This is a genomic window from Bifidobacterium simiiventris, from assembly GCF_019331715.1.
Lineage (GTDB): Bacteria > Actinomycetota > Actinomycetes > Actinomycetales > Bifidobacteriaceae > Bifidobacterium > Bifidobacterium simiiventris.
Genome location: NZ_JAHBBG010000005.1, coordinates 1 through 57,671, shown reverse-complemented (window position 1 = coordinate 57,671; position 57,671 = coordinate 1). Strand labels below are relative to the sequence as shown.

The following is a 57,671-nucleotide window of genomic DNA, read 5'->3' as shown; positions in this document are numbered from 1 at the left end:
CGACCGGTTCGGCCAGCGCAAGGTCGGCTCGGTGGCGCTGAGCATCCAGGTGATCGCCATGCTCGGCTTCGCGTTCGCCGCGCTGGGCCGCGTGCCGATCCCCGTCCTGTTCGCGCTGGCCGTCGTCATGGGATTCACCCAGTTCTCGTTCGGTGCTCTGGTGCGTACCCGATGGGCGTACGCGCTGCGCGACACTGGCAACGAATCGCTGCTGAACACCGCGTACGCGATGGAATCCGCGATCGACGAGATCGTGTTCATCGTCGGGCCGATTCTCGCCGCGTTCCTCGCCACGTCGGTGCATCCGGTGTCCCAACTGTTCGTGCCCACACTTGCTTGCGGCATCGGCGGCGCGGTCTTCTTCTCGCTCAAACGCACCCAGCCGCCGGCGCTCGAACAGGTGAACGTCGCGCCGGTCAGAGCGCAGGTCGGCTCGCAGGCGGACGGGCTGACCATGCGACAGCTGCGCACCGGCGCCCCGAAAGCGAAAAGCGCCCTGCGCTACCCGGGCGTCCTGCCGATCCTCGTCGTCTTCCTCGTGTTCAACATGAGCTTCACCGCGTTTGACGTGTCGGTCACCGCGTCGATGAAGGCCGCCGGCGTCGAACAATGGCTCGGCCTGCAGCTCGCCATGTTCGCCGTCGGCTCGTGCATCGGCGCGGTGATCTTCGGCTCGCACGAGATGAAAGGCTCCCACTGGCGGCACATGGTCATGTTCCTGACCCTGCTCACGGTCGGCTTTGTGCTGTTCCGCATCATGATGGACGACTTCATCGTGCTCGGCGTGCTCGAAGTGCTCACCGGCCTGTGCGTCTCGCCGCTGTTCGCCACCGGCAACCTTATCGTCAAGGATGCGGTTCCCGCGCGCTCGCTGACCGAGGGACTGTCGTGGCTGACCACCGCCGGTTCGGTGGGCACGTCGTTCGGCTCCACGTTCGCGGGCGCTGTGCTCGATGCGGCCGGCACGCACGTGAGTATGATGATCCCGTGGATCGCTGTCGCGTGCTCGGTGCCGCTCGCCTTGCTCGGATGGGCGCTGGCCCGCAAACGCGGCTGAGCGTTCGTCTCGGCACGGTTCCGCGTGCGGAACCCGACGGAAAGGTGCGATCATGACTGCTGACGCCGTATTGGGACTGCTCGACCGTATCCACGGTACGGTCGGCGTCGTCGGATCGATGAACGCTGACTACACCGTCACGACCAGACGGCTGCCCCGGCCGGGAGAGACGGTCGTCGGTGGGCCCATGCGCATACTGCCGGGCGGTAAATCCGGCAACCAGGCCGCATCCGCCGCGCTGCTCGGCGCCGATGTGCGCATGTTCGGCGCGGTCGGGTCCGACGGCAACGCCGATTTCCTGCTCGGCACACTCGCCAAGGCGGGCGTGGACACAACGAACGTGCTGCACGTCGACGGGCCAAGTGGCACCACCGTCATCACGGTGGACGAATCGGGGGAGAACACCATCGTGTATTCGGCCGGTTCGAACGCCCGCGTCACCGTCGAGTATGTCAAGGAGGCAAGTCGGGCACTGCGTGAATCCGCCGTGCTGGGACTGTGCCTGGAAAGCCCGATCGAAACGGTCACCGCGGCCGCGCGCATCTGCCATGAATCTGGGGTGACGGTGCTGCTCAACGACTCCCCGTTCATGCCGACGTTGCCGCGCGAACTGATCGAGGCCGCGGACATTCTGCTCGTCAACGAACATGAGATGGCCCAGCTCATCAGCATGGATGAGCCGGACTGCGGACGATGGGACGATTTTGATTGGGACGACGCGCGTTCGCGTCTGCTGGAGCTTGGATTCGACCGGACGATCGTCACGCTCGGCGCGGACGGCTCCGTGATTCTGGACTCGACCGTCGGTGCCGAACCGTTCACCCGCATCGCCCCGGTGATCGTGGACGCGGTCGACACGACGGGCTGCGGCGACGCGTTCATGGGCACCGTGCTCGCCGGACTCGCTTCGGGATTCGGCTTGGACGACGCCGCACGACTGGCCTCGTACGTGTCCGCATACGCGGCCACCGGATACGGCGCTCAAGCGTCATACGGCACCGCGGCGCGGATCCGCGAACGGTTCGCCGGACGGACGGTCTGAGTCCTCTCCTGAGTCCTCTGTATGAAACGGAAGCCAAATCGGCGGACGCGAAATGCTACCCTCGCAAGACAAGAACGGCCGCAGACGAGCGCGTGAGACGACTCGCCCGGCATGATGACGACAGGTACTTGGACGTACCGAGAACAGCAATGAAAGGACACGCATCATGATTCGAGTTTCCGTGGTCGGAGCCAAAGGGCGCATGGGATCCCACGTGGTCGAGGCGGTCAATGGCGCCGACGACACCGAACTCGCGCTCGCGCTCGATGCGGGCGACGACCTGACCGCAGTCACCCCCGGCAACACCGACGTGGTGGTCGAATTCACCGTGCCGAGCGTGTCGCTCGACAACGTGCTCGCACTCGTCAAACAGGGCGTGAACGTCGTCGTCGGCACCACCGGCTGGACCGACGACAAGCTCGCGCAGGTCAAGGCCGCGCTCGCCGAATCCCCGCGCGAGCACCAGAGCGTGTTCATCGCGCCGAACTTCGCGATCTCCGCCGTGCTCGCCGATCACTTCGCCAAGGTCGCCGCCCCGTACTTCGAGTCCGCCGAGGTCATCGAACTGCATCACCCGACCAAGGTGGACGCTCCCTCCGGCACCGCCATCCACACCGCCAAGGCCATCGGCGAGGCCCGCCGCGCGGCAGGGCTCGGCGAGATGCCCGACGCCACCCAGACCGACGGTGGCTCGCGCGGTCAGGTAATCGACGGCGTGCATGTGCACGCCGTGCGTCTGCGGGGCCTCAACGCCCACGAGGAGGTGCTCTTCGGCAACGCCGGCGAGCAGCTGGTCATCCGCGCCGACAGCTTCGACCGCATCAGCTTCATGCCCGGCGTGCTCCTCGCCGTGCGCAAGGTCGCCTCCGGCGCATACCCGGGACTCACCGTCGGCCTCGACCACTTCCTCGACCTGTAAGCCGGCAAACCGGCCAGCGGATACGGATCGGCCGCGTTGCCGCACGAACCTGCTCGCGCGGTAACGCGGCCGTTTCATGTCCTGAGACGGGCCGGTCTTGCGCGTCCCGACCGAGAAGTACCGTAAATCATATGAGTGAGACGATGCATCTTCTTGATCCGGCCCCGTTCGGGCGCATTCTGCCGGCCATGGTCACCCCGATGAAATCCGATGGCTCCGTCGACTTCGACGCTGCGCAGAAACTGGCCAAGCAGCTGGTCTCGGACGGTGCGGACGGCATCGTCGTCAACGGCACCACCGGCGAGTCGCCCACCACGCACATGGACGAGAAGGTGGAGCTCGTCAAGGCCGTGCGCGAGGTCGTGAACGTGCCGATCATCTCCGGAGCCGGCTCCAACGACACCGCACACACCGTGCGCATGGTCGAGCAGACCCAGGAGGCCGGAGCCGACGCGGTGCTCGTCGTCGCGCCGTACTACTCGCGCCCGTCCCAGGAAGGTGTCTTCCAGCACTACAAGGCCGTCAACGAGTCGGCCGACAAGCCGATCATCATCTACGACGTGCCCGGCCGCACCGGTCTGCACATCCAGCTCGAGACCTACCGTCGCATGGCCGAACTCGACCATGTCACGGCCGTCAAGGACGCCACCGGCGACATTGCCGGCGCGGTACGCAAGCGCATGGAAACCGGCCTGACCTGGTACTCCGGCGACGACGGCCTCTTCCTGCCGTTCCTGTCGGTCGGCGCGGTCGGCATCATCTCCGTCATCGCCCACGCGGCTGCCGGCCCCATGCGAGACCTCGCCGACGCGTTCGACCGCGGTGACATCCACGAGGCGCAGCGCATCGCCGTGCAGCTCGCGCCGCTCGTCGAGGCGATGAACGGCAACGGCTTCCAGGCCGTCATGGCCAAGGCCGCGCTCAAGGTGCGCGGCGTCCTCGACGACACCACCATGAGGCTTCCGAACGTCGGCCCCGGCCCCGAAGAGCTCTGCCGCGCCGAAAACGGCATGAAGGCATCCGGTCTGCTGTAAGCCAGCAGAGTCAGGCCAGTCGGAACATTCAGCCCGACTGGCCTTTGACGCCTCATCTTTCTACGTCGTTCCCAGCACAGGCGGGAACACCAAGCAACAGAAAACCAACTAGGAAATGGTCACAGAACAAGAAACAACACAGCATACCGCGCGCAAGCGCACCACCAAGCGCTCCGGCGCAACCCAGACCGTGAGCGAATCCGAGCAGATGGCCGCCGCCCAGGCCGCCGTCGACCTGCTCGACAACCTCGGTTCCGACGACCGCAAGGCCGCCAAGTCCACCCGCACCCGCAAGTCCACGAAGTCGGCCAAGTCCGCCGACCGTGAGGATCGTGCGGAACGCGGCGACCAGCCGGAAAAGACTTCCGGCCGTTCCCGTTCATCCCGATCCTCCAGCCGTGGCGGCTCCCGTTCCGGCGCCGCCGGCGGCCGCCGCGTCTCGCGCACCGGCCAGGCCACCGCGCCCCAGCAGGACGCCGTGCTCATCGCGCCCCCGAAGTACCGCAAGGGTTCCCTGCGCATCGTGCCGCTCGGCGGTCTCGGCGAAATCGGCCGCAACATGAACGTGATCGAATACAACGGTCACCTGCTGCTCATCGACTGCGGCGTGCTCTTCCCCGAAGAGGAGCAGCCGGGCGTCGACCTGATCCTGCCGGACTTCGACTACATCAAGGACCGTCTCGACAAGGTCGAGGCGCTCGTGCTCACCCACGGCCACGAAGACCACATCGGCGGCGTACCGTACCTGCTGAAGCTCCGCCCGGATATCCCGCTCATCGGCTCCAAGCTCACCCTTGCGTTCGTGGAGGCCAAGTGCAAGGAGCACAACCAGCACCCGACGATGGTGCCGGTCGCCGGCCGCGACAAGATGAAGGTCGGCCCGTTCAACCTCGAGTTCATCACCGTGACGCACTCGATCCCGGACGCGCTCGCCGTGTACGTGAAGACCCCGGCTGGCACGCTCATCGACACGGGCGACATCAAGCTCGACCAGCTGCCGCTCGACCACAAGATCACCGATCTCGTCGAGTTCGGCAAGATCGGCGAGCAGGGCGTCGACCTCTTGATGATGGACTCCACCAACGCCGAGGTGCCGGGCTTCGTCAAGCCGGAGACCTCGATCGGCCCGGCGCTCGACCAGGCGTTCGCGCAGGCCAGCCGCAAGATCATCGTCGCCAGCTTCTCCAGCCATGTGCACCGCGTGCAGCAGGTCGTGGACGCCGCGCACAAGTACGGCCGCAAGGTCGTCTTCGTCGGCCGTTCGATGGTGCGCAACATGTCCATCGCCGCCGATCTTGGCTACCTGCACCTGCCGGAGGACACCGTCATCGACCTCAAGCAGGCGCACGACGTGCAGGACGACAAGATCGTCTACATGTGCACCGGTTCGCAGGGCGAGCCGATGGCCGCGCTGGGACGCATCGCGGACGGCAACCACCGCGACATCACCATCAACGAGTTCGACACGGTCATTCTCGCGAGCTCGTTGATCCCGGGCAACGAGCACGAGGTGTACAAGGTCATCAACAAGCTCGTGCAGCTCGGCGCGCGCGTCGTCAACCGCGACAACGCGGCCGTGCACGTCTCCGGCCACTGCAACGAGGGCGAGCTGCTGTACATGTACAACATCGTCAAGCCCAAGTGCGCGATGCCGATCCACGGCGAGAACCGCCATCTGGTCGCCAACGGCCTGATCGCCGTCAAGACCGGTGTGGATCCGGACAACGTCGTGCTCGCGGAGGACGGCGACGTGGTCGACCTGTACCACGGCAAGGCCGCGGTCGTCGGCTCCGTGCCGTGCGGCTACGTGTACGTCGACGGCGATTCGATCGGCGAACTGACCGACGAGGAGCTTGAGAAGCGCCGCATCCTCGGCACCGAAGGCTTCGTGTCGAGCTTCGTGGTGGTCGACACCGACAACCGCGAGGTCGTCTCCGGCCCGAAGATCTTCCTCAACGCCGTGGCCGAGGACGAAAGCGAGTTCGACAAGGTGCGTCATCAGATCGTCGAACAGTTGAACGACGCGATGATGTCCGGCATCCGCGACACGTACAAGCTGCAGCAGATCATGCGACGCACGCTCGGCGGCTGGGTCGCGCGCCAGCTGCACCGCAAGCCGATGATCGTGCCGGTCGTGGCGGACATCGCCACCGACGTGATCGAACGGTAAACGGCGATCCGCAAGTAATTTTGCACATATTTGCACATAATCGAGGCGGCGTGACCGACACAACCGGTCACGCCGCCTCACGTTGACAAGGAGTGACATGCCAGGAGCAAATCTCACCCGCATCGAGGCCGAGGAACGAGCAGAACTCATCCTCAAGCCGATCCACTACACCGTCGCGCTCGACCTGACCGTCGGCGCGAAGAACTTCGGTTCGACCGCCACCATCGAATTCGACGCGAAGCCGGGCTCCACCAGCTTCCTCGACCTCATCGCCGACGAAGTGAGCACCATCACGCTCAACGGTCAGTCCCTCGACCCGGCCACGGCCTACGCCGACAGCCGCATCGAACTGCCGAACCTCGCCGAACACAACACGGTCACCGTCACCGCCCTGTGCCGCTACTCGAACACCGGCGAAGGCCTGCACCGTTCCGTCGACCCGTCCGACGGCAACATCTACCTGTACTCCCAGTTCGAAGTGCCGGACGCCCGCCGCGTCTACGCCGTGTTCGACCAGCCCGACCTCAAGGCCACGTTCGACTTCTCCGTCCTCGCCGCCTCGAGCTGGATCGTCACCTCGAACATGCCGGTCAAGTCCGTCACCGCCACCGACCGCGTCACCGCGGAGGGCACGCTCGGCGATCACGCTCCCGAAACCGCCAAGCAGTGGGTGTTCGAGACCACGCCGACCATGAGCTCCTACCTGACCGCGATCTGCGCCGGCCCGTACGCCGAATGGCACACCGCCTACCGCAACGAGGACGGCCGCGTCGTGCCGATGGCCCAGTACTGCCGCCAGTCGCTCGCCGAAGCGTTCGCCAAGGACGTCGACTACCTGTTCGACATCACCAAGAAGGGCTTCGCGTTCTACGCCAAGACGTGGGGCGTGCCGTACCCGTACGCCAAGTTCGACCAGATCTACGTGCCCGAATACAACGCAGGCGCGATGGAGAACATCGGTATGGTCACCATCCGCGACTCCTACGTGTTCGAATCCAAGGTGACCGACGCACTGGCCGAGCGCCGCGTCGTCACCGTGCTGCACGAGCTTGCCCACATGTGGTTCGGTGACTACGTGACCATGAAGTGGTGGAACGACCTGTGGCTCAACGAGTCCTTCGCCGAGTTCACGTCCACGCTCGCCACCGCCGAGGCGACCGAATGGCATGACGCGTGGGCTACGTTCTGCTCCGGCGAGAAGAGCTGGGCGCTGCGCCAGGACCAGCTGTCGACCACGCACCCGATTGTGGCTCCCATCAACGACCTCAACGACACGTACGTCAACTTCGACGGCATCACCTACGCCAAGGGCGCTTCCGTTTTGAAGCAGCTCGCGTTCTACGTGGGCCGCGACAAGTTCTTCCAGGGCATCAACGCGTACCTCAACAAGCACGCGTACTCCAACGCGACGCTCGCCGACCTGCTGGGCGAACTGGAGCTGACCTCCGGCCGCGATCTCAAGGCGTGGAGCGCGCAGTGGCTCGAACAGTCCGGCATCAACACGATCACCACGCAAGTCAAGACCGCCGCGGACGGCACGATCGAGCAGCTTACGCTCAAGCAGAGCGCCCCGATCGAGCATCCGGTGCTGCGTTCGCACCGTCTCGCCGTCGGCTTCTACAACGAGGATCCGGAAACCGGCAAGATCGTGCGCACCGACCGGTTCGAACTTGACGTGAACGGCGAGACGACCGTCGTCGCCGAGGCTACTGGCAAAGCCCGTCCGTCGCTGATTCTCGTGAACGACGACGACCTGACCTACACCAAGCTGCGCTTCGACGACGCGTCGCTCACGTTCGCGATCGAGAACCTGCACCGCTTCGACGACGCGCTCGCCCGCGCCGTGATCTGGCTCGCCCTGTGGGACATGACCCGCGACGGCGAACTGGCGGCGACCGAGTTCGTCGACACGACGCTGCGTCTGCTCGCCACCGAAACCGAGTCGACCACGTTCCGCTACGCGCTCGCCTGCATGAGCACCGCCGCCTGGCACTACACCGCGCCGCTCGCCCGTGCGTCCGTCATCGAGCACGTCGCCGCTGAACTGTGGAAGCTTGCGACCGCCGCTCCGGCCGGCTCCGACCAGCAGTTCCAGCTCGCCACCGCGTACCTCGGCTACGGCGAGGAGGGCGACGAGGCGTTCGCCGCGAACGCGAAGGGTCTGCTCGACGGTTCCATCAAGCTCGACGGCCTCGAGATTGACAACAACTTCACGTGGACGCTCGTCAACGCGCTCGCCTCGGTGAACGTGTTCGCCGAAGCCGACATCGACGCGCAGCTCGCCAAGCGCGACACCACCGAGAACCGCGAGTTCGCCTACGGTGCGCGCGCGGTGCGTGGCACGGCTGAGGCGAAGGCGTGGGCGTGGGATCAGGCGCTCAACAACGACGAGCTGACCAACTCGCAGCTCGAGGCCGTGGCCCGCGGATTCGCCGCGACCCCGCGCGCCGACCTGGCCGAACCGTACGCCGAGCGGTACTTCGCGACCGTCGACTGGATCTGGGAGCACAAGACCTTCCACATGGCCGAGGCGCTGCTCGAGGGCCTGTACCCGGGCTACGCCGACCCGGCCGCGCTGGTCGAGCTCGGCAACGAGTGGCTCGCCAGCCATGAGACGGCTGACAACGCGCTGCAGCGCATTATCCGCAGCAACGTCGAGTCCTCGCAGCGCACCCTCAAGGTCCGCGACTTCAACGCGGCCCTGTAGTCCCCGCAACCGGGGCGCACGCTGATCGGCGGTGGTCATGAACGGCCTGCCGATCGCGGCTCTTGTGCCGTAAGCGGCAGGCTTCCCATCCGGAAGTCTGCCGCTTTTCGTATGCCCACATGCGTAAGGCGTGCGTGACCGAGATCACGGGAACGACATGTCCCGGTAATCCGCGGGCAATACCGCCGACATGCGTTCTGCCGCACTATGGGAACATGCCCATCACCATCCGACAGCTGCTCGACGATCCGCAGCTCAAGCTCGCCACCGTCTATGACGGCGGTGGCGAAACGCTTGACAACGGTGTGATCTGGGTGCATCCGACCGATGTGGTCAACGCCGCGCAGTACGCGGAACCTGGCGAGATACTGCTTACCTGTTCCACGAATTTCCCGCTCGAAAGCATGGGCAACGTCAACGATCTTTCTCTGCTCAAACGCGATCTGCGCAAAGTGGGGCTGTCGCCGTCGATCAGGAATCCGCAGGAGGCGTACGCGCGCCTGTATCTGCAATATGTGGCCGATCTGAGCCGCGCCGGCGTGCTGGCCATCGGATTCGGTGTCGGCATCAAGCACGATCGGATCCCGCAGGCGCTGATTGATGCGGTGCGCCAGCATCATATGGTGCTGTTCGAAGTGCCGGTCGAGGTCAATTTCTCGCAGATCGTCAAAACCGTGCTGCGCGCGCAGGCCGAGGAAAGCGAGAACCTGCAGCGTGTCATGTATTCCGCTCAGCGTGAGCTGTTCGAGGCCTCGAATGCGCCCGAACCGATCGAATCGGTGGTCGGCGCGTGTGCCAGACTCACCGGTGGATGGGCCGCGTTCGCCCGTCCCGAAGGCGATATCGTGGCCATCTCCAATCAGGTGATGCACCGGCAGGCGTCCGACCTGATCCACCAGCTGATCCGTGCCCGCAACCAGTCCGGTTCCCGGCAGAAGACCATGTTCGGTTCGGCGAAATCCAGAGGCCAGTACTGCGTGTGCGCGGTGGAACATGACGGCGCCCTGCTGGGCATGATCGTGGTGATGGCCGATCGGACGGAGTCGGGCGGGGCGTTGCTGCGGTCGGTGGACATCGCCGCGGCGGACGCGTTGTCGTGCGCGCTGCCGCGCAGGATGGACGAATACAGGATGCGCTCGCGGCTGCGTTCCATCGTCATCGAACAGATCATGGGAGGCCAAGGTGAGTCGGGGGCGGCGTTCGTCGGCGAACTATGGCATTGGCGGTTGCGGTTCCCGGTCTGCGTCTACTGTTTCGAATGCGCGCACGATGACGGTCGGATGCTCGATCTGCTCGATTCGATGATCGCGGACGAGTCGATATACGGTCAGGTGGACGGGCTGATGTGGATCGTGGCCGGCCATGAGTATGCGCTGCACGTGGAACGGTTCGTCTCGGACCAGCTCAGCGACGGCGAATACGGACGGGCCGAGGCCGGGTCGATGACGATGCTTGCCGAGGCATGCCGCGAAGCGCAGCAGAACCTCAGACTGTGCTGCGCATCAGGGCGCGACGGCGTGGTCGACATGCCCGCGCACGAACTGGTCAGCCCGGGCATCGCGCAGTTGTATGCGAAGGAACTGTTCTCGCCGCTCGGCACGCTGACGGACGACGATCGCGCGTCGCTGATCGGCACGCTGCGCACCGCGCTGGCCACCGCGTTCAACGTGGGTGCGACGGCCACGCGTCTCGGCGTGCACCGTCATACGGTCGAAAACCGTCTCGGCAAGCTCGAACGGCTGCTCGGACTGGATTTCTCGAAGGAGTCCGACCGGGTGAAGGTGTGGATCGCATGCTCGTTCATGCGAGACGACGCCATGTCAACTTTACGTTAACTTCGATGACGAAGTGAGAACGCCCCGCGTAACACCGTCGATACGCGGGGCGTCGTCGTATCGGGTCCGCATCGGATCGTGCCAAGACGAAAACGGCGCCGTTGCAACGTTATGCGATCGTCGTCGACGCTACGACATCAATCGGTAACATTCGGCGCGCGTTGGACGAGCCGTCCAGCACACCCGCCTGCCGCTGGCGGATCGTCCATTGAACGCGCCTGTCGGACGGCGGACAATACACCGTACCAGCGCTTGAAGTGCACGGCGCTCCTCAACCATCACCCATCATCACACGGCAAACGACAACCAGAGGAAGTGTTGCAGATGTCACAGGAAATCAAGGATTCGGATATCGTCTTCGCCGACTACAAGGAATACCTCAGCCCGGCCCTGTCCAAGGCCACCAGCCTGGTCGTGGAATCCGGCAAGGGCATGTACCTGACCGACGTGAACGGCAAGCGGTACATCGACTGGGTGCAGGGCATCGCCGTGAACGCGCTCGGCCACGCGCACCCGCGCGTGATCGCCGCCGCCAAGGCGCAGATCGACAAGCTCGTCACCGCGAGCTTCAACGTGGTCAACTACCCGTCCACGCTGAAACTGGCCAAGCGCATCGCCGAGGTCACGCCCGGAAACCTCGATTCCATGCTGTTCGCCAACGGCGGCGCGGAGGCCACCGACGCGGCCATCAAACTGGCCCGCGTGCTCACCGGCCGTCCGGCGGTCATCGCGTTCAAGGGCTCGTTCCACGGCCGCACGATGGGCGCGATCAGCATCACCGCCTCCAACTCGTTCTACCGCAAGGGCATCGAGCCGCTCATGGGCGGCGTCTACTTCGCCCCGTACCCGTCCAAGGACTTGTGCCCGGCCGGCTACGACGCCAAACAGCGTGCCGACTGGTGCCTCGACGAGGTACGCCGTCTGTTCAAATACTGCGTGGCCCCCGACCAGGTGGCCTGCATTTACGTCGAGCCGGTGCAGGGCGAAGGCGGCTACGTGGTGCCCGACCCGAGCTTCCTGCAAGGATTGCGCGAGATGTGCACGGCCAACGGCATCATGCTGGTCTTCGACGAGATCCAATCCGGCTACGGCCGCACCGGCAAGATGTTCGCCGGCATGCACTCCGGCGTGGTGCCGGACATCATGGCCGTAGGCAAGGCCATCGCCGGAGGTTTCCCGATGAGCGCCGTGATCTCGACCACCGAGAACATGAACCGCTGGCTGCCCGGCATGCACGGCGGCACGTTCGGCGGCAACCCGGTGGCCGGTGCCGCGGGGCTCGCGGTGCTCGACGAATTCGCCGAGAAGGACATCGTCGGCAACGCGGCGAAGGTCGGCGCGTACTTCAAGACCCGTCTGCTCGAACTGCAGGCCAAGTACCCGTTCATCGCGGACGTGCGCGGCGTGGGCATGATGCTGGCCATCGAATTCGGCTCCAAGGGCGACATGAACGGCGCGGACATCTTCCACGCCGTATCCGCCGAGGCGCTCAAGGAAGGCCTGCTGCTGCTCGGCTGCGGCGCCGACCATGACGCGGTGCGCTTCGCCGCCCCGCTCAACTCCACCACCGACGAGATCGACGAGGGACTCGCGGTGCTCGACAAGGTGCTGGCCACCATCTGATCCCGCCCGGCCGCGCGACGCGGTCCGACGAGGTCTTCGGACATACAGGATGCAAGGAAAGGAGAGGACGATGCTTCGGTATCTGGGAAAGCGGCTGCTGTCGGCGATTCCCGTCCTGATCGTGGTGGGCGTCGTGGCGTTCATGCTCTCTCATATGAGCGGCGGTGACCCGGCGCGCGTGATCGCCGGCAACGACGCGACCGACGCGCAGGTCGAGGCGATCCGCCAGCAGATGGGACTGAACCAGTCGGTCCCCGAACAGCTGTGGTCGTGGTTCACGAACCTGCTGCACGGCGATCTCGGCTATTCATACGTGCTGGGGGAGGGCGTGACCCCGACGATCCTGTCGCACGTGTTCCCCACGCTGTCGGTGGCGGTGCTCGGCGAATTGATCTCGCTGATCGTCGCGATCCCGCTCGGCGTGCTCGCCTCCGACAAGCACGGGCGCGCGGCCGACCGCGCGGTGCTGGCGTTCGCCACGCTCACGACCTCGCTGCCCAGCTTCCTCGCCGGTCTGCTGCTCATGATCGTGTTCGTGCTCAACATGAAACTGCTGCCGGCCAGCGGATTCGTCTACCCGGCCGACGACATCGGCGGCTACTTCTCACACCTGATCCTGCCGGCGCTGTCGGTGGCCACGCTGCAGATCGCGATCATCATCCGCATGACCCGCTCCTCGATGATCGACTCGCTGGGCAGCGACTACATCCGCACCGCCGAGGCGAAGGGCCTCACCCGCGCCCGCCAGCTGTGGGTGCACGCGTTCAAGAACTCGTCGATCTCGATCCTCACGATCGTCGGCCAGTCGTTCGGCGAACTGATCGCCGGCGCGATCGTGGTGGAGACCGTGTTCAACGTGCCGGGCATCGGCCAGCTGGTGTCCAACTCGATCCTGCGCCGCGACTACCAGATGGTGCAGGGCATCCTGATCTTCGTGGCGCTGGTGTTCATCGTCGTCAATCTCATCACCGACGTGCTCTACGCGGTCATCGACCCGAGAATCCGAGAAAGGTCGTTCTGATCATGTCAACCGCAGCTCGTGCAACTTCTCTTCCGGCAGACGCCCCCGCGGACGTGGCGGCCGACGGCAACGGCCCGCGATGGCTCAAGGCGCTGCTCGCCTCGCCCACCACGCTGGCCGGCGGCATACTGCTCGCCGTCATCGCGCTCGCCTGCTTCCTCATGCCGTGGCTGGGCCACATGGACGCCTACGCCACCAACACCTCCGCCATGCTGGCCGCGCCCGGCGCCGCAGGGCATCCGATGGGCACCGACAACGTCGGCCGTGACCTGTTCGCCCGCGTGCTGCTCGGCGGCAAGGCGTCGCTGACGGTGGGCTTCAGCGCCGCGCTGATCGCCGGCATCGTCGGCCTGGTCGTCGGCCTGTATTCGGCCTACTACCCGCGGCTCGGCTATGTGCTCATGCGCATCTGCGACGGTCTGATGGCGTTCCCGGCGATCCTGTTCGGCATCGTGTTCGTCGGCTCGTTCGGCCAGACCACCCGCAGCGTGGTGCTCGCCCTGTCCATCGTGTTCATCCCGATGGTCGCCCGCGTGGTCCGCTCCGCGACACTGGCCAACATGAATGAGAACTACGTGCAGGTGCTCGTCAACCTGGGTGCGGGCGGCAACCGCATCCTGTGGCGCAACATCGCGCTCAACGTCATCGGCGAATGGATCGTGGAGGTCACGTTCGTGTTCGCCGACGCGATCCTGGTGGAGGCGGCCATGAGCTTCATCGGCGCCGGCATCCCGCAGCCGCAGCCCAGCTGGGGCAACATGCTCTACGACAGCCGCACCTACATCTATTCGGCGTGGTGGCTGACCGTGTTCCCCGGCGTGGCGCTCGCCCTGACCGTGTTCGTCATCAACATGTTCGGCGACGGTCTGCGTGAAGTACTCGACCCGAAGAAGAGGAGGTAGCCATGAGCCAGGTCAACGATCCATCCGAACCCCTCGAGACGCAGGATGCCCAGGCGCAGCCGCTGCTGAGCGTGGACGGGCTGACGGTCAGCTTCAGGGCGGGCCTCAGGGACTGGACCACCGTGGTCAAAGGCATCGACTACACGGTCGGCCGCGGCGAGGTGCTCGGCATCGTGGGCGAATCGGGATGCGGCAAAAGCGTCAGCTCCTTCTCCATCCTGCGCCTGCACAACGAGCGCACCACGAAATACGGCGGCTCCATCCGCTTCGACGGCCGCAACGTGTTCGACATGTCGAAGCATGATCTGCTCGACCTGCGCGGCGGCGACATCGGCTTCATCTTCCAGAACCCGATGTCCAGCCTCAATCCGCTGATGACCGTGGGCAGCCAGCTGCGCGAAACCGTCAGGGCGCACCGCAAGGGCCTGTCCAAGGACGAGATCGAGCAGCGCTGCCTGTCGGCGCTGCGCAAGGCGGGCGCCGACACCCCGGAGGAATGGATGGGCAAATACCCGTACCAGTTCTCGGGAGGGCAACTGCAGCGCGTGGTCATCGGCATGGCGCTGATCAACGAACCGAAGCTGCTGATCGCCGACGAGCCGACCACCGCGCTCGACGTGACCATCCAGATGCAGCTGCTCAAGGTGCTGCGTCATCTGCGCGACGAGCTCGGCATGAGCATCATCCTGATTTCGCACGACATGGGCGTGGTGGCGCAGACCTGCGACCGCGTGGCTGTGATGTACCGCGGGCGGATCGTGGAGACCGCGCCGGCGGCACGGCTGTTCGCCGATCCCCGGCACCCGTACACCAAGGCGCTGCTGGCGGCCACGCCGCCGTTGGACGGCCCCGAACCCAAGCGGCTCAAGACCGTGGCCGATTCGATGGCCGAGATCGAAGCCGCCTACCGCGAGCAGGAACAGGAACACGAGGAGGCGTGACATGGCAATGCAACACCAGCCGATCCTGCAGGTGAACAACCTGTGCAAGGACTACGTCACCCGAGGATTCTCCCACAACGCGGCGGCCATCTTCCATGCGCTCAGGAACGTCTCGTTCGAGGTCGACCACCGGCAGACCTACGCGTTGGTGGGCGAATCCGGCAGCGGCAAAAGCACCACCGCCAAGATCATCAGTGCGCTCGAGAAACCCACATCCGGCACCGTGGTGTTCGACGGCGACAACTACACCGACGATTCGCCGCGTCAGCTGCGCCGCGACATCCGCGGCAACATCCAGATGGTGTTCCAGGACCCGTTCTCCTCGCTCAACCCGCGCAAATCCATAGCCGGGGCGTTACTCGAGGCGATGGAGATCCAGAACGTCGGGAACTCGAAGCGCGAACGGCTCGATGCGGCCGAATCCATGCTCGAACGCGTCGGACTCGGCTCGTGGGCGCTGAACCGCTACCCGTACCAGTTCTCGGGCGGCCAGTTGCAGCGCATCAACATCGCCCGCGCGCTGGTCGTCGAGCCGAAACTGCTGATCCTCGACGAATCGGTGTCCGCGCTCGACGTGTCCGTCCAGGCGCAGGTGCTCAACCTGCTGCAGGATCTCAAGGAGGAATTCGCCCTGAGCTACCTGTTCATCACCCACGATCTGAGCGTGGTGCGCTTCATCGCCGACCGCGTCGGCGTGCTGCGCAAGGGCGAGCTCGTGGAGGAGGGAACGGTCGGCGAGGTGTTCGCCAACCCGCGCACCGACTACACACGCAACCTGCTCGACAGCATCCCGCTGCCGGACCCGAGCCGGCACCAGCTGGCCGGATAGCCGCCAATCCAAACGTCACAAACCCATCCATCACCAATCACAGACTGTCCCAACCGGTTTCAATGAAAGAGAGGAAATCATGAACAGGCTAGGCAAGAAGATGGTCGCCCTCGCGGCGGCCGCGGCAACGATCGTTTCCCTGGCCGCGTGCGGCAGCGGCGGCTCGTCGTCGGGCACCCCCACGGACGGCGGCACGGTGCACATCGCGCTCAACGCGACCGTCACCAGCCTCGACCCGATGATCACCGGCGCATACGTGGCGCGCGACACCATGCGCAACATCTACGAGACGCTGGTCACGCTGAAGAAGGACGGCAGCGTCGCGCCGCTGCTCGCCAAGAGCTACGAGGTGAGCAAGGACTACAAGACGTTCACGTTCAAGCTGCGCACCGGCGTCAAGTTCCACAACGGCCAGACCATGAAGGCCGAGGACGTGGTGGCCTCGATGCAGCGCTGGATCAAGCTCTCGCAGATCGGCAGCACGTTCTTCACCGGCTCCACCGTCAGCTCGCCCGACGCCGACACCGTGGTCATCACCTCGCCCAAGCCGGTGTCCACCGGCCTGTACCTGATGGCGGATACCGCGCGCATCGCCGCCATCATGCCCAAGTCGGTCATCGACAAGGCCACCGACACCGGCGTGAGCGAATACGTGGGCACCGGCCCGTTCAAGTACTCGTCGTGGAAGAAGGACACGAACATCGTGCTCGAGAAGTTCGCCGACTACCAGTCCCCGGACGGCGACTCGGACGGATATGCGGGCGAGCGCGAGGCGCACGCCGACAAGCTCGAGTTCGACTTCGTGACCGACGGCACGACCCGCATGACCGGCGCGCTGTCGGGCCAGTACGAGATCGGCTACTCGCTCGCCGATTCGCAGTACGCGCAGGTCAAGGCCAGCCAGGACGTGACGATGGAAACCGACGAAATGCTTGAGACGATCCTGTTCAACAAGAAGCAGGGCGCGTTCAAGGACAACCAGAAGCTGCGCCAGGCCATCCTCGCCGCGCTCGACCTCGGCAAGATCGCCAAGGCCGGCCACCAGAACGCCGACCTGTACAAGAACGACGGCGCGCTGATGCCCGAAGGCAACCCGCTGCGCTCCGAATCCAGCCTCGACAAGTACAACCACCAGGATCTCGACAAGGCCAAGGAGCTCATCAAGGAGGCCGGATACGACGGCTCCACGCTCAAGTTCCTGTCCACCAAGGACTACCCGTACATCTACGACGAGAGCGTCGAGATCCAGAACGAGCTCAAGGCCGTCGGCATCAAGACCGACCTGCAGGTGCTCGACTGGGCGACCGTATTGCAGAAGATGTTCCAGCCCGACGCATGGGACATGATCATCTCCAACTACTCCTACTCCGCGAACCCGATCTGCTACTCGTTCTTCCAGGCGTCCGGCGCGGGCTGGAACACCGACCCGAAGTTCGCCGAGATCACCGACAAGATTAACTCGGCCACCTCCGAGGCCGACCAGAAGGCCGGCTACGACGAGCTGCAGGACTGGTTCTACGACTACGTGCCGAACATCATCATCAGCAAGTATCAGCAGATCAGCGCCGTCTCCAAGAAGGTCACCAGCTACGGCGACGGCATGCAGGGGCCCGTCTACTACAACATCGAGCTCAAGCAGTGAACGCGGCGGCGGGCCGTCCGCCCGGATTCGGTCCGGGCGGCCCGCCCGTCTCGCGCAGACGCGCGGGAACGCAATGGCAACGCAACGAAAGCAGGGGATTGCAATGGGAGCCGACAGCGACAAACGCGACGTGAACGTCATCGAACTGTCCGTCGAAGACATGGCCGAGATGATGGAACGAGGGGAGACCACCTCCACCGAATTGACGGTGGCCTATCTCAACCGTCTGTTCTACTACGACGTCAACGGCATACGGCTCAACTCCACGCCGATCATCGCCCCGGACGTACTCAGGGAGGCGATGGCCCGCGACGAGGAACGGGCCGAGGGACGGGCGCGCGGCCCCCTGCACGGCATCCCGTACAGCGTCAAGGACAGCTACATGGCCAAAGGCATGACGATGGCCGCCGGCTCCCCGGCGTTCGCGCACGTCGTCGCCGGTGAGGACAGCTTCTCCGTGGGCGCGATGCGCAAGGCGGGCGCCGTGCTGGTCGGACGCACCAACATGCCGCCGATGGCCGCCGGAGGCGTGCAGCGCGGCGTCTACGGGCGCGCCGAAAACCCGTACAACGGCGACTATCTGGCCGCGGCATGGTACTCCGGGTCGTCCAACGGCTCCGCGGTGTCGACCGCCGCCAGCTTCGCGGCCTTCGGACTGGGCGAGGAGACAGTTTCCTCCGGGCGCTCGCCGGCCGCCAACAACGGCCTGGTGGCCTACACCCCCTCGCGCGGCGTGATCTCGCTGCGCGGCAACTGGGTGCTGCACGCCACCAAGGACGAAGTGGTGCCCCACACCCGCACGGTGCGCGACCTGCTGGCCCTGCTGCCGACCCTGACCGCGGACGATCCGGACACCCGAGGCGATCTGTGGCGCAGCCAGAAGCACGTGCGGCTCGAAGCCGCCGAACGCCTGCACGACAAAGGATTCGGCGGCATCGACAACATGGACGCGCTCGTCGGACTGCGCATCGGCGTGGTCGGCGCCTACGCTGGGCGCATCGGCGACGCGTTGCCCGCCGTGTACACCCGGCCGAGCGTCAACGCGCTGCTGCTGCGCGCGATCGGCGATTTCAAGGCGCTCGGCGCACACGTGCGCTGGACGACGTTCCCGTTGCGCGACGCCTACGACATCGCGCCGCGCACCTTGAAGACGTTCGCCGACGAAGGACTGATCCCGCATGACTGGATGGATCACGAATGGCTGCAGCTCAACGCCGCGGCGCTCGAGGAATTCATCCGCGGGTTCGACATCGACGGAATCGACAGCCTGCTCGACGTCGATCCCAACGACATCTTCCCCAACCCGTTCGATTCGATGGCCCGCCGCACCGGCTGGCAGTACGGTTTCTACCAGCAGGCCGCACAGTACATGCGCGACGGCAGGCTGCTGCCGTTGGACAAGACGCCTGAACTGGCCGCCGGCCTCGCCGGCCTCGAGGCGATCCGCAAACGGCATCTCGAACAGTGGATGCGCGCCGGAGGGCTCGACGTGCTGGTCTTCCCCACGAACAGCAACATTGCCCATGCGGACGCCGACGTGGACGAAGTACACAACACGGAAGCCTGGCAGGACGGCACGTGGTTCTCGAACGGCAACCGCATGATCCGCCATCTGGGCATCCCCACGGTCAGCGTGACGATGGGCGTGATGGACGACACCGGCGTGCCGGCCGGATTGACGTTCATGGGGCCGGCCGGCAGCGACCGTCTGCTGCTCGCATGCGCGCTCGAATACGAGCAGGCGAGCCGCAGACGCGTCGCGCCGCGGCGCACCCCGCCCATCGAATCGCTCGGCCGCATCGCGTTCGACCAGGACTCCTCGGCGCCGGCCGGCCGCACCTTCGCCGCACGCCTCGACGCCGGCATCCGCGACGGGCTTCTGCGTTACACGGTCACTGCCGCCGATCCCGACGATCGCGTGGCCTGCCGCATCTTCGTCAACGGCCTGATGATCGAGCAATGGGATGGCACGCAGGCCTGGGACGGTTCGATCTCGCTGGCCCGCGTGTTCGACGCCCGCAAGATCGCGGTCGTCGCGCTGTTCACCGGACGCGGCCGCACCGTCGGTGCGGATATCGCCGTATTCGACAACCCCGACCCGCATCCGGCCGGAACTTCGCTGATCTGAAAGGGAACCATCATGTTCACCATCGACACGATCTTCGAAAACGCGGACATCCATACGATGGATCCCGCTCATCCCCGAGCCCGCCGCATCGGCGTGTACGACGGTAAGATCGTCGCGCTCGACGACGATCTGGACGGCGTGCCGGCACGACATCATGTGGATCTGGGAGGCAGGTTCGTCTGCCCCGGCTTCAACGACGTGCACCTGCATTTTTCGCTGCTTGGCGCGAACCTTAATCAGGTCGACCTGCGCAAGCAGACCGCGTCCACGCTCGACGAGGTCTACCGGCGCATCGAGGAGGCCGCCGAACGCACGCCCGACGGCGAATGGGTCCTCGGATGGGGTTTCGACCAATTCTCGCTCGGCGCGTTCCCCGACATCGCCGTGCTCGACCGCATCTCGCACGGCCATCCGCTGCTGATCCTGCACCTGTCGAACCATGCGGCCGTCATCAACACCGAGGCCTTCCGCCGAGCTGGCTACGAGCATCCCGACGACATCGACCAGCCCGATCTGGTCATCAAGGAACACGGGCACGTCACCGGTCTGGTCAAAGACAAGATGTGCTTCATGTTCACCGGACTGGCGAACCGGGTGAGCGAGGCCACGCTGCTGCACCAGCTGGAACTCGCCGCGCGCTACACGCTCTCGCTCGGCATCACCAGTTTCACCGACGGCGGCACCGGCACCGACCGCAACTGGGAGGGCATCGGCCAGACCCCCGACGACATCGGCCTATTCCAGGAGGCCTACGACCGCGGGCTCATCCACCAGCGCGGCACGCTCATGCCGTACTTCTCAGCGCTGCACGACCTCGGCCAGCTGACCGGCGACCTCAAGCACGGCTTCGGACTCGACCTCGGCATCCGCACCGGATTCGAAGGCGGCCTGCTCGACATCGGACCGTTCAAGATCATCCTCGACGGCGCGTTCTCCAGCCTGTCCGCCTACCTCAACGAACCGTATCTGAACATGCCCGACAACAAGGGCGTCTTCAGCTGGGATCCGCAGGAGTTCGCCCGCCAGGTCGCCATTCTGCACCGCGAAGGCTGGCGCATGGCCATTCACGCGATCGGCGACCACGCCATCGATATCGCGCTCGACGCCATTGAACACGCCCAACAGCTGTATCCGAGGACGGACGTGCGCCACCGTCTCGAACACTGCGGCCTGTCCAGCGACGCCACGGTGGAACGCATCATCCGCGACGGCATCATCGTCAACCCGCAAGGCAGCTTCATGAAGAACAACGGCGACGCCTACGTGCGCCTGCTCGGCGAGGAACGCGCGCGTCGCGCCTACCGCATGGGTTCGTTCGTGCACCGCGGCGCGATCATCCCCGGCAGCACGGACGCGCCGTGCGCGCCGGTCTCGCCGATGATCTCCATCGAGGGCATGGTCACGCGCAAGACCGCCGGCGGATTCGTGCTCGGCGAGAGCGAGCGGCTCACCGTCGACGAGGCGCTGCGCGCCTACACCTACGGCAGTGCGTACGCGTCGAAGAAGGAGCAGGTGCTCGGCACGTTGAGCCCCCGTAAATACGCCGATTTCGTCGCGCTCGACGCCGACCCGCACACGGTCGACCCAGACTCGCTGCACGAGATCGGCGTCGCGGCGACGGTGATCGGCGGGCAGGTGCGCTATGAATCCGCCGGCCGCTGATCTCGCCTGCGAGACGGGAGACGAACGCGGCATGTCCGGCCGTCGTGCCGTTGCGTTCGTGCCCGGACGGCGCGACGCGCAACGCGGTGGCATCAAGGCGTATCTGATGTGGGGGCTGGCCATGGTCGGCTACCTGTTCGCCATGGCGTGCCGTTCGTCGATGTCGGCCACCGGCATCCAGGCGGCGCATCATTTCCACACCACTAGCACCGTGCTCTCGTCGTTCGTCTACCTGCAGTTGTTCGTATATGCGGTCATGCAGATACCCGCCGGACTGCTGCTCGACCGATACGGCCCGCGCCGTCTGATCTCGGCGGGATGCCTGCTCATGTCGGCCGGGCAGACCCTGCTGGCGTTCGCGCCCGCCGCGTGGATGGCGGTGATCGGCCGCGCGGTGGTCGGCAGCGGCGACGCGCTGATCTTCATCTCGGCGATCCGATTGGTCGCCGCATGGTTCCCGGTGCGCAGGCTGCCGCTGATGAACCAGCTGACAGGCCAGCTCGGCAGCTTCGGCCAGCTGCTATCGATCTACCCGTTCGTCTGGCTGATGAACCGGACCGGCTGGAGCGCGGCGTTCGCGGCCGCCGGCGGCATCGGCACGATGATCGCCGTGTGCGTGCTGCTGTTTCTGGCCGACCGTCCGGGGATGGCCCGTGACGACGGGCGTGCGGTCGCGCGGCATCCGGCCGGCATCTGGCCATCGATCGCCGTCGCGGCGCGCCAGCGAGGCACGATCTGCGGGTTCTGGGTGCATTTCACCAACGTGTTCTCCAACAGCATGATGAATTCGCTGTGGGGCGTGCCCTTCCTGCTGACCGTGGAACGGTACACGCGCCAGCAGGCCAGCGCCTATCTGGGAGCCGGCATCGTCATGTGCGCCGTATGGGCCGTGGTGTTCGGGCGCATTGCCGGAATCCATCCGATCCACGGCCGCGCGCTGATCGTCTATGGATCGTCCGGAGCGCAGATGATATTGTGGGCGGCCGTCTTGACGACCTCCGGTCCCCACCCGTTCTGGCTGACGGCCGCATTGCTCGCCGCCGTGTCCAGCGGTTGGCCGGCGGCCGGCGTCGCTTTCGACTATGTACGCGACTCCAACGAATCCGGCAACCTCGGACTGGCCACCGGCATTGCGAACATGGGCGGCTCCTTCTCCGCATCCATTGTCATGCTCGGCGTTGGCGTCCTGCTCGATATGCAGGGTGCATCCAGTCCCACGCTGTACACCGACCATGCCATGCGCGTCGCGCTGCTCGCCCAGTATCCGCTATGGATCGTCGGACTTGTCGGATTCACGCTGATGCTGCCGGCCACGCTCGCCGCGGTGCGCCGGCGATACGCCGACATCAGCGCCGGCCGCTGGCAGGCCTGATCCGCGCGCGTGAAACACCCGTGGCTAGGCATCCCTTCAGTCCACATTCCTCTTTCAGTTCACATTCCATCCAGCCAAGTTCAAGAAAGGCGGCAATCATGAAAGCCACTGTCTACCACGGCCACCACACGGTCAGCCTCGACGAGGTCCCCGATCCCGTCATCGAACATCCCACCGACGCAATCGTCGACATCGAATACGCCGGCGTATGCGGCTCCGACCTGTGGACATACCGCGATCAAGGGGCGGCCGCCCCGAACCGCATCGGACACGAGTTCGTCGGCACCGTACGCGAGGTCGGATCGGAGGTGCGTTCCGTCAAACCGGGCGACTGGGTGATCGTGCCGTTCCGCTACAGCGACGGCACCTGCCGGTTCTGCCGGCAAGGATTGGAAACCAGCTGCGTCAACGGCGGATTCTGGGGACGCGAGACCGCGGACGCCGGCCAAGGCCAGGCCGCGCGCGTGCCCTTCGCTGACGGCACGCTGGTCAAGGCGTACGCCGACGGCCATCGTCCCGACGAATCGCTAGCCGCCGGATTGCTCACGCTGACCGACGTGTTCACTACCGGATACCATGCGGCCGTCAGCGCCCACGTACAGCCCGGCGACGTGGTCGCAGTGATCGGCGACGGCGCGGTCGGACTGTGCGCCATGATGGCCACCAAACTGCTCGGCGCGGACTGCGTGATCAACGCCGGCAGCACGCACGCCGACCGCAACGAGCTCGCCCTGCGCTTCGGCGCGGACCAGATCGTCACCGAACGTGGCGACGACGCCGTGAACCACGTGCTATCGATCACCGGCGGCGACAAGCCCGACAAAGTGCTCGAATGCGTGGGATCGGCGCAGTCCTTCGCCACCGCCATCCATATGGTCGCCCCTGGCGGCACCGTCAGCTATGTTGGCCTGCCGCACGGCGTGAGCATCGACGTACGCGACCTGTTCTATTCCAACATCACCGTCACCGGTGGCATGTCGCCGGCCCACCACTACATCGCCGCAGTGCTGCCGGCCGTACTCGACGGCCGCATCGATCCCGGCCCGGTCTACACGAAACAGTACGCGCTCGCCGACATCGCACAGGCCTACGACGACATGGACAATCGCCGCACGATCAAACCGATGATCGTCGTGCGCTGAACCGATGGTTCGGCGCCGCTTGGACGAATGACCGAACGATACGAACACGGCAAGGAGGTCCGGCAATGCATGATTTCGAGGGATACCGTACGCTCGGGCAGCCGCACGAGACGATCGACGAACGCGAGGCCGAAGCCCTACTGTCCCGCGACTACGGGCTGGACGGCGTCCGGCTCGAGCGCATCGCCACCGAACGTGACGACACGTTCGCCGTGACGATGCCCGGCGGGCGTTCGCCGCGCTACCTGCTGAAGATCGAGCATCCGGCCGAGGGCTACGAGACCGTGCTCATGCGCGCCCGCGCGCTGCGCATGCTGGAACGGCGGGCGGCCAACGTGCCCGTGACCAGACTGGTGCCATGCGCGGACGGCGGCATGATCGCGAGATTCGACGCCGGCGGTCCCACCCGATGGGCCACGCTGACCACGTTCGTTACGGGACATATCGTGTCGTCGTCGCTAGGCCGTCCGTCGCATGCGTTGCTTGCCGACATCGGCGACCGGCTGGCTCGTATTCAGCGGGTGCTGGCCGACGAACGCGGATACGAGGACCGGCTCGGGCGCATCCTGTGGGACGTGCGGCTGCTGCCGGCGATCGCGCAGGACGTGCTGCCGATGGTCGACGACGCGGCAGCCCGCGAGCTGATCGAGCAGGCCGTGGCGACATACGAATCCGCATCCGGGCGCATCGACGCGCTGCCGCAGCAACTGTGCCACGGCGACTTCCACCCTGGCAACATCACGGTGCGAGACGACAGACCGGACGAGATCGCCGGCATCATCGACTTCGGCGACATGCACCTGATGCCGGCCGTGTGCGATCTGGGAACCGCATTGTGCTATCTGGCGGACGGCTCGCTCGCCGATCCGCTCGAACCATGCCGTGTCGCGCTGGCCGCATACCTGCGCGCGAACCCGGACTTCGACCACGGCCAGCTGCCGCTGCTCATGCCCGTCATGCAGGCGCGCGCCGCGCTCATCGTGCTGTTGCCGTTACTGGCCGAACGCCGCTCCGGGGTCTCGCCGGAACATTACCTGTTCCGACCGGAGTCCAGAATCGCCCGACTTCGGTTGCTGCAATCGTTGTCGGCCGGATCCCGGGACCCGTTCGTCGGCGTGTGAACGAACCGCCGCCGGCATGCGAACGCCGTGTTTCCAACCATTAATCAGTCGTATCAAGAGAGAGGACCATATCATGAGCAACATCGACGCGAGCGTCCCCGCCCCGGTGGCGGGACGCAAGGGACTCGCGAACGGATTCGATTTTTCCAAGGGCACGGCCGGGCTCTCCCCGGACACGGTGGCGCTGATCGAACGGCGCAAACGCACGCTCGGCACATTGGGCCCGCTGTTCTACAACCGTCCCATCCACGTGGTGCGCGGCAACGGTGCGCACCTGTTCGACGCCGATGGCGTGGACTATCTGGACTGCTACAACAACGTGGCCTGCGTCGGGCACGCCAACCCGCATGTGCGCGAGGCGGTGAGCGACCAGCTCGCCAAACAGGACACGCATTCGCGCTACCTGCAGGACGAGGTGCTCGACTACGCCGAACGCCTGCTCGGCCTGTTTCCGGAAGGGCTTGACCGGGTGAGCTTCACCAACTCCGGTTCGGAATCCAACGACCTCGCCCTGCGCATGGCCCGCGTCTACACCGGCCATCAGGGCGTGGTGGTGACCGCCAACGCGTACCACGGCATCACCTCACTGGTTTCTTCGGTGTCGCCGAGCTTCGGCACGGCCATACCACTGGCCCCGTTCCTCGCCACGGTCGAGGTGCATGACGTACTGACCGGCGGCATGCCGGCCGATAAGGCGCGCGCCGTGCTGCGCGAACGGTTCGCCGCCGCGTTCCGGTCGCTGCACGATGCCGGCTACGGCGTATCGGCTGTGCTGCTCGACCAGATCTTCTCGTCGGACGGCGTGCTGCCGGGGGCGCAAGGATGGGTCGCGGACATCGCCGACATGGCACACCGGGCCGGCGGTCTGCTCATCGCCGATGAGGTGCAGTCGGGATTCGCGCGCACCGGGGACGCGTTCTGGGGATTCCAGCGTCATCATGCGGACGCGGACCTGGTCACGATCGGCAAGCCGATGGGCAACGGCATCCCCACCGGTGCAGTCGTCTACAAGGCGGCGATCGGCGACGCGTTCGCGGCCTGCACCAGATATTTCAACACGTTCGGCGGCAACCCGGTCTCCATGCGGGCCGCCGAGGCGGTGCTCGACGAGATCGAATCGCGCGGATTGCTCAAGCAGGCCAAGACGGTCGGCGACTACATCTGCGACGGGTTCGCGTCGCTACTCGCAGGCCGGCCGAAACTGGGCGAGATCCGCCACGCCGGCATGTTCATCGGCATCGACATCCGCTCCGATGACGGTTCTCGGCCCGATCCGGCCGGCACGCAGACCATTGTCGACGCGCTGCGCGACCGCAATATCCTGATCTCGGCATCCGGCGCCGACGGCAGCGCGCTCAAGGTGCGCCCGCCGCTGGTCTTCACGACCGCCGACGCCGACCGTCTGCTCGACGCCGTCGGGGAACTGCGCGACCTCGGATTCTTCGACTAAGCCGTGCTGCCACGCCCCTCGCACATGCAAATGCGGGGAAACCGGGCAGCATTGCGCGTGGGGGAGTGACGTTGCCGGGCGTGTTGAGTACGATGGTGCACGGTATCACGACTGACAACGAAACAGCGAGGAAGTAACGATATGCCACGTATGTTCGGAACCGATGGCGTTCGCGGATTGGCGAACAAGGACCTGACGGCACGACTGGCGCTCGACCTGGGCGACGCCGCCGTGCGCGTGCTGGGTGACTCCGGCACGAAGGACGACCAGCCGGAAGGCCGCCGCCGCGCGCTCGTTGGCCGCGACACGCGCGTCTCCGGCGACTTCCTCGCCGCCGCGCTGTCCGCGGGCATGGCCGCCGGCGGGTTCGACGTGATCGACGCGGGCATCATCCCCACTCCGGGCATCGCGTTCCTCACCTCCGTGCTCAACGTCGAGATGGGCGCGGTGATCTCCGCCTCCCACAACCCGATGCCCGACAACGGCATCAAGTTCTTCGCCCGCGGCGGCTTCAAGCTGCCCGACGGTAAGGAGGACGAGATCGAAGCCGTGCTCGGCAAGGACTGGGAGCGTCCGACCGGCGCCGGCGTGGGCCGCATCAGCCATGATCCGGTCACCGCGACCAACCTGTACATCGACCACCTCGTCTCCACGATCGCGCCGCTCAACCCCGACAAGACCCAGCCCAAGCCGCTCAAGGGCCTCAAGATCGTGGCCGACTGCGCCAACGGCGCAACCTCCGTGGTCGCCCCCGAGGCGCTGCGCCGCGCCGGTGCCGAGGTCATGGTCATCAACGCCTCGCCGGACGGCTACAACATCAACAAGCACGCCGGCTCCACGCACCCCGAGCAGCTGCAGGCGATGGTCAAGGCCACCGACGCGGTGATGGGCGTCGCGTTCGACGGCGACGCCGACCGGTGCCTGGCGGTGGACGAGGACGGCAACATGGTCAACGGCGATCAGATCATGGGCATCCTCGCTCGTGCCAAGAAGGAGGCCGGCAAGCTGGCCGACAACACGCTCGTCGTGACCGTCATGAGCAACCTCGGCCTCAAGCTTGCCCTGAAGGACATGGGCATCAAGACCGTGCAGACCGCCGTCGGCGACCGTTATGTGCTTGAGGAGATGCTGCGCGGCGGCTACACGCTGGGCGGCGAGCAGTCCGGCCATGTCATCAACCGCGAGTTCGCCACCACCGGCGATGGCACGCTCACCGCGCTCACCCTGTGCAATGAGGTCGTCCGCTCTGGCAAGAGCTTGAAGCAGCTCGCCGCCGATTTCCCGCAGCTGCCGCAGACGCTTGTCAACGTGCCGAACGTCGACAAGATGGCCGCCACCACGAACGCCAAGGTGCAGGCCGCCGTCGAACGCGAGGAGAAGCTGCTCGGCGACACCGGCCGCGTGCTGCTGCGCCCCTCCGGCACCGAACCGCTCGTGCGCGTCATGGCCGAGGCCGCGACTCAGGAGCAGGCCGACGAGGTCTGCAACCGTCTCGCCGCGGTCGTCGCCGAGGAACTCGCCCTGTAATCGCGCCCCGCAAAGGAATACATCATGTTCGCAAAGAACTCCAAGGTCGACATCGCCCTCAACCGCGACATCGAACAGCTCATCAAAACCGGCGGCAAAGAACACATCCTGCCGATCGTGCAGGCCGGCGAACCCGTCCTACGCCAGCAGACCATCCCCTACACCGGCCAGCTGAGCCGTAAGACGCTCGACAAGCTCATCGACACGATGCACACGACCATGCTCGAAGCCCCCGGAGTGGGCCTTGCCGCCACGCAGATCGGTCTCGGCCTCGCGCTCGCCGTCGTCGAGGACCACATCCGCGACGACGAGGACGATCCGCGCGAGATCGGCGAATTCCCGTTCCACGTCATCATCAATCCCAGCTATAAGCCGATCGGCGAGGAGACGCGCAGCTTCTACGAGGGCTGCCTGAGCTTCGACGGCTATCAGGCCGTACGCAAGCGCTGGCTCGATATCACCGCACGCTGGCAGGACGAGGACGGCAAACAGCACGAGGAGCACCTGCACGGCTGGCCGGCCCGCATCTTCCAGCACGAGACCGACCATCTGAGCGGCGAGCTGTACATCGACAAGGCTGAGATCCGCTCGCTTGCCACCACCGAGAACCTCGAGGACCTGTGGGCCGACGATCCGGTGCCCACCGAGGCCGCCGAGGAGCTCGGCTTCGAGCTGTAATCGAAGACCATAAGCCAATCATGCGAAACATGGACCGGCGTCGGGTAAATCCCGCGTCGGTCTTCGCATATTTGAGGGGAAGGGGCGTCCTCGGCGGCTCACAGCTGCCGCATCTCGCCCTGCCGGCGGAATTCGATGGGCGACATGCCGTTCCTGCGCTTGAACGCCGCGCAGAACGTGCTCGTGTCGGTGAACCCGCATTCGTCGCACAGCTGTTTGAGCGGCATGTCAGAGTTGATGAGCAGGTATTTCGCGGCGTGCATGCGCGCGTCCACGATATAGGCGTGCGGCGTGTATCCCGTCTCCTTCTTGAACACGCGGATGAAATGGTATTCGCTCATGTACGCGCGGGCGGCCAGTTCGTCGATCGGCAGCGGATCGCTCAGATGGCCGGCGATATAGGTGAGCACGTCCTCGATCGCATACGGCTGACGCTGCTGGGACGTGGCGTTGTCGGCCGCGGCCACCGCGAATTCGGTGAGGATGTCGGTGATGTATTTCGACATGTTCGGTTCGCTGATGCGCGAGGCGGCGTGGAACACGTCGTAGATGGCGGTCAGGCGGTTCAGCACGTAAGTCGGCTCCTTGATCGAGAACACGGTGCCGAGCTTGCCGTCGATCAGATCGAAGTACGCGCGGGCCATCGTGCCGTCGAAGTGCAGCCACAGCACGTCGCTGTCCTCGTCGGTGCCGTATGAATGGTGCCGGTAACAGTCGAGCAGCGCGAAATCGCCCTTGACCGCATGATGCGTGCCCTGTTCGGTGGCGATGTCGAACGATCCGGAACGAACGGCCATCAGCAGGAAACTGTCGAACGAACTGCGTTCCTGACGGTAGCCGGCCTCGTAGCGGAACAGGCCGACGCGCAGCGGATACAGAAACGTCTGCAACGCCGTTTTGCTGGGCGTGTAGATATAGAATTCCGATCCCTGATTGCGGATACCGCGTTCGGCTGGTTTCATGATGGCTCGTTTTCGTCGTTGATGATGTTGGGCAACGGTTTCATCATAGCAGTTCACAGCCGTTCCGGTAACCGCAATTTTTTCATATCTGCAAGCAAGAAAACTCTAAATATACTGAAAAATCAGCCGTAGTCTGTAAGCAAGTAATCAATAAATTACGAATGTGACGGTCGCAAGGCCGCACAGTTCCCAACGAAGTTCCAATGAAGGAGCACACTATGGCAGTGAGCGTCAAGGACACCGTCATCACGATCCCCACCTACGAGATCGGCGCGGCGGACAAGAATCCTGAATTCATCGAAAAGCGCGTCTACCAGGGCAGTTCGGGCCGCGTCTACCCGTACCCGGTCATCGAGACGATCAGCGACGAAAAACGCGACAAGGACTACAAGGCCGTCATCATCGAGAACGAATACCTCGAAGTGACCGTGCTGCCCGAACTCGGCGGCCGCATCCAGTACGCGAAGGACAAGACCAACGGCTACGACTTCGTCTACCGCAACGACGTCATCAAGCCGGCGCTTGTGGGCCTGACCGGACCGTGGATCTCCGGCGGCATCGAATTCAACTGGCCGCAGCACCACCGCCCGACCACCTACCTGCCGGTCGACTACAAGGTCGAGGAACTGCCCGACGGCGGCAAGGCGGTGCTGTGCCACGACACCGACCAGATGTACGGCACGCAGGTGATCACCAAGATCGCGCTGCACCCCGGGAAGGCATACATCGAGATCACCGCTCAGCTGTACAACGGCACCGCACTGCCGCAGACCTTCCTGTGGTGGGCCAACCCGGCCGTCCCGGTCAACGAGCACACCAAGACCGTGATGCCGCCGGACGTCACCGCCGTCATGGACCACGGCAAGCGCGACGTATCCCGCTATCCGATCGCCACCGGCACCTACTACAAGCACGACTACTCCGAAGGCGTCGACATCGGCCGCTACAAGAACGTGCCGGTCCCGACCAGCTACATGGCCGCGCACTCCGACTACAACTTCGTCGGCGGCTACGACTTCGGCGTCGGCGCGGGCATCCTGCACGTGGCCGACCACCACGTCAGCCCCGGCAAGAAGCAGTGGACGTGGGGCAACGGCGATTTCGGCCGCGCATGGGACAGGAACCTCACCGACGAGAACGGCCCGTACGTCGAGCTCATGACCGGCGTGTTTACCGACAACCAGCCCGACTTCACGTGGCTCAAGCCGTACGAAGGCAAGACGTTCACCCAGTATTTCATGCCGTACAAGGGCGTGGGACAGGTCAAGAACGCGTCGATCAACGCGGCCGTGAACCTTGAGATCGGACCGCAAGACACGTTCGGCGCGGCCGGCGAGACCGAAGGCATCGAAGCGCAGGGACTGGCCGCCGGTCAGGGGCGCGTCACCGTATACGCGACCGGCGTGTACGAGCACGCGCGCGTCACCGTCACCGACGACCGCACCGGCGCGACGCTGTACGAGTACATCGGCACGATCAGTCCGAACGACATCGTGCGCGCCGAATTCGAAACCGGCGACGCGAAGCCCACCGACATCACCGCCACCGTGACCGACGCGAACGGCAAGGTGCTCATCGACTACACGCCGCAACCGAAGAAGATCGACAAGCTGCCCGAACCGGCCAAGGCCGCCGACGAACCGGCCAGGATCGCCACGAACGAGGAGCTGTTCCTCGCCGGCACGCACCTCGAACAGTACCGTCACGCCACCTACCTGCCCGACCCGTACTATCTCGAGGGCCTGAAGCGCGACCCGGGCGACGCGCGCATCAACAACGCGTACGGCCGACTGCTGCTGCGCCGCGGCGACTTCGCGGGCGCTGAACGGTACTTCCGTGCCGCGATCAAGCGGCTGACCAAGCACAACACGCAGCCGTACGACAGCGAGCCGCACTACAACCTCGGCCTCGACCTGTTCTACCAGGGCGACTTCGACAAGGCGTTCGACGCGTTCTTCAAGGCCACCTGGGACGACGCGCAGAAGGAACGCGCGTTCTTCTACATGGCCGCCATCGCCGCCCGCCGTGGCGACTTCGCGGACGCGCTGGAGTATGTGGACAACGCGCTCACCCGCAACACGATGAACATCAAGGCCCGCGGCCTGCGCGCCTACGTGCTGCGCAAGCTGGGACGTGATGTCGACGCCGCGGCCGCGCTCGCCGAGAACCTCGGAATCGACGAATTCGACTTCGTGTCCGGCAACGAACGCGTGATCGCCGGCGCGGACCCGGCCGAGCTTGCGGGACTCATGCGTGGCTTCCACGAGAACTACCTGCAGGCCGCCCGCGACTACGCGCTGTTCGGCGCCTACGGCGAGGCGCTCGCGCTGCTCGGCGAGGCCGACCAGTCGAAGCCGATGGTCAAGTACTACGAGGGCTACTATCTCGCGCAGCTCGGCCGCGACGAGGAATCCCGCGCCGCGTTCGAGGCCGCCGAGGCCGCGCCGAGCGACTACTGCTTCCCGAACAAGCTGGAGGACATCGCGCCGCTGGAAGCCGCGATCAAGTCCGTGAACGGCGCCAAGGCACCGTACTATCTCGGCTGCCTGTACTATGACAAGACGCTCGCCGACCGTGCGATCGCCCTGTGGGAATCCAGCCGCGACCTCGATCCGGGCTTCCCGACCGTGCACCGCAACCTTGCGCTCGCCTACTACAACAAGCGCGGCGACGCGACGGCCGCGCAGCGTGAGATCGAACAGGCCTACGCGCTTGACGAGTCGGACGCCCGCGTGTTCCTCGAAACCGATCAGCTGCATCGCAAGATCGGCTGGACCTATGCGCAGCGGCTTGCCGAATTCGAGAAGCATCTCGACGTGGTGGCCGAACGCGACGACCTGTACATCGAATACCTGACCGTGCTCAACCTCACCGGCAACTACGCGAAGGCGTACGAGCTGATGGGCCGGCGCCGCTTCCACCCGTGGGAAGGCGGCGAAGGCAAGATCACCGCGCAGTACCGCATCTCGCTTACCCTGCTCGCCAAGGACGCGATGGCGGCCGGCGACTGGGCGAAGGCCAAGGAGCTGCTCGTGAAAACGCTCGCCTACCCGCAGAATCTCGGCGAAGGCAAGCTCGAAGGGCAGAAGGACAACGACATCCACTACTGGCTCGGCGTGACGGAACGTCACCTTGGTGACGAGACGGCCGCGCTCGCCGAATTCCGACAGGCGACGATCGGCCCCGACGAGGTGAAGGGAGCGATGTACTACAACGACCAGCCGGCCGAGATGATCCTGTTCCAAGGGCTCGCCCATGCGGCGCTCGGCGAGGAAGGTCCGGCCAACGCGCGGTTCTACCGGCTGCTCGACTACGGCGAGCAGCACCTCGACGACCAGGTCAAGATCGACTACTTCGCCGTCTCGCTGCCCGACTTCCTCATCTTCGAGAACGACTACACGAAGATGAACCGCATCCACTGCCTGTACCTGATGGGCCTGGCCAACATCGGCACCGGCGATCGCGAGGCGGCCGCACGGTTCCTCGGCGACGCGCTCGCGCTCGATCCGAGCCACATCCAGGCGAACCTGTTCGCCGACGAGATCGGCAGCCGGCACGTGCTCTGATCTTGCTGTGGGCTCACGCTGATCCTGCGCCGAACCTATGTTGATTGCGCGGGACGCGATATCGTGGCGGTTTTCTCTCACTGTCGTAAGACAGCGAGAGAAAACCGCCACTTGCGTTGTGCGGGTGCCGCATGCCGTTGTGCGCGCCGATGGCGGATATTGCGACCGTCCTGGTCTCCGCCGGTGCGGCGAACGTTATCGATCAACATCACAGTGAGAGCAATAAATCTCTATCTCTCGGCAATTTATGGTGATATATCAAGCCAAACCAGTCATAGGATGGTATCAACAAAACACAGCGACGAACCGAACGAAGCAGTTCGACGGTCGCAGTGCTTGTACCAACACCTTCGGCATGGTCGCACAAGGTATCCGTGCGCACATGCTCTGATGAAAGGAGCCATCATGAAGCACACATGGACAACCGCGATCGGCGCCGGTGCCGCAATCGCAATGGTCGCATCCCTCGCAGCCTGCGGATCGGGCACGGCATCCGGCAAGACGGAACTGTCGTTCTTCGCCAACAACACGCAGGACCTGTACCAGCCGCTGATCGACGCGTTCGAGAAAGCCAATCCGGACGTCAAGATCAAGTTCAGCACCACCAACGGCGCGCAGGCCGGCTACCAGCAGACGCTGCAGACGCGCATCTCCGGCGGCAAGCTCGCCGACGTCTACGTGGCCCCGCCCGAGCAGCTCGCCGATCTGGTGAAGAACCACGTCGCCAAGGACCTGACCGACGAGCCGTTCATGGACCGCATCGGAGACACGAACAAGGCCCAGGCCACCGTGGACGGCAAGGTCTACAGCATGTCCGTGACCGCATGGTCCAACGCCTACGCCTACAACAAGGATCTGTTGGCCAAGGCCGGCTACGACACGATTCCCGAAACGTGGGACGAGTTCATCGAGATGCTCAAGAAGCTCAAGGACGCCGGAGTCGACAAGCCGTACCTCGAACCTAAGGCCGGCCTCGGCGCGCTCGTGGAAGGCTGGATCGGCTACGATTCCTCCAAGCAGTCCAAGAGCATCGACCAGCAGATCGGCGACGGCGACTCCACGTTCGCCAAAAGCTACACCAAGTACTACAAGGAATGGGCCAAACTGTTCGACGCCGGCGTGATGGGCTCCGAAGTCACCGGACTCGCCGACGACCAGGTGCGCTCCGAATTCGCCGCCGGCCGACTGGCCGTCATGCCGTCCGGATACTGGGATGTGAAGACGTTCAAGGACGCCGGCCTCAACTTCGCGTTCGGCAGGATGCCGATGCTGCACAAGGGCGACACCCCGTTCGCGCCCGGCGCGGCCGACTCGGGCTACGCCATCAACGCCAAGATCGACGGCAAGAAGCTCGAGGCGGCCGAAGCCTTCCTCGACTTCATCTCCTCCGAGGACGGCCTCAAGATCCTGCAAAGCAGCCTCGGCCTGATCCCCGCCACCAAGAACTACACGCCGGACATCGACGAGACGTTCTCCGAACCGTACGACCTGTACCTGAAGACCGGCAACATCTACCTCAACACGCTCGGCTGGCCGTCCACCGGACGCAGCGCCCTGCGCGCCGAAACCTTCGCCCAGCTGCAGCAGGTGGCGCTCGGCTCCATCAGCCCGGCGCAGGCCGCCGTCAACCTCGACGCCAAGCTCAAGACGCTCTCCTGAAGGTGATCCGCATGACAACCGCAACCGTACTGGCCGCCGCATCCAACCGCGCGGCGGCCCCGGTCCGGGCCCTGGACTCGGACCTCGAAGCCGCGCATGCCAAGGACCGCCGGCACCGCAACCTCATGGAGAACCTGACCTCCGTGCAGTTCCTCCTGCCGCTGCTGGCCGTGTACATCATCATCGTGCTCATCCCGTTCGCGCAGAGCATCGTCTTCAGCCTCACCGACTACGACGGATACGATTTCGCCAACGCCTCGTTCGTCGGACTGGCCAACTACCGGACGATCTTCGCCGATCAGACGCTGCTCGCCGGCCTTGGATTCACGATGCTGTACACCATCGCCACCACCGTGCTCATCACAGCCATCGCCCTGCCGCTCGCCGTGACCCTCAACCGCAAGTTCTTCGGACGCAACTTCGCCCGCTCCCTGTTCTTCTTCTTCTCCGTGCCGTCGATGGCCGTCCTCGGCCTGGTCTGGCAGTACATCTTCTCCCCGCTCGGCACGGGCGCGGTCAACACGCTGCTCGGCAAGCTCGGCATCGCGCCGGTGCCGTGGCTGTCCGATCCTACGCTCGCCAAAGGCTGCGTGATCTTCATCGCCGTGTGGGCACAGATCGGCTGGCACGCCACCCTGTACCTCGCCTACCTGCAGGCCATCCCCGCCGACCTGTACGAGCAGGCGTCCGTGGACGGCGCATCCCGCGGCCAGCAGTTCGCGCACATCACCCTGCCGCAGATGGTGCCCGCGATGGGCGTCTCCATCTTCATGCTGCTGACCGGCGGCCTGAAGGTCTACGACCTGCCGTTCACCCTCACCACGGGCGGCCCCGGCCACGCGACCTACACCGTCACCCAATCCATCATCGTCACCGGCATCGGCTCCGGCCGATACGGCGTCGGCTCGGCGCTCGGCGTCATGTTCTTCCTGTGCTGCGTGATCCTCGTGGCCCTGCAGCAGGTCGTCACCAACGGTATCGAAAAGAGGCTGTCATGAGCGCCGCAACATCATCCGCATCGCATAACGGAACCTCCCGCGGACTGACTATGAGCCAGCGCGAACGCATCCGCTCCGCCGTCCGCTCCGTCGTGGTCATCGCCCTCGCTCTGATCTGCGCCGTGCCGCTGTACGTCGTGGTGGTCAACACCTTCAAGAATTCGGGCGACATGGCCGCCGACCCGTTCGGACTGCCCGTGCACCCCACTCTCGAGAACTACACGTACGCTCTGGAGAACCTGCCGGTCGTGCGGGCCACCGTCAACACGCTGATCGTGACCGTCGTGGGCGTGTTCTTCATGGTCATCATCGGCGCGCTCGCCGCCTACGGCATGGTGCTCAAACGCAGCAGGCTCACCGCCGGCATCGGCGCGTTCCTCATGCTCTCGTTCGTCATCCCCGGCCAGACGCTGCTCATCCCGCAGTACAAGATGGAGGCGCAGTTCGGCCTGGTGGACACGCTGCTCGGCCTGATCGTGCTCTACCTGGGCGGCGCCACGTTCTGCTACTTCCTGATCGTGCAGTACATGCGCGGACTGCCCGGCGAACTGTTCGAGGCGGCGCGATTGGACGGCGCGGGACCGTTGCGCATCTTCTGGCAGATCGTGCTGCCGCTCATCCGCCCGATCCTCGTCACTGTGGTGGTGTTCGAGACCATGTGGACCTGGAACGACTTCATGACGCCGAACATCTACATCTCCTCCACCGAAAAGCAGACGCTCGTGCTGCAGGTGTTCAACGCCATGGGCCAGTTCAGCACCAATTGGCCGCTGTTCATGACCATCACCACCATCGCGCTCATCCCCGTGTTCCTGTTCTTCATCTTCTGCCAGAAGTGGATCGTCGCCGGCCTGGTCGCCGGGTCGGTCAAGGGCTGACGCGTTAAGCGGGAAGCCCGGTGGGCTTCCCGTAGCATCAGCCTGAGCGAGCCGGGCGAGAGAAGGCAGCATTGAGTCCGAGCGTAGCGAGGTCCGTAATTGCAGGGCCGGAGGCGAGCCGTTAAGCGAACAGTCCGCCCCGCCGTCCACGTCAATCATTCGAAAGGTACCAATCCCATGTCCCACACCAACCAGCATGTCGTCGACCTGACCACGTTCCGCAAACGCGACATCCGTCCGTTCGACATCGTCGACCGCACGCGCAACGTCGCCCCCGACGGCACCGCGATCGACTTCACCAACTACTACATGACCGTGGGCGGCAAGCCGTTCTTCGGCGTCAGCGGCGAATTCCACTTCTCGCGTATGGACGAGTCCCGCTGGGACGACGAACTGGCCAAATGCGCGGCCGGCGGCGTGAACGTCATCGCCAACTACGTGTTCTGGAACCATCACGAGGAGCGCGAAGGCCACTGGGACTTCACCGGCTCGCGCGACCTGCGCCGCTTCACCGAACTGTGCGCCAAGCACGGCATGTACATGATCCTGCGCATGGGCCCGTTCGACCACGGCGAGGTGCGCAACGGCGGCGTGCCCGACTGGGTGTACGGCAAGGACTACGAGGCCCGTTCGCTCGACGCCGGCTGGCTCGCCGAAGTGCGCGAGCTGTACACGAAGATCTTCGAGCAGGTCGACGGACTGCTGTTCGACCAGGGCGGCCCGATCATCGGCGCGCAGCTCGACAACGAGTACATGCACTCGTCCGCACCGTGGGAGATGACCACCGGCATCTCCGACGAATGGGTGCCCGGCGGCTCCGACGGCATCGCCTATCTGGAGGCGCTGCGCGGCATCGCCCACGAGGTCGGCATCAAGGTGCCGTTCTACACGGCCACCGGCTGGGGCGGCGCCCCGGTTCCCGACGACGTGCTGCCGCTGTGGGGCGGCTACGCCTACCGGCCGTGGCTGTTCTACGCGCACGGCGGCGACCATCCGAAGACCGACGAATACCTGTACCGCGACTTCCATGCGAACGACTGCCCGCGCAACGACGAATTCGACCCGAGCTATCAGCCGGAGGACAAGCCGTACGCCTGCTGCGAGATGGGCGGCGGCATGACCAACTCGTACAACTACCGGTTCGTGCTGCCGATGAAGTCCGTCGACGCGATGACCAACATCAAAATGGGTTCCGGCTGCAACTTCCTCGGCTACTACATGTACCACGGCGGCACCAATCCGACCGGCGACGGCGTCTATCTCAACGAAGGCCAGGTGCCGAAGAAATCGTACGACTACCAGGCCGGCCTCGGCGAGTTCGGTCAGGTGCGCGAATCGTACGGCCGCATGAAGACGCTGCACTACTTCGGCTCCACGTTCGCCGACCGGTTCGTGCCGATGAGCGTGGTGATCCCGGCCGACCAGCAGGGCATCACGCCGGACAACCGCACCGATCTGCGGTACGCGATCCGCACCGACGGCACGAGCGGATTCGTGTTCCTCAACAACTTCCAGGATCACGACACGACCGAAGCCAAGCGGGATGAGACGCTGACGATCACGCTGGCGAGCGGCCGGACCGTCACGTTCGAAGGCATCGGCCTCGCCCCCGAAGAGAACTGCGTGCTGCCGTTCAACATGGACCTCGACGGCATCATGCTCGAAGCGGCCACCGTGCAGCCCGTCACCGCGATCACGCTGCCCGGCGCCGGTCATCGCACGTTCGTGTTCATGCGTCCCGACGGCATGGGCAAGGCATGGCTGCGGTTCGCGGACGGCGACGTGATCGACGTGGACGATGCGGCCGACTTCCAGACCTTCACCGTGACCAAGGACGGCACGACGGTCGACATCGTGGTGATCTCCCGTGCCAAGGCCGACGAGATGACCGTGATCGACGGCGAGGCGCTCGCGTTCGCCCCGGGCGCGCTGTTCCGCGACGGCGACATGTTCAAGGTCGAGTCGCGCGACACCGAGATCACGGTGTCGACCTATCCGGCCGGCTATCTTGCGGTTGCGGACGGTTCACGGTCGGATGTTGCGCAGGGCGGTGCGACGGCGGCCGGCGGACTCGGCACGACGACGATCACGCTGGCCCGCAAGACCATCGAACCCGCCGTCGAACGGCTCAGCGCGCAGCGGTTCGCCATCACCCTGCCGGACGGCTTCATGGACGGGACGAACCTCAAGGACGTGCTGCTGCAGGTGCGCTACACCGGCGACATCGGCTGGATGTTCGCCAACGCGGAGCTCATCAACGACAACTTCTGCAACGGCGACGTCTGGGAGATCGGCATGAAGGAGAACGCGGCCCGGGTCGCCGCCGCCGGCAACCGGCTGGTGTTCGTGATCACGCCGCTCAAGAAGGGCGTGAACGTGAACGTCGACTCGCCGATGGCCGCCCGCATGGAGCATGCCGACGAGCAGATCGCCGAACTCGGCTCCGTGGCCGCCCAGCCAGTCTACGAGATCACGCTGCGCAAGTCCTGACCCATCCTGACCCACGACCCCGGTCTCCCCGCCGTCGCGATCATGTCATCCGCGATACACTGAACGTGTCGCATGACGTGAACGCGCATGGTGAGGAGGCCGAAGTCGATGGACATCAACGAGATCGAACATTCGGACGTCGCCTCCCATCTGGTGTGGGGAGGCGACTACCACTATTACGTGCACACGCCCAGCCTCGTCGCCCGCAACACGTTCCTCTACCCGCTGCAAACCGGCCTGTTCCACTACGAGGAGGGGCTGCTCGCCGAACGCACGCGGTTCGACAGTTTCCTGATCATGGTGCTGCGCAACGGATCGATGCTGATCCGTACCAAGGACCATGAAACCGTCGCGTCCGGTGGCGACTTCGTACTGCTTGACTGCTACGAATACCACTACTATCAGGCGCTGGAGCCCAGCGACGTGCTCTGGATGCATTTCGACGGCAAGGCGGCACGGCCGTATTACGAGGCGATCCGCGAACGCCGCGGCGTCGCGTTCGCGCTGCGCAACCCCGTGTATGCGCTCAACCAGCTGGCCCGCATCTATGAGATCTTCAAGAACGGCGAACGCCTCTGCGAGCCGGTGCTCGGCAAATACATCACCGACGTGCTGTGCGAGATCCTCGCGCCGGAGAACGACGCTGACTTCGGCGCCGCCGATCGTGACGGCGAGGGCGTCGACCGTGACGGGGTGCGTCGTGTCATGGCCTATATCCCGCAGCATCTGGACGAGACGTTGTCGGTGGGCGAGCTTGCGGCCATCGCGTATATGGGCGAGTACACGTTCATCCGGGCGTTCAAGGCGCAGACCGGATACACGCCGCACGCCTACGTGATGCAGGCCCGGTTCGACGCGGCGACGTACATGCTGGCCAACGCGCAGACGAGTCTCAAGGAGATCTGCGAGGCGTGCGGGTTCTCCACCACGTCCGTGTTCTGCTCGGCGTTCAGGAAGCGCATGGGCGTCTCGCCGCTCGAATATCGCAGACGGGCGAGGAACGTGCGATGACCGGCGGATGGTTGGCGGTGCGTCCAACGGAACGGCAATTTTTCCCCATGATTCGGCAGATGCGTACGATACGGCCGTGCCGGCGGCCGATACAGTGAAACCATGCGCATGATTGATGATTCGTTCACTCCGAAGGCCGTGCTCTGGGATCTGGACGGCACGCTCGTCGATTCGGACCCGCTGTGGGTGGCCGCCGAGCGGCATTGCGCCGAACGGTGCGGCGTACCGTGGAACGAGGAATTGAGTCTGAAGATGACGGCCGCGCCACTGCCGGTGTGCGCGGCGGTGTTGCAGGATGCCGGAGTATCGCTTGATGAGACGACGATCATCGGCGAATTGGTGGCCGATGTCACGGCCATGTACGGCAGTGATGTGCCGTGGACGCCGGGAGCCTGGGACATGTTGCTCGATCTGCGATCATGCGGCATACCCTCGGTGCTGGTCACCGGTTCGCCGCGATCATTGGCCGAACATGTCGTCGACGCCGCGCCGCACGGTTCGTTCGTCGGCATCGTCAGCGGCGACGACGACATCGCGCATAAACCGGACCCGGCGCCGTACCTGCGCGGCGCGCGGCTCGCCGGAGTGCCGCCCCGGGAATGCCTCGTGTTCGAGGATTCGGTCAGCGGCATCGCCTCGGCGCTCGCGGCCGGGGCGCACGCCATCGGCGTCAACGCATGCGCACGCGTGCCGTTGCCGGACGACGCCGACTATCCCGTGCTTGATTCGCTGCGGGACTGGCATCGATGACGCCGGCCGGCCGGATTGGGGGGCGACAGGCCGGGGCCGGCCACGTCCTAAGCGGCGGCGCATATCCGGCCGGACCCGGCGATACAATGACGAACGGCGGTCGACCCGTATGGGCGGCCAGCCGTTTTGTCATATACAGTGCATAATTCAAGAGGAAGAACCATGTCAGACAACAATGGTGCGCACGGGCAGACCGGCGCAACCACGGACAGCAGTCTCGAAGGCCGCGCCAAGGCGCGCAAGCAGAACGGCCGCTGGTGGCTGGGAGCCATCATCGGCGTGATCGTCGCGGTCGCGATCATCGTCGGCGTCAATCTCGCCAAACCGAAGTCGTCAACCAATCCGAACGTCGTCGGCACCGGCAGCGCGACCTCCGCCGCCGACACCGTCACGATCGGCCTCAAACTCGCCCCCACCAATCTCGACATCCGCAACACGTCCGGCTCCGCACTCGACCAGGTGCTCATCGGCAACGTGTACGAAGGACTCGTCGCCCGCGACGAGAACAACCAGGTCGTGCCGTCCATCGCGAAAAGCTGGGACGAAAGCAAGGACGGCCTGACTTACACGTTCCATCTCAACGAGAACATGACGTTCTCCAACGGCGACAAGCTCACCGCCGAAGACGTCGCATGGTCCATCAACGAGCTCATCAAGAACCAGTACCACGACGCCGACAGCCTGAGCATGGTCAAGTCGGTCGCCTCCGACGACGCCGCGAACACCGTGACGATCACGCTCAAGACCGCCAACTCGAACCTGCTGTGGACGCTCACTGGCCGCCCCGGCCTCGTCTTCGACAAGGACGCCAAGTACGACGCGAAAACCGAGGCGATCGGCTCCGGCCCGTATACCGTCGCCAAATTCGTCACCAACGATTCGATCACGCTCAAGGCCAACCCGAAATACTGGGGCACGCACAAGGCCAAAACCGAGAACGTCGTCATCAAGTACCTCGCCGACGACAACGCGGCCGTGAATGCGCTCAAATCCGGCACCGTGCAGGTGCTCGCGCCGATCACCGAAAACCTCGCCTCGCCGTTCACCTCCGACAGCGAGCACTACACGGTCAAGGCCGGCGACGACACCGACAAGTACGTGATGGCGTTCAACTCGAAGGGCAAGAACACGTCCGACAAGCGCGTGCGCCAGGCCATCCGCTACGCCATCAACCACGAGGAACTCATCGCCTCGCGCGGCGGCGCCGACAAGGCGCTCGGCGGCCCGATCCCGTCGCTCGACCCCGGCTACGAGGATCTCACCGGCCTCTATCCGTACGACCTCGACAAGGCCAAGTCGCTCATGGCCGAAGCCGGCTATTCCGAATCCAAGCCGCTCACGCTCACCCTGACCTACGCGAACATCTACGGCACCGAGCTCGGCGACCAGCTGCGCTCGCAGCTCGCCAAGATCGGCATCGACCTGAAGGTCAACGTGGTCGAGTTCTCCACGTGGCTGCAGGACGTGTACACGAACAAGGACTACGACATCTCGCTCGTCGACCACAACGAAAGTCACGACTTCTACCAGTGGGCCGACCCGACGTACTACTACAACTACGACAACAAGGACGTGCAGGACCTGTACGCGCAGGCCATCGCCGCGACCTCCGACAGCGAACGCGACGAATTGCTCGCCAAGGCCGCCAAGCTCGTGTCCGAGGATGCGCCGGCCGACTGGCTGTTCAACTACCGCGTCACCACCGTTTGGGTCAACGGCGTTTCCGGCTTCCCGGTCAACCTCAACCAGACCTTCCTGCCCCTCTACAACGTCACCTACACGAAGTAGGAGCTGACACCGCGGAAGTTCGGTGCAGTGACCGCGCATCGATTGAACCGTTCCTGATTGCATGGTGACCGCGCGGGATCGGGAATGTTCTATTCTCGACACGCTCCGGGCCGCTCGGCCGAGTCTTACGGTCGTGAACAGAACATTCCCGCTCCCACGCTCGTTGAGCTGTTTCCGTTGCGTATCCGTTAAAAGCTGGCGGAGCCTCGGCTCCCTCGGCTGAGGGAGCTGGCACGACGAAGTCGTGACTGAGGGAGCGTACACCCGACCACATCACAACCAAGGAGCCGCGCATGCGATTTCTTCTCAGACGACTGCTGCTGTTTGTCGCGGCGCTGTTCGGCATATCCGTCGTCGTGTTTGCGGCGTTGCGGATTCTGCCGGGCGACGTCGCGTCGGTGATGGCCGGACTCAACTCGCCGGCGTCGCGCGTGGAGGCGCTGCGCGAACAGTTCGGATTGAACCGGCCGCTGACCGTGCAGTATGCCGACTGGATGGGCGGGTTGCTGCGCGGTGATTTCGGCACGTCGATCCTGACCGGACGGTCGGTGACCTCGCTGATCGGCGCACGGGCCGCGATCACGTTTCCGCTGATCGTGCTCGGTCTGCTGATCGCGATGCTGATCGGCATTCCGCTCGGCGTGGCGGCGACGCTGGCCCGCTCGTCGTGGGCGCGGACCGTGTTCCATGTCGTCGGTCTGATCGGCGGCGCGATTCCGGCCCTGTGGGGCGGACTGCTGCTCATCCTGCTGTTCTCGCGCGGCACCGGTCTGATCGGGCTGTTCCCCTCGCAAGGGTTTCCGATGAACGGCTGGGGTGCGCCGGGGGATGCCCTGTGGTCGCTCGTGCTGCCGGCGTTGTCGGTCGGCATCATCGTCGGGGCCGGACTGATGCGGTACACGCGTTCCGCATTGGGCGATATCGCGGCCTCCGGGCATGTCGACATGGCGATGGCGTGCGGCATGACGCGTCGCCAGGCCGTGATCCGCGTCGGACTGCGGCTTGCTACGCCGCAACTCGTGTCGGTGATCGGCCTGACGTTCGCGGAGATGATCACCGGCGTCATGGTCATCGAGAACCTGTTCGCGCTACCCGGCATCGGTTCCGGACTCGTCACCGACGTCGGCAACCGCGATCTGGTCGCCGTGCAAAGCGAACTGTTCATGCTCGCCGCGTTCTTCCTGGCCGTCGGTCTCGTGGTCGACCTTCTGCATCGTGCGCTCGACCCGCGGCTCGCCGCCGCCGGCACCATTTCGGAGGTGATCGCATGATCGCAATCTTTGTTCGGTCATCTCGATCTGGCGTTTCGTCTTTCCTGTCATCTCGACCGAGCGCGGCGAGCGGAGAGATCTCCACACTTCGCAGTGAGGTGATCGCATGATCGTCGTTCGTTCCATGTGGCGACGCGCCGAAGGCAAATTCGCGCTGACCGTGCTCGGCCTATGGTTGCTTGTCGCTCTTGTTTCTCTATTCTGGACGCCGCAGCCGTTGCTTGCGACCGACGGCTACCACGTGTGGGCGAAGCCGTCCGCCGCGCACTGGCTCGGCACCGACGGCACCGGGGCCGACGTGTTGAGCTGGCTGATGGCCGGTTCGCGCACGAACCTGCTCATCGTGATCCTGACGGTATTGTTCGCGGCCGCGCTCGGACTGCTGCTCGTCGCGGCGATGGTCGCGCGGGCCTCCGCGCTCGCCTCCGCATCCGTCGTGATCGTGGACGCACTGATTTCCATACCGACCGTGCTGCTCGCGCTCATCCTCGCCGTGCCGCTTGGTGCGTCGATCGTCGTGATCGTCGTCGCCTGCGGATTCGGGTACGGACTGAATCTCGCGCGAGTCGCCCGTCCCGCCGCACTGCTCGCCGCACGGTCGTCGTACGTCGAATCCGCGTTGTCCAATGGCGCGTCCGGCTGGTGGACGTTCATGCGGCATATCGTGCCGAACACGCTGCCAGTGTTGCTCGTGCAGCTCTCCTTGTCGGCCGGAACGGCGGTATTGGCCGAAAGCGGGCTCACGTATCTGGGCATCGGCGTGCCGAGCGGCGTGCCGAGCTGGGGACATTCGCTCGCCACGTCGGTCAAGTTCATCAACGTGTATCCGCTGACAGTGCTGTGGCCCGGTCTGATCGTCACGGTGGTCGTCGTCGCGCTCAACATCTTCGGCGACGTGCTGCGCGACGCCATCGACCCGTTGACCAATCCCGAACTGCGGAAGGAGAGCGCGCAATGAGCGTTGAGGTTCGAGGATTGAACGTGGCGATCGGAGGGAAGTCCATTGTTCGGGACGTGGACATGGACATCGCCGACGGAGAGCGGGTCGGATTGGTCGGCTCGTCAGGGTCAGGCAAGTCGATGATCTCGCGCGCGATTATGGGGCTGCTGCCGGCGAACGCGACGGTGTCCGGTTCGATTTTGGTCGGCGATCAGCAGATCGTCGGCACGGATGATGCGACGTTGGCCGACCTGCGCGGTCGATATATGGGCATGGTGTTCCAGAATCCGGCCGTCTCACTCAATCCGGTGATGACCGTCGAGCAGCAGATCGCGTTGCCGCTACGACTGCACTACGACCTGACTCGCAGTGAACGGCAGGATCGCGTGCGCGCGATGCTCGGTAAGGTCGGATTGCCGTCTGACGTGATGGGCAAGTATCCGCACGAACTGTCCGGCGGGCAGCAGCAGCGCGTCGGCATCGCGACCGCATTGATCACCTCGCCGCGATTCATCATCGCCGACGAGCCGACCACGGCGCTCGATTCGATCGTCCAACGCCAGATCGTCGACCTGCTCGTCTCGCTGGTCGACGACGCCGGCGCATCCATGCTGTTCATCACCCATGATTTCGCCGTGCTCGCCCACGCCACCACGCGCTGCTACGTGCTCGCCGGCGGTGCGATCGCCGACTCCGGCGACACCGCCGACCTGCTTGCGCATCCATCCACTCCCGAATCCGCCCGCCTCGTCTCCGCCGCCCGCGCCCTCTCCCTGAGCATCAAATGAGGATGACCATCATGAACAAGCCACTCCTCTCCGCCCGCCACATCAATAAATCCTTCGGCCGTCGCAACGCCCGTCGTCAGGTGCTCTTCGACGTATCCGCCGACGTGTATCCGGGCGAGTGCCTCGCCGTCATCGGCGGCTCGGGTTCAGGCAAATCGACGCTGACCCGCATCATGCTTGGCCTTGAATCCGCCGATTCCGGCACCGTCGACTATGCGGGCGGCGGCATCCGTCGCGAATCCGGACTCGTATTCCAGGACCCGTTCTCCTCGCTCGATCCGCGCTGGCGCGTCGCGCGGTCCGTCTCGGAGCCGTTGCTGATCCAACATCGCGATCTGTCTCGCGGCGACATTGAAGCGCGTGCCAACGCGGCGTTGCGCACCGTCGGCCTCGACCCGGCCGTGTTCGCGCGCCGCTATCCGATCGATCTGTCCGGCGGCCAGGCGCAACGCGTCGCCATCGCTCGCGCGATTGTCAACGAGCCGAAGATCATCCTTGCCGACGAACCGATGAGCGCGATCGACGTGACCGCGCGCATCCAGATCCTTGACGCCTTCGCCGTCATCCGTGAAACACATCGTGAAACAGCGATCATCATGGTGTCGCACGATCTCGGCGTCGTCCAGCACATCGCCGACCGCATCCTCGTGCTCCACGGCGGGCGCGTCGAGGAATGTGGGCCGTCCGCTGCAGTGCTCGGTGATCCGCAATCCGACTACACGCGCCAGCTCATCGAAGCCGCGTCGCTGTAGCGCGACACGATCATGTGTGTTATTGACGTTCCGTCCCATTGGTTATATGGTTAGTTACATAAGTAATGAACCAATGAGGTTCATGCGACGCTGGGACGACAACGATCATCACGTCCTGACCGAAGGAGGTGGCCGTAACCCGTGCATTTCGACGATTCCAACGGCGTCCCGCTGTTTCGGCAGGTCGCCGACCAACTCAACGAGGCGATCATCGCCGGCACCTACTGCGACGGCGATCAGGTGCCCAGCACCACGGAAATCTCCTCGGCCTACCGCATCAACCCGGCGACTGTGCTCAAAGGAATGAACCTGCTCGTCGAACAGGGGCTGCTCGAGAAACGCCGCGGACTGGGCATGTTCGTCACCCCAGGTGCTGCCGGGCGGGCGAAAGCCGCCAAACGCGAGGAATTCCTCACCGAACAAGTCGTGCGGTTCGTCGCCGAGGCCAGGCGGCTCGGTATCACCGCAGACGAACTCGTCGCCATCATCGAGAAAGGCTACCGGTCATGAGCCTCACCATCACCAATCTCACCAAAACCTACGGCAACGGCGCCAAACCCGCGCTTGACCATGTCAATCTCACCGTGCAGCCGGTCATCTACGGCTTGTTCGGCCGCAACGGCGCCGGCAAATCCACCCTGCTTGGGCTTATCGCCAATCGTCTGCTGCCGACATCCGGCATGGTCATGCTCGACGGTGCCAACGTTCGCGACAACGAAATCGCGCAGGGCCGCATCTACCTCGTCAACGAAACCCGCCCGTTCCTCTGGCCGGTGCGCCTGAGCGCGATCTTCCGTCGTGAGGAACGCTACTACGGCGGCTTCGACTGGGGATTCTGCTCTCGCATGCTCGCCGAATTCGGCGTCGTGCCGGGCGCGATGTACGGCAACCTGTCGCTCGGCCAGCGGCAGATCGTGCAATTGGTCGCCGCGCTGTGCGTGCCGGTCGACGTGCTGCTGCTCGACGAACCGGTGAGTGGCCTCGACGCGGCCAACCGGCAGCTGTTCTACCGGTTCCTGCTCGAATCGTACGCGGAACGGCCGCGGACCATAGTCATCTCGACGCACGTTATTGACGAGATCGCGCACGTCATCGAACGCGCGATCATTCTCGACCAAGGTCATGTCGTGGATGAATTCGCCGCCGAAGCGGTCGACTCGCGCGCCGCGATGCTGGTGGGCGACGAGAATACGGTGGACGAGTTCATCGCGGACGCCGGACTGGGCGTCGTCGCGAAGGAGCAAATGGGCCGACTGGCCAGCGTGACCGTTCGTGGCGAGATCGACGCGAACGACCTGCCCGAAGGCATCTTCGCCAGCGGACTGAGCTTGCAGGATTACGTCATCGCAGCGACCGGGCAATCGGGCAATGTTGCGGGCGATGCCGCGGCCGACCCGACACCAATGACAACGAACGCAGGGGAGCGGTGAACCATGATCAGACCACAATCGCATCTCAGCCGCCAGTTTGTCGCGATGACGAAACGTTGCGCGATTCTCTATGCGGTGATGCTCGCCATTCCTCTGGCGACGCTCGGCATCTCCGCCTACCGCGTGTATGTGCAGCTCACGGAGTCGGGTTCCGAATCTGCCGCATTTCCCGTGGACGCCGAAGCCCGCATGTTCCCGTTCCTGTTCCTGGTCGGCGTGATCTGGTTCGTCGGATTCTTCGACGTCGAACTGTGCCACGGCGTATCGCGCCGATCGTTCGCGAACGTCGGCATGATCGCGAACGTGACGATCGCCGCCGCGACGACGCTCATCCTCATGCCGGTGCAGTACGCCGGGGCGTTACTGACGCGAACGGTGCGATCCGCGACGGAATCCCAACAGGACGATCTGTTGCGCTCGCCGTTGGGCGTACTGCTGTATCTGCAAGGGGAACGATCCGGGCGATTCCAGTTCGCGGGAACCGATTGTCCGGTCGGAACGTTGGCGAACCGTGCGGTGTGCAGTGAGCCGGTTGCCGTGCCGTTCGATTGGCTGTATATGTCGATGAAGATATTCTCGATGATGCTGATCGTCGCCTCGCTGGGCATGCTGGCAGGCGCGTTGATTGCATGGGCGTTCAACGGCGGCGTGATGCGCTGGGCGGGCGGCTCGCTGCTGCTGATCGCGGTGGTCGCCGTATATACGGTGGCTGGTCCGTGGTGGTATACGGGTGACCAATACGATGGAGCGTTGCCGCGGGCGCTGTACTGGGTGAAGAACCTGCTGTCCGGCAGTGTGATCCGTGACGTGGGCGAGCGGCAGGTCATCTCGTACGTCGCATGGATTCCGTTCGTGTTCTCGCTGCTGCTGTTCGCGGTATGCGCGTTCGCCGTCGACCGGATGACGGCACGACGCGAGATCCGGCCATCCCGTCGGCATCTGATCGGCTGACCGGCGTTGCCGTATGACTCGTTCTTGTTGAGGTACGGCCGTTTCCGAGGTGGAAAATGACCGCACCTCAACAATGGGATGGCGATGATGTTGGGTCGCGGTCGTCTCCAATGCGAAAAACGACCGTAACTCAATGGGAAAACGATGATGTCGAGTCAAGGCCGTTTTGCGGTCCGCCGGAGGCTGCAACTCAATAGGGGGATGGTGGTTATGTTGAGTTACGGCCTTTGGATATGCGTGCCTTGCAGACCGGGCGGGGCGGGCGTCGATGATGGTCAGTTCGCCACGTTGAAGTCGCCGCCGGTGAAGAACGATGCGACCGACTGGACGACCTGCCTGGTAAGGCTCACGTACGCCTCGTCGTTGCGCCACGCCACGTGCGGCGTGAGCACGATGCCCGGCACGGTACGCAACGGATCGTCCATCGGCAGCGGCTCATGATCGAACACGTCCAATGCGGCTTGGATGTCGCCGCGCAGCAGCCGTTCGGTCAGCGCGCCCGGCTCGATGATCTCGGCGCGTGCGGTATTGACGAACAGCGTACCCGAACGCATCCGATCGAGCTGCCGGGCCGTGATGATGCCGGCCGTGGACTCCAGCAACGGCAGATGAAGGCTCACGATGTCCGCGCGTTCCATCAGATCGCCCATGTCGTCGATCGACTCCACGCCGAGTGCGGCCGCCGCGGACGGGTCGACGTGCGAATTCCATACGGCCACATGCATCCCAAACCCGTTGGCGATGCGTGCCACAGTCTGGCCGATGCCTCCGAAACCGACCAATCCCAGCGTCTTGCCATGCAGCGCGTAGCCTTCCGCACCGGTCCAGTCGCCGGAGCGCACCTCGGCGTTCAACCGTCCGGCCTCGCGGGCCAGCTCCAATATCAGTGCGAACGTATGCTCCGCCACCGCATGATCGCCGTAATGCACGATGTTGCACACGCGCACATTGCGCGCGTGGGTCTTCGCCATGTTGATGTAGCTTGCCACGCCGGTGCCGCCGAACGCGAAGCAGTGTACGTGACCGGAACCGCCGTCAAAGCCGCAGAACCGGTCAAGCGTCGCGTCGGGAATGTGGAAGCCAATCACCATCACCGCGTCCGCGTCGGCGGAGCGCCTGAGCAGCGTCTCCTTGTCCGTTGTGCGGTCTGTGTACATGCGCACGCGTGCGATGTCGTGCAGCAGGGGGAGGTTCTTGATGAACGGTTCGATCATCGCCTCGAACACTGTCGGCATCACCGCCAGCGGCAGGTCGGTGCGGTCGGGTTGCGTTTCGATGATCTGCGGCGTGGATTGCTGTTCGCTCATGCCTTCACTGTAATGCGACATATCGAACGGTCATCGGCGCGTCCTGTGGCGAAGATAGTCGCTGCCTAGCTATAATATGAAGCTAACTTCACATGAAGTATGCTTCAGTTTTTATGATCGTACGATGATCGCCGGCGACGTTGCGGGCAGTGCCGCCGCCGGTATGACAAGGAGGTGATGCGGGTCGATGAAGACCAAGGTCCGTGAATACCGGAAGACTGCCGGCATGACGCAACAGGAGCTGGCCGATGCGGTGCATGTGTCGTCCCGTACGATCATCTCGATCGAAAAGGAACAGTACAACCCCTCGCTCATGCTGGCCTACCGGCTGGCGCAGGTGTTCGACACCAGCATCGAGGACCTGTGCATGCTGGCCGAGAACGAGCGCATCGAAGGCGATGACGAATAGAAACGTGGATGGGAAAGATCGGAGGATCGGAATGAAACCGAGAATACGAAGCCGCAAGGCGTTGCGCGGCGCGATCTGCATGGCCTTGGCCTCGCTGCTGCAACTTGGCATGGTGCTGGGAGCGTTTGGCCGTGCCTCATCGCAACGGTATACATGGTCATGGGCATTGGAGATGATCACGCTCGTCATATTCCTTGCCTGTGCCGTCATGTGGCTGTGTGCGGCGTATTCCGAGACTGCGGCCCTTGCTATCGGGGAAAAGCCGCCGGAGGACGAGCGTGACCGGTCGGTGCTGACCAAAGCCAACGCGAAGGCGCTTCAGGTGCTGGAGGCAACGATGCTGTCGGTCGCGATTGTCGTGCTGTTCGTCGGCATCGGACTGGACAATATGATTCTTGCCGTCATCGGATTGACGGTGATCGTGTGCGGATGGGTGGCGCTGGCGTTGCAAATCGGACTGGCATGGTGGTATTTCCGGCATTGACCGCCGCGAGATACCACCGATACCAACGATTTGCGCAGGGTGTCTGATGGCTGGAGATTGGCTGCTGCTGATTTTGATCGGTTGCGGTGGTTGCGGTTGGCCGCAACCAGCCGATCCGGGGCTTGCGTCACCAGTTCGGATTGACGGTCTGCATGGCCACGCCGTCGGTCATGACCTTGAACCCGAACCGTTCGTAGAACGACGCGTTCTTGCTTTCCTCCGGCATGACCTCCACATAGAAGAAGTCTCGGTACTTCTCCTGGATCATGCGCACCATGTGCCCGGCGATGCCGTGTCCCTGGTATTCGGGGTCGACCAGCACATAGTGCATGTAGGCCAGCATCGCGCCGTCGTCCAACGCACGCACCAGACCGACCAGACGGTCGCCGTCCCAAGCCGAGATCACGGTCGAGGAGCCCATCAGCGCCTTGTACAGCTGATCCGGGTATTCGCCGGACACCCAGCCGACGGAACGGAACAGCTGCTGGACCTGATCCTTGGTGAACGTGCGTGCCTCGGTGTATGCAATGGTCATGGCTGATCCCCTTATCGTTAACTCGTGTGGCGTGTTCGGCCAATACTAAGAGGATGGCTTTGCATGTCCGCGGAGCTGTCCGCGATGTGGCGACACGGCGATGGATATATCGGATGCATGGCAGGACGATGATGATGCTTGCCGATGCGCAGGGTATGTTGATGAGACGGTATTCGATCGTGACGGGCGAAAATGAGACGCCGACTTGCATTGAAACACTCATGCCATATAGTGAGCCGTACTTTTGAGCCATACGGCCCGTATATCGAGGGGAGTACAAGCATGGCAACCGCCCAGCTGAATGTGGATGACAGCAAATACACGTTGCCCGTCGTCAAGGCCACCGCAGGTCCGGACGGCATCGTGGTCTCCAAGCTGCGCAACGACGGCTGGGTCACGCTCGACCCCGGATTTCTGACCACCGCGCAGTGCGAATCGAAGATCACGTTCATCGACGGCAACAATTCGATTCTGCGTTACCGAGGCTACCCGATCGAGCAGTTGTGCGACCAGTCCGACTTCCTCGAGGTCGCCTGGCTGCTGCGCCACGGCGAGTTGCCCAGCAAGGAACAGTATGAGAAGTTCGTCTCCGACATCAACCATCGCACGATGGTCGGCGAGGACTTCCGCACGTTCATGGGCTCGTTCCCGCGCACCGCGCATCCGATGAGCGTGCTCGCCTCCGCCATCAACGCGCTCGCCACCTTCTACCCGGACACCACCGACATCACCGACTCCGACCAGCTGGACGAGGCCGCGGTCATCATCATGGCCAAGGTACGCACGATCGTGTCGTACATCTTCCGTCGCCGCCGTGACGAGCCGATGCTCTACCCGGACTACGCCCGCGGCTATGTCGACGACTTCCTGCGCATGTGCTTCGCCGTGCCGTACGAGCCGTTCGAATCCGATCCGCTGTACGTGCACGCGCTCGGCCGACTGCTCATCATCCACGCCGACCATGAGCAGAACTGCTCCACCTCGGTCGTGCGCATCGCCGGATCCGCCCACGCGAACCTGTACTCCGCGGTCGCGGCCGGCGTCAACGCCCTATCCGGTCCGCTGCACGGCGGCGCGAACGAGGCCGTGCTGCGCCAGCTCAAGGCGATCCGCGACTCCGGCAAGTCGGTGCGCGAGTTCGTCGAGGACGCGAAGGCGAACGGCCAGCGCATCTCCGGTCTCGGCCACCGCGTCTACAAGTCGTACGACCCGCGTGCGGCGATCGCCAAGACGTATCTGGAAAAGATCATGGAACGCGAGGACACGTCGAAGCTGCCGGCCGACGAGCGGGCGCTGTTCGATGTGGCCACCGAGCTGGAGGACATCGCGCTGACTGACGAATACTTCGTCTCCCGCCACCTCTACCCGAACGTCGACTTCTACACCGGACTGATCTACCGCGCCATCGGCTTCGACCCGGCCATGTTCACCACGCTGTTCGCGCTTGGCCGCATCCCTGGCTGGATCGCGCAGTACCGCGAGATGCTCGCCGACCCGAACACGAAGATCGGCCGTCCGCGTCAGGTGTACACCGGCGAGACGCTGCGCGACTACGTGCCGCTGGACCAACGCTGACGCTGCGGGCAGGTTTGACCCCGCGCCGTGATACGATGGGCCGCGTTGTCAAGGCAGTGATCCGTTATCAGCGGGGAGCCTTCGGAAGAACGGCGCTCGGTCAATCGATCGGTCGCCCAGTAGACCCGACGGGATCGGCCCGACACAGCCGAACTCAAGCGGTCGCATGCCGTGCGGACCATACGTGGTCCATGCGGAAGGCGACAAGCGAGGTGGTACCGCGGTGAGCAGCGGACGGCGCGCAGCCGGAACCAGCCGATCATCGTCCTCGTAGGCAGGAATGACAGTCGATCGTCATGCCCGGCCGCGAGGCTTCGCGCGTGGTGATCGTCAATCGCTCCTGTAGGACAGAGCAAAACATTGACGAGGAGAACCATGGTGAGCGAAACCACCAATCATGTGTATCCCAAGGCGAACGAAGGCGGCGAAACCGCATCCGTCGCGCCGAACCCGAGCTTCCCGCACATGGAGGAGACCGTCCTCGACTACTGGGACAAGGACGACACCTTCCAGAAGTCGGTCGAACGCCGCCCCTCCGGCGATCACAGCCAGAACGAGTTCGTGTTCTTCGACGGCCCGCCGTTCGCGAACGGCCTGCCGCATTACGGCCACCTGCTGACCGGCTACGCGAAGGACGTGATCCCGCGCTACCAGACCATGAAGGGCCACAAGGTCAACCGCGTGTTCGGTTGGGACACGCACGGCCTGCCCGCCGAACTCGAGGCGCAGAAGGAGCTCGGCATCGACTCGGTCGCCCAGATCGAGGAAATGGGCATCGACAAGTTCAACGACGCCTGCCGCGCCTCCGTCCTCAAGTACACGCGCGAATGGCAGGACTACGTGCACCGTCAGGCCCGCTGGGTCGACTTCGAGCACGGCTACAAGACGCTGAACATCCCGTACATGGAGTCCGTGATGTGGGCGTTCAAGCAGCTCTACGAGAAGGGCCTTGCCTATCAGGGCTACCGCGTGCTGCCGTACTGCCCGAAGGATCAGACGCCGCTGTCGGCGCACGAGCTGCGCATGGACGCCGACGTGTACCAGGATCGTCAGGACACCACCGTCTCCGTCGCCGTCAAGATGCGCGACGAGGACGCCTACGCCGTGTTCTGGACCACCACGCCTTGGACCGTCCCGACCAACTTCGCGATCGTCGTCGGCGCGGACATCGACTACGTCGAGGTCGAGCCGACTGAAGGCAAGTTCGCCGGCAAGAAGTTCTACCTCGGCAAAGCGCTCCTGCCGCACTACACCAAGGAACTCGGCGAGAACTACCAGGTCGTGCGCGAGCTCAAGGGCTCCGAGCTGGCCGGCCGCCGCTACTGGCCTGTCTTCCCGTACTTCGCGGGCGAGAAGGCCGAGACGGAAGGCAACGTGCCCGGTCCGAACGGCTACACGATCTTCACCGCTGACTACGTCGACACCGTCGAGGGCACCGGCCTCGTGCATCAGGCCCCTTACGGCGAGGACGATATGAACACGCTCAACGCCAAGGGCATCAAGAGCACCGACGTGCTCGACAACGGCTGCAACTTCACGTCGCAGTGCCCGGACTACGAGGGCCTGTTCGTGTTCGACGCGAACCTGCCGATCCTGCGCAACCTGCGCGCCGGCGACGGCCCGCTCGCCCAGATCGACGAGGACAAGCGCGCGATCCTCTTCCAGGAGAAGAGCTACGTGCATTCCTACCCGCACTGCTGGCGCTGTGCCACGCCGCTGATCTACAAGCCGGTCAGCTCCTGGTTCGTCTCCGTCACCAAGATCAAGCCGCGTCTGCTCGAACTCAACCAGCAGATCAACTGGATCCCGGAGAACGTCAAGGACGGCCAGTTCGGCAAGTGGCTCGCCAACGCGCGCGATTGGTCGATCTCCCGCAACCGCTTCTGGGGTTCCCCGATCCCGGTGTGGGTGTCCGACGACCCGAAGTACCCGCGCGTCGACGTGTACGGTTCGCTCGAAGAGCTGAAGAACGACTTCGGCGACTACCCGCGCGACAAGGACGGCAACATCAACATGCACCGTCCGTGGATCGACAACCTGACCCGACCGAACCCGGACGATCCGACCGGCAAGAGCCACATGCATCGCATCACCGACGTGCTCGACTGCTGGTTCGAGTCCGGTTCGATGTCGTTCGCGCAGTTCCACTACCCGTTCGAGAACAAGGAGAAGTTCGAACAGCACTTCCCGGCTGACTACATCGTCGAATACATCGGTCAGACCCGTGGCTGGTTCTACCTGCTGCACGTCATGGCGACTGCCCTGTTCGACCGTCCGGCGTTCAAGAACGTGATCTGCCACGGCATCGTGCTCGGCTCCGACGGCCAGAAGATGTCGAAGCACCTGCGTAACTACCCGGACGTCAACGGCGTGTTCGACAAGTACGGTTCCGACGCGATGCGCTGGTTCCTCATGTCCTCGCCGATCCTGCGCGGCGGCAACCTGATCGTCACCGCCGAAGGCATCCGCGACACGGTTCGTCAGGTCATGCTGCCGGTGTGGAGCTCCTACTACTTCTTCACGCTGTATGCCAACGCGGCCAACAAGGGCGCCGGTTTCGACGCCCGTCAGCTCACCGCCGATGAGGTTGCGAACCTGCCGGAGATGGACCGCTACCTGCTGGCCCGCACCCGCCGACTGGTCGAGAAGGTCCAGAAGTCGCTTGACGAGTTCGCGATCTCCGACGCCTGCGACGCGGCCGTCGACTTCATCGACGTGCTCACCAACTGGTACATCCGCAACACCCGCGACCGCTTCTGGAACGAGGACGCGAACGCGTTCAACACGCTGTACACCGTGCTCGAGGTGTTCATGCGCGTGCTCGCCCCGCTCGCCCCGATGGAAGCCGAATCCGTGTGGCGTGGACTGACCGGCGGCGAATCGGTGCATCTGGCCGACTGGCCGTTCCTCGCGGACGAGAAGACCGGCGAGGCGACCGAGCTCGGCCGCGTGCTGGCCGACGATCCGAAGCTGGTCAACGCGATGGAGAAGGTGCGCGAGGTCGTTTCGGGCACGCTGTCGCTGCGCAAGGCGGAGCAGATCCGCGTGCGCCAGCCGCTCGCCAAGCTCACCGTCGTGGTCGAGGACGTGGCCGACGTCGAGGCGTACGCCGAGATCCTCAAGTCCGAGCTGAACGTGAAGGACATCGAGTTCTGCACGATGGAGGACGCCGGCACGAAGGGCCTGAAGATCGTCCACCAGCTCAAGGTGAACGCCCGTGCGGCCGGCCCGCGCCTCGGCAAGCAGGTTCAGTTCGCGATCAAGGCGTCCAAGACGGGTGCCTGGCACGTCGATGCCGCCACCGGCGCCCCGGTGGTCGAGACTCCGAACGGCGAGGTCGCACTGGAGAACGGCGAGTACGAGCTGATCAACCGTGTGGAGGAGGAGAATGCCGCGGAAGCCGCGTCGTCCGTTTCCGCCGCACTGCCGACCGGCGGTTTCGTGATTCTCGACACCGCGCTGAACGACGACCTGATCGCCGAGGGCTACGCCCGCGACGCAATCCGCGCCGTGCAGGACGCCCGTAAGGACGCCGGCCTCGACATCGCCGACCGCATCAGCCTGAAGCTGACCGTGCCGGCCGCCGATGCGCCGAAGGCCGAGCAGTTCCGCGACCTCATCGCGCATGAGACGCTCGCCGAAGCCGGCCTCGAGATCGTGGCCGACGCGGACGCCAAGGAACTGGCCGTCGAGGTCGCCAAGGCGTGATGCCGGATTCCGGTCAGCGTCGAATCTCATAAAAGAGATCCGTCTCACTCAAGGGTGAACCGAATGATTGCGTTCAGTTCACCCTTTGTCGTATTCGGGAGATTGTCTCGCACGCATGAGCCGTCCGCATGAGTTACCTGTTGGTACGAGACACGCCGTGCACTGGTCGATCGGCGTTCATCTTTGGGTTGCTTTCGGGGATTATGCTGAGTGTATCGGCCGTTTTATGACTGTTGCGACACGCCGAAGGATTCGTTATGCCGCAACGGTTTTTGCGACTCTCTCGATTCTCGATTTGCGTATGTGCCGAGGTGTGTGTAAATTAATCACCTGTTGCCGCTCAGCGCGGCGGGTTCTTCTCCTGAAGGTTCGGCCCGCTGACGTGGTGGTGGTTTGAGAACTCAAGAGCGTGTTTGTACTACTTCTTTATAGTCAATGATTGCCAGTTCATTCCTCGCTTCCTGTTTTGGGGAGTCCATGAGAGTGGTTGATGAGGGGTGAGGTTTTTGTGTGGACGTCCTTCCTTATAGGATGTTCCGTCAATTGATGTTTTGAGAGTCATTCAATGGTTCTCTTCACGAGGTTTTTTTGTGGAGGGTTCGATTCTGGCTCAGGAT

43 protein-coding genes (1 of these 43 running past the window's edge) are annotated in these 57,671 nt (G+C 64.4%); 40 read left to right on the top strand and 3 right to left on the bottom strand.

What is annotated here, in order from left to right:
- The 21 genes from KIH76_RS06705 to KIH76_RS06605 all read left to right on the top strand — a co-directional run.
- Nucleotides 1-1,057 carry the 3' portion of an MFS transporter gene (locus KIH76_RS06705; RefSeq protein ID WP_338023609.1) on the top strand. The gene continues 239 nt to the left of window position 1, outside the view, so the window shows 1,057 of its 1,296 coding nt (coding positions 240-1,296); its start codon lies off the left edge, out of view; the stop codon is at nt 1,055-1,057.
- Between the two features lie 52 nt (nt 1,058-1,109).
- A complete protein-coding gene (locus tag KIH76_RS06700; RefSeq protein ID WP_214373688.1) occupies nt 1,110-2,099 on the top strand; it encodes a ribokinase in 990 nt (329 codons plus the stop codon).
- Nucleotides 2,100-2,265: 166 nt separating this feature from the next.
- Nucleotides 2,266-3,018, top strand: a complete 753-nt coding sequence (gene dapB / locus KIH76_RS06695; protein WP_214373687.1) for a 4-hydroxy-tetrahydrodipicolinate reductase — start codon at nt 2,266-2,268, stop codon at nt 3,016-3,018.
- A 143-nt stretch (nt 3,019-3,161) separates the two neighbouring features.
- Nucleotides 3,162-4,052: a 4-hydroxy-tetrahydrodipicolinate synthase gene (gene dapA / locus KIH76_RS06690; RefSeq protein ID WP_420829262.1), complete on the top strand. Its 891-nt coding sequence runs from the start codon at nt 3,162-3,164 to the stop codon at nt 4,050-4,052.
- Nucleotides 4,053-4,167: 115 nt separating this feature from the next.
- Nucleotides 4,168-6,222: a ribonuclease J gene (locus tag KIH76_RS06685; protein WP_420829260.1), complete on the top strand. Its 2,055-nt coding sequence runs from the start codon at nt 4,168-4,170 to the stop codon at nt 6,220-6,222.
- Nucleotides 6,223-6,319: 97 nt separating this feature from the next.
- Complete coding sequence (pepN, locus tag KIH76_RS06680; protein ID WP_219069958.1) at nt 6,320-8,929, top strand: aminopeptidase N; 2,610 nt, start codon at nt 6,320-6,322, stop codon at nt 8,927-8,929.
- Between the two features lie 215 nt (nt 8,930-9,144).
- The gene (locus KIH76_RS06675) at nt 9,145-10,764 is read left to right on the top strand and encodes a PucR family transcriptional regulator (RefSeq protein WP_219069956.1); all 1,620 of its coding nucleotides are present in this window, start codon (nt 9,145-9,147) and stop codon (nt 10,762-10,764) included.
- 324 nt (nt 10,765-11,088) lie between these two features.
- Nucleotides 11,089-12,387, top strand: a complete 1,299-nt coding sequence (locus KIH76_RS06670) for an aspartate aminotransferase family protein (protein ID WP_214373683.1) — start codon at nt 11,089-11,091, stop codon at nt 12,385-12,387.
- Between the two features lie 70 nt (nt 12,388-12,457).
- Nucleotides 12,458-13,408, top strand: coding sequence for an ABC transporter permease (locus KIH76_RS06665; protein ID WP_214373682.1), 951 nt, complete (start codon nt 12,458-12,460; stop codon nt 13,406-13,408).
- Nucleotides 13,409-13,410: 2 nt separating this feature from the next.
- Nucleotides 13,411-14,310 carry an ABC transporter permease gene (locus tag KIH76_RS06660; protein WP_214373681.1) on the top strand — a complete coding sequence of 300 codons (900 nt, stop codon included), beginning with the start codon at nt 13,411-13,413 and terminating at the stop codon, nt 14,308-14,310.
- A gap of 2 nt (nt 14,311-14,312) precedes the next feature.
- Complete coding sequence (locus tag KIH76_RS06655; RefSeq protein ID WP_214373680.1) at nt 14,313-15,251, top strand: ABC transporter ATP-binding protein; 939 nt, start codon at nt 14,313-14,315, stop codon at nt 15,249-15,251.
- A 1-nt stretch (nt 15,252) separates the two neighbouring features.
- Entirely contained in the window at nt 15,253-16,080 is an 828-nt protein-coding gene (locus KIH76_RS06650) for an ATP-binding cassette domain-containing protein (RefSeq protein WP_214373679.1), read from the top strand.
- Nucleotides 16,081-16,159: 79 nt separating this feature from the next.
- Nucleotides 16,160-17,722 carry an ABC transporter substrate-binding protein gene (locus KIH76_RS06645; RefSeq protein WP_219069954.1) on the top strand — a complete coding sequence of 521 codons (1,563 nt, stop codon included), beginning with the start codon at nt 16,160-16,162 and terminating at the stop codon, nt 17,720-17,722.
- A 73-nt stretch (nt 17,723-17,795) separates the two neighbouring features.
- Nucleotides 17,796-19,850: an amidase gene (locus KIH76_RS06640; protein ID WP_219069952.1), complete on the top strand. Its 2,055-nt coding sequence runs from the start codon at nt 17,796-17,798 to the stop codon at nt 19,848-19,850.
- A 12-nt stretch (nt 19,851-19,862) separates the two neighbouring features.
- The gene (locus KIH76_RS06635; RefSeq protein ID WP_219069950.1) at nt 19,863-21,512 is read left to right on the top strand and encodes an amidohydrolase; all 1,650 of its coding nucleotides are present in this window, start codon (nt 19,863-19,865) and stop codon (nt 21,510-21,512) included.
- Nucleotides 21,493-22,884 carry an MFS transporter gene (locus tag KIH76_RS06630; RefSeq protein ID WP_219069947.1) on the top strand — a complete coding sequence of 464 codons (1,392 nt, stop codon included), beginning with the start codon at nt 21,493-21,495 and terminating at the stop codon, nt 22,882-22,884. The genes KIH76_RS06635 and KIH76_RS06630 overlap by 20 nt, the downstream gene beginning before the upstream one ends.
- A gap of 98 nt (nt 22,885-22,982) precedes the next feature.
- A complete protein-coding gene (locus KIH76_RS06625) occupies nt 22,983-24,026 on the top strand; it encodes a zinc-binding dehydrogenase (RefSeq protein WP_219069945.1) in 1,044 nt (347 codons plus the stop codon).
- 65 nt (nt 24,027-24,091) lie between these two features.
- A complete protein-coding gene (locus tag KIH76_RS06620) occupies nt 24,092-25,147 on the top strand; it encodes a phosphotransferase enzyme family protein (protein WP_219069943.1) in 1,056 nt (351 codons plus the stop codon).
- 73 nt (nt 25,148-25,220) lie between these two features.
- On the top strand, nt 25,221-26,597 hold the full coding sequence (locus tag KIH76_RS06615) for an aspartate aminotransferase family protein (protein WP_219069941.1): 1,377 nt from the start codon (nt 25,221-25,223) through the stop codon (nt 26,595-26,597).
- 141 nt (nt 26,598-26,738) lie between these two features.
- Nucleotides 26,739-28,124, top strand: coding sequence for a phosphoglucosamine mutase (gene glmM, locus KIH76_RS06610; protein ID WP_214373671.1), 1,386 nt, complete (start codon nt 26,739-26,741; stop codon nt 28,122-28,124).
- Between the two features lie 24 nt (nt 28,125-28,148).
- On the top strand, nt 28,149-28,802 hold the full coding sequence (locus KIH76_RS06605) for a peptide deformylase (RefSeq protein WP_219069939.1): 654 nt from the start codon (nt 28,149-28,151) through the stop codon (nt 28,800-28,802).
- A 98-nt stretch (nt 28,803-28,900) separates the two neighbouring features.
- On the opposite strand, the gene KIH76_RS06600 is transcribed toward KIH76_RS06605, so the two are convergent.
- The gene (locus tag KIH76_RS06600; protein ID WP_219069937.1) at nt 28,901-29,764 is read right to left on the bottom strand and encodes an AraC family transcriptional regulator; all 864 of its coding nucleotides are present in this window, start codon (nt 29,762-29,764) and stop codon (nt 28,901-28,903) included.
- A 218-nt stretch (nt 29,765-29,982) separates the two neighbouring features.
- Here KIH76_RS06600 and KIH76_RS06595 point away from each other — a divergent pair, with 218 nt between their 5' ends.
- The 15 genes from KIH76_RS06595 (at nt 29,983) to KIH76_RS06525 (ending at nt 49,036) form a co-directional block, all read left to right on the top strand.
- The gene (locus tag KIH76_RS06595) at nt 29,983-33,330 is read left to right on the top strand and encodes a DUF5107 domain-containing protein (RefSeq protein WP_236036883.1); all 3,348 of its coding nucleotides are present in this window, start codon (nt 29,983-29,985) and stop codon (nt 33,328-33,330) included.
- 405 nt (nt 33,331-33,735) lie between these two features.
- Entirely contained in the window at nt 33,736-34,989 is a 1,254-nt protein-coding gene (locus KIH76_RS06590; RefSeq protein WP_214373667.1) for an ABC transporter substrate-binding protein, read from the top strand.
- An 11-nt stretch (nt 34,990-35,000) separates the two neighbouring features.
- Entirely contained in the window at nt 35,001-35,987 is a 987-nt protein-coding gene (locus KIH76_RS06585) for a carbohydrate ABC transporter permease (protein ID WP_236036882.1), read from the top strand.
- Between the two features lie 50 nt (nt 35,988-36,037).
- Nucleotides 36,038-36,865: a carbohydrate ABC transporter permease gene (locus tag KIH76_RS06580; protein WP_219070004.1), complete on the top strand. Its 828-nt coding sequence runs from the start codon at nt 36,038-36,040 to the stop codon at nt 36,863-36,865.
- Nucleotides 36,866-37,042: 177 nt separating this feature from the next.
- On the top strand, nt 37,043-39,355 hold the full coding sequence (locus KIH76_RS06575; RefSeq protein WP_219069933.1) for a beta-galactosidase: 2,313 nt from the start codon (nt 37,043-37,045) through the stop codon (nt 39,353-39,355).
- A 108-nt stretch (nt 39,356-39,463) separates the two neighbouring features.
- Nucleotides 39,464-40,366 carry an AraC family transcriptional regulator gene (locus tag KIH76_RS06570; protein WP_214373665.1) on the top strand — a complete coding sequence of 301 codons (903 nt, stop codon included), beginning with the start codon at nt 39,464-39,466 and terminating at the stop codon, nt 40,364-40,366.
- A 108-nt stretch (nt 40,367-40,474) separates the two neighbouring features.
- On the top strand, nt 40,475-41,116 hold the full coding sequence (locus KIH76_RS06565) for an HAD family hydrolase (RefSeq protein WP_214373664.1): 642 nt from the start codon (nt 40,475-40,477) through the stop codon (nt 41,114-41,116).
- A 162-nt stretch (nt 41,117-41,278) separates the two neighbouring features.
- A complete protein-coding gene (locus KIH76_RS06560) occupies nt 41,279-42,904 on the top strand; it encodes an ABC transporter substrate-binding protein (protein WP_219069931.1) in 1,626 nt (541 codons plus the stop codon).
- Nucleotides 42,905-43,197: 293 nt separating this feature from the next.
- Nucleotides 43,198-44,175, top strand: coding sequence for an ABC transporter permease (locus KIH76_RS06555; protein WP_219069928.1), 978 nt, complete (start codon nt 43,198-43,200; stop codon nt 44,173-44,175).
- A 124-nt stretch (nt 44,176-44,299) separates the two neighbouring features.
- The gene (locus KIH76_RS06550; protein ID WP_219070002.1) at nt 44,300-45,133 is read left to right on the top strand and encodes an ABC transporter permease; all 834 of its coding nucleotides are present in this window, start codon (nt 44,300-44,302) and stop codon (nt 45,131-45,133) included.
- Nucleotides 45,130-45,903, top strand: coding sequence for an ABC transporter ATP-binding protein (locus KIH76_RS06545; RefSeq protein WP_219069926.1), 774 nt, complete (start codon nt 45,130-45,132; stop codon nt 45,901-45,903). The genes KIH76_RS06550 and KIH76_RS06545 overlap by 4 nt, the downstream gene beginning before the upstream one ends.
- Nucleotides 45,904-45,914: 11 nt before the next feature.
- A complete protein-coding gene (locus KIH76_RS06540; protein ID WP_420829259.1) occupies nt 45,915-46,655 on the top strand; it encodes an ABC transporter ATP-binding protein in 741 nt (246 codons plus the stop codon).
- Between the two features lie 141 nt (nt 46,656-46,796).
- Entirely contained in the window at nt 46,797-47,165 is a 369-nt protein-coding gene (locus KIH76_RS06535) for a GntR family transcriptional regulator (protein ID WP_219069924.1), read from the top strand.
- A complete protein-coding gene (locus KIH76_RS06530; RefSeq protein WP_219069922.1) occupies nt 47,162-48,085 on the top strand; it encodes an ATP-binding cassette domain-containing protein in 924 nt (307 codons plus the stop codon). Before KIH76_RS06535 ends, KIH76_RS06530 begins: the two co-directional genes overlap by 4 nt.
- A 3-nt stretch (nt 48,086-48,088) precedes the next feature.
- Nucleotides 48,089-49,036 (top strand): hypothetical protein, encoded by a 948-nt coding sequence (locus KIH76_RS06525; RefSeq protein WP_219069920.1) that lies wholly within the window; start codon nt 48,089-48,091, stop codon nt 49,034-49,036.
- A gap of 275 nt (nt 49,037-49,311) precedes the next feature.
- Here the strand turns inward: KIH76_RS06525 and KIH76_RS06520 are convergent, their stop codons facing one another.
- Nucleotides 49,312-50,343, bottom strand: a complete 1,032-nt coding sequence (locus tag KIH76_RS06520; RefSeq protein WP_219069918.1) for a D-2-hydroxyacid dehydrogenase family protein — start codon at nt 50,341-50,343, stop codon at nt 49,312-49,314.
- A gap of 187 nt (nt 50,344-50,530) precedes the next feature.
- Between KIH76_RS06520 and KIH76_RS06515 the strand changes: the two genes are divergently transcribed.
- A complete protein-coding gene (locus KIH76_RS06515; protein ID WP_219069916.1) occupies nt 50,531-50,752 on the top strand; it encodes a helix-turn-helix transcriptional regulator in 222 nt (73 codons plus the stop codon).
- A gap of 31 nt (nt 50,753-50,783) precedes the next feature.
- Entirely contained in the window at nt 50,784-51,236 is a 453-nt protein-coding gene (locus KIH76_RS06510; RefSeq protein WP_219069914.1) for a DUF2178 domain-containing protein, read from the top strand.
- A 127-nt stretch (nt 51,237-51,363) separates the two neighbouring features.
- On the opposite strand, the gene KIH76_RS06505 is transcribed toward KIH76_RS06510, so the two are convergent.
- On the bottom strand, nt 51,364-51,771 hold the full coding sequence (locus KIH76_RS06505; protein ID WP_219069912.1) for a GNAT family N-acetyltransferase: 408 nt from the start codon (nt 51,769-51,771) through the stop codon (nt 51,364-51,366).
- Nucleotides 51,772-52,053: 282 nt separating this feature from the next.
- Here KIH76_RS06505 and KIH76_RS06500 point away from each other — a divergent pair, with 282 nt between their 5' ends.
- Nucleotides 52,054-53,346 (top strand): citrate synthase, encoded by a 1,293-nt coding sequence (locus KIH76_RS06500; protein ID WP_219069910.1) that lies wholly within the window; start codon nt 52,054-52,056, stop codon nt 53,344-53,346.
- Between the two features lie 378 nt (nt 53,347-53,724).
- Complete coding sequence (gene ileS / locus KIH76_RS06495) at nt 53,725-57,054, top strand: mupirocin-resistant isoleucine--tRNA ligase (RefSeq protein ID WP_338023613.1); 3,330 nt, start codon at nt 53,725-53,727, stop codon at nt 57,052-57,054.
- Nucleotides 57,055-57,671 lie beyond the last annotated feature (617 nt).

Coding starts and splice junctions, on each gene's coding strand:
- KIH76_RS06700 (WP_214373688.1), top strand. CDS start 1,110: ATGACTGCTGACGCCGTATTGGGACTGCTCGACCGTATCCACGGTACG.
- dapB (WP_214373687.1), top strand. CDS start 2,266: ATGATTCGAGTTTCCGTGGTCGGAGCCAAAGGGCGCATGGGATCCCAC.
- dapA (WP_420829262.1), top strand. CDS start 3,162: ATGCATCTTCTTGATCCGGCCCCGTTCGGGCGCATTCTGCCGGCCATG.
- KIH76_RS06685 (WP_420829260.1), top strand. CDS start 4,168: ATGGTCACAGAACAAGAAACAACACAGCATACCGCGCGCAAGCGCACC.
- pepN (WP_219069958.1), top strand. CDS start 6,320: ATGCCAGGAGCAAATCTCACCCGCATCGAGGCCGAGGAACGAGCAGAA.
- KIH76_RS06675 (WP_219069956.1), top strand. CDS start 9,145: ATGCCCATCACCATCCGACAGCTGCTCGACGATCCGCAGCTCAAGCTC.
- KIH76_RS06670 (WP_214373683.1), top strand. CDS start 11,089: ATGTCACAGGAAATCAAGGATTCGGATATCGTCTTCGCCGACTACAAG.
- KIH76_RS06665 (WP_214373682.1), top strand. CDS start 12,458: ATGCTTCGGTATCTGGGAAAGCGGCTGCTGTCGGCGATTCCCGTCCTG.
- KIH76_RS06660 (WP_214373681.1), top strand. CDS start 13,411: ATGTCAACCGCAGCTCGTGCAACTTCTCTTCCGGCAGACGCCCCCGCG.
- KIH76_RS06655 (WP_214373680.1), top strand. CDS start 14,313: ATGAGCCAGGTCAACGATCCATCCGAACCCCTCGAGACGCAGGATGCC.
- KIH76_RS06650 (WP_214373679.1), top strand. CDS start 15,253: ATGGCAATGCAACACCAGCCGATCCTGCAGGTGAACAACCTGTGCAAG.
- KIH76_RS06645 (WP_219069954.1), top strand. CDS start 16,160: ATGAACAGGCTAGGCAAGAAGATGGTCGCCCTCGCGGCGGCCGCGGCA.
- KIH76_RS06640 (WP_219069952.1), top strand. CDS start 17,796: ATGGCAACGCAACGAAAGCAGGGGATTGCAATGGGAGCCGACAGCGAC.
- KIH76_RS06635 (WP_219069950.1), top strand. CDS start 19,863: ATGTTCACCATCGACACGATCTTCGAAAACGCGGACATCCATACGATG.
- KIH76_RS06630 (WP_219069947.1), top strand. CDS start 21,493: ATGAATCCGCCGGCCGCTGATCTCGCCTGCGAGACGGGAGACGAACGC.
- KIH76_RS06625 (WP_219069945.1), top strand. CDS start 22,983: ATGAAAGCCACTGTCTACCACGGCCACCACACGGTCAGCCTCGACGAG.
- KIH76_RS06620 (WP_219069943.1), top strand. CDS start 24,092: ATGCATGATTTCGAGGGATACCGTACGCTCGGGCAGCCGCACGAGACG.
- KIH76_RS06615 (WP_219069941.1), top strand. CDS start 25,221: ATGAGCAACATCGACGCGAGCGTCCCCGCCCCGGTGGCGGGACGCAAG.
- glmM (WP_214373671.1), top strand. CDS start 26,739: ATGCCACGTATGTTCGGAACCGATGGCGTTCGCGGATTGGCGAACAAG.
- KIH76_RS06605 (WP_219069939.1), top strand. CDS start 28,149: ATGTTCGCAAAGAACTCCAAGGTCGACATCGCCCTCAACCGCGACATC.
- KIH76_RS06600 (WP_219069937.1), bottom strand. CDS start 29,764: ATGAAACCAGCCGAACGCGGTATCCGCAATCAGGGATCGGAATTCTAT.
- KIH76_RS06595 (WP_236036883.1), top strand. CDS start 29,983: ATGGCAGTGAGCGTCAAGGACACCGTCATCACGATCCCCACCTACGAG.
- KIH76_RS06590 (WP_214373667.1), top strand. CDS start 33,736: ATGAAGCACACATGGACAACCGCGATCGGCGCCGGTGCCGCAATCGCA.
- KIH76_RS06585 (WP_236036882.1), top strand. CDS start 35,001: ATGACAACCGCAACCGTACTGGCCGCCGCATCCAACCGCGCGGCGGCC.
- KIH76_RS06580 (WP_219070004.1), top strand. CDS start 36,038: ATGAGCCAGCGCGAACGCATCCGCTCCGCCGTCCGCTCCGTCGTGGTC.
- KIH76_RS06575 (WP_219069933.1), top strand. CDS start 37,043: ATGTCCCACACCAACCAGCATGTCGTCGACCTGACCACGTTCCGCAAA.
- KIH76_RS06570 (WP_214373665.1), top strand. CDS start 39,464: ATGGACATCAACGAGATCGAACATTCGGACGTCGCCTCCCATCTGGTG.
- KIH76_RS06565 (WP_214373664.1), top strand. CDS start 40,475: ATGATTGATGATTCGTTCACTCCGAAGGCCGTGCTCTGGGATCTGGAC.
- KIH76_RS06560 (WP_219069931.1), top strand. CDS start 41,279: ATGTCAGACAACAATGGTGCGCACGGGCAGACCGGCGCAACCACGGAC.
- KIH76_RS06555 (WP_219069928.1), top strand. CDS start 43,198: ATGCGATTTCTTCTCAGACGACTGCTGCTGTTTGTCGCGGCGCTGTTC.
- KIH76_RS06550 (WP_219070002.1), top strand. CDS start 44,300: ATGTGGCGACGCGCCGAAGGCAAATTCGCGCTGACCGTGCTCGGCCTA.
- KIH76_RS06545 (WP_219069926.1), top strand. CDS start 45,130: ATGAGCGTTGAGGTTCGAGGATTGAACGTGGCGATCGGAGGGAAGTCC.
- KIH76_RS06540 (WP_420829259.1), top strand. CDS start 45,915: ATGAACAAGCCACTCCTCTCCGCCCGCCACATCAATAAATCCTTCGGC.
- KIH76_RS06530 (WP_219069922.1), top strand. CDS start 47,162: ATGAGCCTCACCATCACCAATCTCACCAAAACCTACGGCAACGGCGCC.
- KIH76_RS06525 (WP_219069920.1), top strand. CDS start 48,089: ATGATCAGACCACAATCGCATCTCAGCCGCCAGTTTGTCGCGATGACG.
- KIH76_RS06520 (WP_219069918.1), bottom strand. CDS start 50,343: ATGAGCGAACAGCAATCCACGCCGCAGATCATCGAAACGCAACCCGAC.
- KIH76_RS06515 (WP_219069916.1), top strand. CDS start 50,531: ATGAAGACCAAGGTCCGTGAATACCGGAAGACTGCCGGCATGACGCAA.
- KIH76_RS06510 (WP_219069914.1), top strand. CDS start 50,784: ATGAAACCGAGAATACGAAGCCGCAAGGCGTTGCGCGGCGCGATCTGC.
- KIH76_RS06505 (WP_219069912.1), bottom strand. CDS start 51,771: ATGACCATTGCATACACCGAGGCACGCACGTTCACCAAGGATCAGGTC.
- KIH76_RS06500 (WP_219069910.1), top strand. CDS start 52,054: ATGGCAACCGCCCAGCTGAATGTGGATGACAGCAAATACACGTTGCCC.